Genomic DNA, 57,671 nt, shown 5'->3' with positions numbered 1-57,671 from the left:
TGCTTAGCCAAGGTCTTGTCGCCCTTGACGCTGGTCACGCCTGCCGGGCCCTTCAGGTCGGGGTTGTAGCCAGGCATACCCTGAGGCACAATGTGGTTGGTCGCCAAACGCGCACCCTTGTAGATGCTCTTTTCGATGGCACTCTTATCAACGGCCAGCGCAAAGGCCTGGCGGATCTTAATATTGTTGAAGGGCTTGGCCAGGTAGTTCATTGCGAAGTAGTCGATGGTCAACTGAGGCACCTGGCGGTACTGGTTGTTAGGCAGAGCACGCGCCTGATCCAGGTTGGCGGGTGGTACGTTGGCCAGGTCTAACTGGTTGGTCTGGAAGGCTTTGTAGGCCGTCTGTGGATCTTTGTAGAACGGGAGGACAACTTTCTTCAGCTGTGGTTTGCTACCCCAGTAGTTGGAGTTGGGTACAAAGCTGGCATATTTGCCAGAGTTATACTGGTCCAGTTTGAAGGGGCCAGAGCAACCACCCTCACCCAGGTGCTTCAGGAAAGCGGTGTCGCCATATTTCTGGACAAAGCTCTTCTCTACGACATACGAGGTCGAGTAGGTGAGCGCATCAAGGAAATACTGCGCGTTCTGGTTGGTGATGATCTTGACCGTCGAGGGATCGGGGGCGAAGAGGCTATCGTTAATCAGCGTGGGAACCTTGCCCGCGAAGCGCTTATCCGAGTCTTTCACCAGGCCCAGGTAGGAGGGGGCCACCGTTGACTTCAACTCAGGCTTGAGGGCGCGATCAATGCTGAAGATCACGTCATCAGCGGTGATGGGGTTGCCATCACTAAATTTAATACCAGGACGCAGTTTGAAGGTCCAGGTCCGGCCATCCTTGGAGGTGGTCCAGGACTGAGCCAGTTCGCCATAGACCTTCAGGTTATCATCAAGCTGGACCAGGCCAGTAAACATCAGGTCAATCGCGCTAATCGAGGGGGCGTCGGTCGAGAGCGCGGGATCAAGCGTCGCGAGATCTGATAGACCTGCCGTCTGTGAAGCATTCACATAGACCTGCTTGTCATCAGATAGCTTGCTACCAGTTGAGCCACTGCCTCCTGAATTGCCACCGCATGCCGCGACAAGCACGGCGAGCAGGGTCAGGAGCAATGGCAAAAAGAGTGTCACACGTTTTTTGCCAGATCGCATTGAGTACATTCTCCTTGAGACAGTATGCAATGACCACTTTGTGTTGAAATAGCAAAGATTGCTGCATATCATCGCTTAAATTAGCTTTTACGACCTTACGTCAGCCATATACCAGGAAAAACCTGGTACCTCTCTCTATTTCTTTGTTTGCTTGTTTGCAAATGCAACTGTTTCGATATTAGACCAAGAAAGGCGGGGAAAACCAAGCGTTCTTGTCCACACCTTTTTCATATCCTTAAAAAGGGGATACTCTAGTAAGATAGTATAGTATATATACGCCATGGGTTTGCATAATCTCTCACATAAAAAATATAAAAAATAAAACCCATACACTTTAATAGAATATCCTATCGCATTTTTTCATTATATTGTCTACAATAAGAAATAAAAAGATGCTCTATTATCTAGTAGCGATATAAGCAAACAGGCATATTTGCTACTATTTCTATGCATTGCTTGTTAGCTTTTCCCATTTGTAAGATATAATACATTTAAATGTCTCAAAGTAGTGGTGTGTTGTACACTGATGACTCGCTACTATGCGGGGTTTCAGCCAAAACTCGGTGAGGAGTGCCAGGTATGCCTCCACTTTTACGTCATTCGCTGCTCTACCAATTAGTAAGCGTCTATTTACTTTTTGTCATTGTAGTTCTCGTCGGGGGAGCAGGAATAAACACTGTTATTGAGCAACAACAGCGTGAAGCCGTTCAGGCTTCTGACCAGGCCCTGGCTCAAGAGATTGCGCTTGAGACAAATCTTCATTTACGCGATTCTGAAGTTTCACTGAGCACGCTTGGACACCTGGCTATGCAGGCCAGAACATCCCAGGCTATTATGCAACTCTTTCAGACTTACCAAACTGCGCGTAACGATGTAGACCATGTATACTGGCTTGATCCACTTGGCCTCATTCAAACTTCCTATCCACAATTGAAATCCAGTATGGCGGTCGAATTTTCGCCACCAGATGTAGTTCCACGCGTACGTAATACAGCCAATCCTGTCATAGAGGTAGGCATCGCCGTCGAAACAACCTTTAACGCGGGCGTCATCATTGCTGCCCCCATACATGATAACCATGGCACGCTTGTAGGCATCATTGCCGCCAGCCTCTCACTCTTCGAGTTGAGCGAGCCTTTGCAAGCTGTCGTTAAAGCGCAACAGCTCCAGCAACATCAACTCCAGATTAGCATTATCGACGCCCGCGGCGAGCTGGTAGCGACTCCCGATCACTCGCGTCTCCTGCAAACTGTCCTTGATGAACTGCCAGGCGCGGACCTGGCCCTACAGCATCAAGGGAACTCCCAACTTGGAACAGGGCTTGATGGGCAGAGCTGGCTCTTTAGCTCAGTCCCAGTTTCCGATATTGGCTGGGCGGTGGTCGTCCAGCGTCCAGCCTCTGAAGCTCTCCACGTCGTGACTCAACTGCATCTCTGGCTTCTTACCATCGCGCTCATCTTCACTATCGGCGGCCTGCTCTTCTGGCTCCTGTTACATGGGCGCGTTATTCGTCCTCTACATACCCTGGCGATACAACACCAGGCTCTACCCTCCTCGGAACAATCTATCCCATCGCATGCCACCCAACTCGCCAGGCGCGCGGACGAAGTTGGCTACCTGGCACGCTCACTCATCCGCCTGGAGCGCGATGGCCTGGCCAAGCTGGGCGAACTCCAGACACTGCTTGAGACCTCAAGCGTCGTCGTGGGCTCCTTAGAACCGCAGGCGGTGGTAGGGAAAATTATTCGCGAGGTTCGCCGCCTGGTAGATGTACAGGCCGCTGCGGTACTGCTGCCAGACGAGCAAGGAGTCTTACATGTACTGGTAAGCGATGGGCATAACCGGCGCTATAATGATATCCTCTCCCTGGCACCCGAAAATGTGAGCTCCTCAGCCGTCCTGGCCCTCCACTCTGGCCGACCTGTGCAAAAGTTGCTCAGCGCAGAGCCAGCGCCTTCGCTCTCATATGACGAGGGCTTCCGCTCGGTGCTGGCGGTCCCCATTATCAGCCGCCATGCAGGTGGCGTGGTCCTGCTGGTCCATCGCACTCAACCCCAGCCCTTTAACCAGAATGAGATCGATCTTCTCCTGACATTCGCCAACTACGCCACCCTGGCCTGGGAGCACGCCGTTCTCTATGAGCGCAGTGACGAACGGCTACGTGAGGTAGCGCGTGAGAACGCCCAGCTCTATCAGCAGGCTTCGGAGGAGAAACAGAAGCTAGAGGCAATTATGGAGAGCATGAGCGATGGCCTGGTGCTGACAGGTATCGATGGAACCGTGCTCTACGCCAACCCGGGCGCCAGCTCTATCACCGGCTTGCCCATTACAGAGCTTGAACGTCATCCTATACAGGTCCTCTACGAGGCGCTTTCCCGATCAGCTATGGAGCCAGAGGAGTGTGCGCGAAATATGCTCCAGGCCACTTCCGCCGAAAAGCCTGAACTCCTCATTGAGCTTGAGCGACACACACAACGCCAGGTCATCCACCTGCGTTTCTTTGATGTGGGTGACGAGGCAGGGCGAATTATCGGACGGGGCCTGCTGCTACGTGATGTAACTCGCGAGCGTGAGATAGATGAGTTTAAGACAACCCTTCTGGGCGCGGTAGGGCATGAATTGCGCACGCCTCTGGCGGCCATCAAAGGCTACGCCTCTACCCTCCTGCAGAAAGACGTTACCTGGCCCATTGAAGACCAGCGCCACTTCCTGCAAACCATCAGTACCAAGGCCGACTACATGGCACAGCTTGTAAGCAACCTGCTGGATCTCTCCCGTCAGGAGGCAGGACTCCTACTACTCAAGCGCGCTCCGGCAAGGCTACAGGAAATAGTCACACATACTATCGCGGAGACCGAGCATCCAGGTGTGACGGTAACCACGCGTATCCCTGACGACCTGCCTCTCGTAGATATCGATAGTGGACGCATAGAGGTTGTGTTGCACAACCTCGTCATGAATGCCCTGGCCTATGGTGAGGGCAAGATACATATCTCAGCAAAGCTACAGGAAAAGGCGGTCATTGTCGCAGTCACAGACAACGGCCCTGGCATCGCGCCGACCGAGTTACCACATGTATTTGAACGTTTCTACCGCGCCCAACATGGTCGGCAACGCCATTCAGGAGGTACCGGGCTCGGCCTAGCTATCTGCAAAGCCTTTATCGAAGCTCATGGAACATCTATCTGGGCCGAAAGCGCTGAACAGGGAACAACGATCTCGTTCACCCTTCCGGCGAGAGAAGGCCCACATAAGTAGCACAGGATCTACAATTATTAATGTATCTAAATAAAGGGGAAAACCTATGCCAGCAACCCTAAAACGTATTCTGCTTGCCGAGGATGAGGAGGCGCTACGAGACTTTGTGAGCCGCAATCTGCGCGCGCGTGGCTTTGAGGTCCTGGAAGCCAGCAATGGTCTTGAAGCCATGGCCTTGTGGCAACAGGAAGCCCCCCACCTGCTTATTCTGGACGTCATGATGCCGCGTATGGATGGACTGGAGGTCTGCCAGCGCGTGCGCCAAAGCTCTACCGTACCTATCATCATTCTCACTGCGCTGGATTCAGAGCGCGACAAAGTGGCGACGCTCGACCTGGGCGCGGATGACTATCTAACCAAGCCCTTTGGAGTGGAGGAGCTTCTAGCCCGCGTACGTGCTGCCTTGCGCCGCACAAATTGGGAAGAGACAGGATCACTGCCAGCCGTCAGCAGCGCAAAACACTTTGGCGAGCTTGAGGTCGACCTGGCGGGACATGTCGTACGCTTGCGGGGTGAAGAGGTTCGCCTCTCGCCAACCGAGTTCGCGCTGCTGAAGCAACTGATCACCAACGCAGGCAAAGTACTTACGCATCGCATGCTCCTCCAGAGTATCTGGGGGCCAGAATATGGCGATGAGGCCGAGTATTTACGCGTATACATCAATCGCTTACGCCACAAGCTGGAGTCCGACTCGGCCAATCCGCGCTACCTCCTCACCGAGCCTGGCGTCGGCTATCGCTTCGTCACTCCTACCAGCAAATAAAGAGCGCGGTGACCGTCAGCAAGCATTTCTGCCCCTCAAGAAATCCATGCAAGCATGGCCCCTACAAATTATTGGTGCTCGCCAGGTTGTAGGGGCCATGCTTGCATAACTCACCTGCCCAGTGAAGGACGATCCAGTCGAAATGGCTGAAGAGCAGAGGGAAGGAACCCGCCCATTGCCGCAGTGGCTAAGAGTTGCCCGAAACGGAGACCGAATGGCATCCCATGGCCAGTAAAACCGCCAACGAAGAAGACCTGTGGAAATGTTGGCGCGACATCAACAATCGGATGCATATCCTGCGTGCATCCCAGGATTCCTGCCCAACGTTGTACCACACGCAGTTGAGGGGCAAGCAATGGGAAGATCCGTGGCAACACCTGCTCAATCGCCTTTTGTACCGGGATTGTTGGCATACTTTCCCAAATACCAACCCCTGCGTTTGGGGCAACAGACCCGCACCCTCCAATCAGAATATTGCCAGAAGGAGTTTGCTGCATATATTCTCCCGTGTTCATGTGGACAGTGAGTGCCATCGAAAAAATGGGATCAAGCGTCTCATAGGCTTGCATCTGCTCAAGAACCGGGACAATAACATTCGCCAGTTCTGGCAATAAGGTACTCGTCCAGGCATTGATTGCAACAATAACCCTTTGTGCAACCAGGCTCCCCTGCGAAGTTCGCAGGCGGATATGTGCTCCATCCTGTTCGATCTTATGAACTTCTGCCTGATAGGCTTTTGCGCTATGGCGCAACGCTGCCTGGACCAGGCCCTGCACGAGCCGCGCAGAGTGGAGGAGGCCCTGTTCTGGCAGAAAACGCCCACTAAGGATCTCGGGAGCAAGTGGTGTGTTGATCATCGCCTGCACCTGTGCTCGCTCAAGCCACTCTGCGGAAAATCCTTCTGCTCGTAATAGGTCCACTTCCTGGCGTTGTTCCTCACTCTGGGCTTCAGTTAGAGCCAACTGGAGCGCACCCGGCTCCCGGTAGTCACACGCGATCTCTTCCTCCTGTAGCACCTGGCGAAGCAAGACGCGATTTTCATAGGTGATGTCCATCACGGCACGAGCGGTTTGCTGTCCAAGACGAGCAATGGCTTCAGGATAAGACCCGGCAGTACCTGCTCGAACAAACCCACCATTGCGCCCTGTCGCGCCATCCGCAAGTGCTGTGCGCTCGAGCAGGACAACATGAACGCCTGCTCGTGCTAACCAATAACAAGTTGCAGCGCCTAAGAGCCCTCCACCAACAATGGCGACATCTGCCACTGGCGGCAGATCAGTGGGGAGAGAGAAGCGCGAAGAAGTACGTTGCCAATAGGAGACGGATTCTGGGACCATTACATATATCCTTTCACTTTTTACAAGAACAGGTAAGCGATCAAATTTCAGAGCTGTTCTCCTTTGCTGCCAGAACGCGAAACCTGCACTCAGTATAGCAACAATCCCTGACAAAAAGTGTCAAGGACCGATCACCTTCGATGGTTGTCAAGTACAATTTGGCTGGTTTGTCTTCTTCGTTCAAGAGACGTACATCCAGTGGAGTATGATCCAAAAAATTTACGAGCAGGGAGCCAGCCGCGTGGCTGGCTCCCTGCTCGTAGGGGATAAGGTTTACGTATATTGATACATATACAGGGGAAATGACGTTTAGCTGTTGGCTTTGTCGGTGAACTCGTTGGTGTAGGTCTTGCTCAGATCAATCGTCTTGCTTTTAACGGCAGGCTTGGTCTGATTCTCTACGCTGAGCACCGACTCGGGACCACCCTGGGGCATTTTGCCGTCAGGACTGTAAATCGCGTACTGATTCTTCAGGGCCGTGATATAGAGAGCCTTGTCGCCAGCATAGTAATCGGCGGGCATCTGCGCAGCGATCTCTTCCGGGGTATGCGTGTGAATCCACTTCATGGTCTTCACGTATGCGTTGACCAGCTTCTGGACGGTATCCTTGTGGCTGCTAACATACTCGTTCTTCATGAAGACACAGATGAAGGGGTAAGTGCCACCCAGGGCAGCCGAGGTCGACTCAGGTGTGCGCAGGTCCACCAGGACGTTACCAATGCCCTTGGTAGTCAGACGCGTGATGGTCGGCTCGGTGGTCATACCAGCATCGATACGCCCCTGCTGCATCGCCGCAATAAAGGTATCGCCAGCGCCCACAGGAATGAAATGGACCTGGTCCTGCGAGATACCAGCCTTGGCCAGCAGCGCAATCGTCAGGTTCTGTGTACCCGAACCCAGCTCGGTCACGCCCAGGTTCTTGCCTTTGAGATCGGCGATGGTCTTGATCTGACCCGCCTCTTTAGCAGAGACAACCTCGGCCTCGCCAGGAGCAACATCGAGCTGCACTACGCTCTCCATGCCCTTGCCAGCGGCCTGGAGATCAATGGTATGATCATACGAACCCGAACCAGCGTCTACCTGGCCCGCGAGCACCTGGTTCTCGGAAGACTGGCCGGACGCCTCGTCGATCAGGGTCACATCCAGACCAGCTTGATCAAAATACCCCAGGCGCTTGGCAAGCATGTTTGGCAAATAAATCTGCTTACTCAGGCCACCAACCATGATTGAGATATGCGTCTTGCCCCCGCCGCTGCTACTACCGCTATCACCGCCACAGGCGCTGAGAACGAGAGCCAGGGTCATGCTCAGCATTAAGCTGACCCAGACGCTGCGCTTCCATGTTTTCATAGGGTTTCTCCTCTTTCATCTTTGATAAATATACGTGCAAAGATAGCGCTCCTTTGCGCATCTTAACGTATGCACCTCATACATCACGGCTTACTTCTTCTCCGAAAACCCTGAGCGCAAAGCGCTAGTCACGCCAGTGACGTTAGGTTTCGGAATAAGATCTTAGATGGTGACATCCTTCACCGTGTTTGGTCGCCAGGTAATCAAGCGATTCTCTAGCGCGGTCACCAGGAACTCCATGATCAGGGCTACAGCCGCGAGAATCGCCATTGCCGCGAAGACACCGTTGGCGTTAAAGTTCGCCTGCGCGGACTCGATCATCAGGCCCAGGCCCTCAGTCGAACCGATAAACTCACCAACTACGGCACCTACCAACGCGAAGCTGAAACTGGTATGTAAGCTGGCAATAATCCAGGTCAGCGCCGAAGGAATAATGACCTCGGTCGAGACCTTCCGGCTGCTCGCACCGAGCAGACGAGCGTTCGCGATCAGGTTACGATCTACCTCACGTACGCCCTGGAAGGCATTGAAGAAGACAATAAAGAAGACGAGCACGACGGCAAGGGCAATCTTGGACTGAATGCCCAGGCCCAGGCCGATGGCGAAGATAGAGCCAAGCACAACGCGCGGAATGGCGTTGGCAGCCTTAATATAGGGGCTGAGAATATCGGCCAGGAAGTAGTTGCGCCCTAAGACAACGCCGGAGATAACTCCCAGGACAACGCCAATCACAAAGCCAATGAAGGTCTCCTCAAGCGTGGCACCAATCTGAACCCACAATGGCCCCTGCGCGGTCCCCTGAGTTACCCAGGTGACGAGCTGTGCCCAGATACCCGAGGGCTGTCCCCAGAAGAAGGGATCAATAATATTCAGGCGCGAGAGCAGCTCCCAGCCACCGACAAGCACAACCAACAAGCCAATGCGCAGGGTGTTAACGATGATGCGCTGACGAGTTCTGGCCTGACGTGCTTTCGTCACAATGCTGGCCTCAGCCTCATTTACTGCCATCTCAGGCTTTCTGCTTATTTCTTTCATAGCTAATGACCACCTCGTTGCGAAGAGCTTCCCAGATTTCTTGATACAGATGGACAAAATGCGGATCAAAACGGATCTCCGTCAGGTTGCGCGGGCGTGGCAGGTCTATGTTATAGATACCTTTGACAGTTGCGGGGCCGGCGGTCAGCACACAGACCTTGTCGGCCAGGGAGATGGCCTCTTCCAGGTCGTGAGTAACAAAAACGACAGAGGCCGAGGTGGCAGACCAGAGGTTTAGTAGCTCATCCTCCATCAGGATGCGCGTCTGTACATCCAGGGCGCTGAATGGCTCATCCATCAAAATAATCTGTGGCTCGTTAATAAGGGTCTGGGCCAGGGCTACGCGTTTACGCATGCCGCCTGAAAGCTGATGGGGATAGCGGTCCTCAAAACCAGAGAGGCCAACGCGGGCGATCCAGTCGCGCGCGCGTTCAAAGGCCTCGGCCTTGGGAACACCACGGAAGAGAGGGCCAGTCGCGACATTGCGCAACACATTTTTCCATGGGAAGACCGCGTCCGACTGGAAAACATAGCCGATACGAGGGTCGATGCCCTGGACGGGATTGCCCATCACCTCGACCCCGCCAATGCTTGGCTTCTCCAGGCCAGAGATCAGACCCAGGGTCGTCGATTTACCGCAACCAGTGGGACCAACAACGGCACAGAACTCACCGGGCTTTACACTGAGGGAGAGGTCGCGTAAAGCGGTATATGCCTGGCCATTTGGCGTCTGAAAGCGCTTGGTCACATTGCGCAATTCAATGGCAGGCGTCCCCAGACCCGACTCAGATTGCAGAGTAGTTGATGTGTTTGTCATAGAGAGAGTAATTTTACCCAACCCCTTTCTTGAATGGTCTGCTGGCACCACCTCGTGCTACCAGTTCAAGTCGTTCTTTTATATGAGCACAATTGCTTTTGAGCTAACGGGTTGTGGTTGTGTACACAGCGTACAGGCACGCCTGCCTTCGTTGATGATAAGCTATCCTCTACGCCTGTGCTGGTAAGCATAGCCAGGAAGGCATAAACAACGCATAAACGCGGCCCCCACCGGCATAAACAATGTATAAACACACTGCCGCCGATGGAGACCGCGTTCTATAAATAGCCTTCCCTGGTGATGACCCTTCTAGACTGTCCCAAGCATAGCGTGGAAACGCTGCACGCATTGATCGCAGATAAAAGTATTGGGCGAACTGCCTTCAGCGATACCGATCTCAGCTGGGAAGAGATGAGCAATCTGGGAACCGCTACGCCCACAGAAGGAGCATGTCTGCTGAGCGGTAGGCGATGTGAGCGCGGTGCGCGCCTGCAAGAGACTGATACCTAACGAGCGGAGCAGACCCGCGCCAATCCCCTCACCTTCGTTCATCAAGCCCAGCAAAAGATGGGTCGGGCGTATGCTCTTCTCGCCCTGATTCTTCATCTCTTCCCCTGCCAGAATAATGACCTGTTTGGCACGAGGAGTCAGCAATGTGAGCGCGTCCGCGGATACATTCGTAGCGAGTGGTTCTCCAGGAGCTAGTTGACCGTGTTGTGCCTGGCGATCAAAAATAAAAACGATACCGGCATGAATACGTTGAGGTGTGATACCCAGCGGCGTAAGAAATGAAGCCAGGCTGCCCTCGCTCGCCAGGCCCCACAGCAGATGTTCTGTGCCTATCCACCAGTGAGAGAGAGTAAGCATCTCTTCGCGGGCGAGATCAAGCACGCGCTTGCTCTCCGCTGTCATGGATCTGGCGAATGCATCAAATGGCGATTCTTGTTCTTGCATAGTATCCCTGGTCCTTTCCCTTGTCTCGACCTGTGCCGCACGCCTCAGCGCTCGCAGTTGCAACACGCGAATATGGCCCGCGTTGGTTCCCAGTGCCTCGGCGATCTCAGCAGCGCTATATCCCTGAAGATAGTGCAAGGTTAAAATGCTGCGATCACGTTCTGACAACAAGCTGAGAAGGTGCTGCACACGCATTTCAGTCTGCTGGTCGATAAAATTCGTGTTCTCACGAAAAAGAGACTGTGCCTCCAGATCACTCAAAGAACGCATTTCGTATGGGCTCTGCGTCTGCCAATAGTCAACAATTGTTGTTCGGGCCGTTGCATAGAGCCAGCCACGAGCACTTTCAAGGCTCTGATCCTCCTTGAGCCAGCGTAGTGCTTTGAGAAAGACCGTGCTAGCCAGGTCCTCGGCCAGGGTATGATCGCCAACTTTACTGTAGATAGAGCGTTGCAGATCGGCAGCATACAAACGGTAAATTTCTGCCAAACGGTTCAAGCGCTCCTGGCGACGCGCGTAGTTTGAGGGCTGCATAACGCTTGCCATAATTCCTTTCTGAAGGCTTTCAGTTTTCCATTGTGATATACAGGTGAGCGTTACACCTGAGTATTGGGAGCGTTTAATTGAGCAAGTGTGAACAATTTCAAAAAAACAGTGCTACGTTTTGGCGCTCTATGCGATTTATATTTATAGAGAGTACTCTCAAGCCACAAATGCAATTATCTTATTCCTGGCAAAGGCTGCTATTCTGGCGGCAGATTCAGGGACAGGAGGTCCTACGTTTATGCCTATTTATTTTTATACGGCTCACGAAGAACCATATGGCTGCTTCTCCAATTTCTCTCGGCACGGCATCGACCTGGATGGCACCTGGTGGCCAACCGTAGAGCACTACTTCCAGGCTCAGAAGTTCGCAGGTACGCCCTACGCTAATAAAATTCGCACCGCCTTTACACCCAAGCAGGCCGCCGACCTGGGGCGCAGTCGCCAACATCCCCTGCGCCCCGATTGGGAACAGGTGAAGGATGAAATTATGCTTAAAGCGGTTCGTCGCAAGTTCGAGTTACACACTCATCTGCGCAAACTTCTCCTCGCAACTGGGGCAGAAGAATTGATCGAGAACGCTCCCAGCGATTATTATTGGGGGTGTGGCAGCGATGGCAGCGGACAGAACAAGCTGGGACAAATTCTGATGCGGGTACGGATGGAGCTAAGCTCCTTACCCTCCCTAACATAGACTATTAACTATAAGCTTCAGGAGATGAGCAATAGCTGGCTTTTACGCAAACCAGCTATTACCAAATTGGCAAAAATGACCTTGATTTTTAGCCACAAATATGTTATTATTTAATACGTCACTTGCGAAGAGCCACAAATTTGTGGCTCTTTTTCTTTTCCCTCAACATATACGAGTATTACTCGGTGCTTCCCACAACTATTCTCGCTCCTCTTCGCCTTCTCCAATTGGCTTCAGCAAGGGATTACAATAATATTGGAATTCCATGACAATTAGAAGGAAAGGAACACATCGCCATGTTCGCCCCACTCGTGTTGATGCCTGTTGGAATAGTTCTCCTTCTTATAATAAGCGGCTTCTTTTATGCCTCAAAGTTTTCCTTGCTGAATGCGCCCGCGACATTCAACTATGAAGTCGCGAGTCAAGGTAGCCCAACTACGCGACTGATTCAATGGGAACTACAACATCCTGGAACCACACATCTCGGTTCCATGCTTGGCATAATACTCTCAACCCTGGCATTAGGCTGGCTTTGGGGTAGCTTCACCTTCCATGTTGCAGGTCTCTTTAACCTCATCGTCATGCCTGTGTGGTACATAATATTCACGGTCTTGAGTTTTATACTGCTATTTTTTATTTACATGTTTCTCGGTGATATTATTCCTAAGTCGTATGCCCTGCTACGCAGCGAGCAAACGATCTGGTTTATCGCCCGCCCATTTCACTGGTACCTTACACTGATGCAGCCTGTAAGCAAAAGTATACGTCGCTTTGGCGAGCTATTCACCCGCTGGCCAACTGATCAGGAGGTCGTTGAGGCACTGCAACAGTTGCCAGCTGGTTCTTCTGCTGCGCATGTAGTACGCGAACCATACCAGCGCCACCAGAGAGAGGCCTTTGTCCTCAAAGAAGATCAGCTTATCTATCATCTCCTCACCTTGAGGTATAAGACGCTGCGCCATGTTATGCGCCATCGCGATGAAATCGCTGCGCTCCCCTTAATAAGTTCTTTTGAGGAGGTTAAAGAGGCCTTTCTGCACTTCAACTATACACGCATAGTCATCTATGAAGAGACGCTGGACACAGTCATAGGTGTACTCCATCTCCAGGACTTCTACCACTGGATGTGCCACGCACAACCCAATCAACCCTTCTCCTTGCTCTCACTTATTCAACCAATTCCTCAATTGAGGCAGAAAATGCATGTGATCAATGCTCTGAGCCTGCTGGAATCTCCCTCAGATCGACCAGTACAACTCGCGATTGTTCAGGACAACTATGGCCTGACCTGCGGACTCCTCACGCTTGCAGACATCTGCAACGCAATTATCACGGTACGCTAGTTCTCGGCTCTATCTTCTCCCTACCTCGGCTCGCAAGCTCGCCTCTGGGTAAGGGATGTGGTAGCTGGTTGGCCGGCGGAGCCGGCCAACCAGCTACCACATCCCTTACCCAGAGCGCCGCAAGCGCGAAGGTTTCTCGAAAAGGTTCTGGATGCAAGTAATAATAAATTTGTTCCAAATTCATTGCAATAGATGCGTTTATATGCTACAATTCGCAGGCCACTTTAATAAGCTTAATTATTCTTAATAACTTCTGATAATGAAAGAGAGAATCTCTGATGAATTGTGCAAGCTGTGGCGTGGTTGCCCCCTATAATGCAACAATATGCCCCAACTGCGGTGCCCCCTTCCCCATGCCAAACTCATATCCCCAGGTTCCTGATTATGCACCACAACAACCCAATAATGCTCCTCCTGCAACAGGATATTCATATCCGCAGCAAGGCTATGCCGCACCCGGCTACAATTCAGCGCAAGCAGGCTACATGGGTCAGCAGCAGAGCTACGCCTACGGCCAGCCTCAATATCCTCCACCCTACCAGCAAATGACGAACGTTACCGTGGTCAATAATGCACAAACGAGTAATACGCCCGTCATCGTAGAGGTCCTGCTCAATTTCTTTCTTGGCATCTATGGAGTCGGCTGGCTCATGGCGGGCGAAACCACTACCGGCATTGTCCTGCTCGTCTGTAGCTTCGTCGTTTACTGGCCTGTGTTGATCGGCCTCGCCGTATTCACTTTAGGGATTGGCCTCTTCTGCGATATCCCGCTCGTTATCGGCGCAGTCATCTTAAATGCCGTACTCCTGAACGGAGCCTTGAAGCGCCGTTACGCCCAGGTCACAGTGGTCCAGACAAGATATTAAATAATACAGATATCGCCTTCAATACCCAATTGTTACCCCTCTGTTTGTGGTGAAGCGCAACACTAAAAGTAAAGTAAGCGTTCTCTTGAGAGAGGGGAGCGAAGGTATGCTTGGCAAGCTCAGTAACACGCAAATCGAGAAAATGCTATACACGGAGATGATTGGGCGCCTTGGCTGTCATGCGGAGGGCAAGACCTATGTCTACCCCATCAATTATGTCTATGACGGCGAGTGTATTTATGGTTGCTCACTCGAAGGAGTGAAGCTTCAGGTGCTGAGAGCCCATCCCGAAGTCTGCTTTGAAATAGACCATGTGCAGAACCTTGCCAACTGGCGTAGCGTCATGGCCTGGGGCACCTTTGAAGAGCTTGAGGGAGAAGAGGCGGCACAGGCTGCTAACCTGCTGATGCAACGTGAAATGACTCTCATAGCCAGTGGCCAATCGGTTCACCAGATGCGTAAGGTCGATTCACAAGCCACCTCATTCGTCAGCGCAATCTACCGCATCCGCCTGGCAAAAAAAAATGGACGCTTTGAGATCGAGGATGATTAGAGCGCTACTGACCTACGCGCCTACGCCTCTGGGCCAGATGTAGTACCCTGCGTAGGCGCGTAGGTCATAGCGCTTCAGCTACGCGCTGGGGAAGCGGATAATCGTACGTGCGCCATCACCACGGCGCATACGCTCAAAGGCCGTCTCCAACTCATCAAGGGGAACTGTGTGGCTAACCATGCCTTCCACGCGCATACGGCCAGCCTGGATGCGCTTGAGCAGTGCGGGGACATCGGCGTGGAAGCGTGATGAACCATAGAAGCAGCCGCGAATGCTCTTCTCAATAATAAACTCAAAGGCGGGAAGTGTGATCGTTGACGTTCGCGGCGCAAGGCCAACCACAACTGCTGTGCCACCAGCGCGAATTAGACTCCAGGCCTGCTCTATCGTGCGTGGATTTCCCAGAACCTCGAAGGCCCAATCCACTCCAAACTGTGTGATGCGCCGGACCTCACGCAGGGCTTCCTGCTCACGCGAGTTAATAGAGTGTGAAGCCCCAAAACTCTGCGCCAACTTCAACTTCTCGGGATTGATGTCGATGGCGATGATGGGATAGGCACCCGAGAGGCTGGCCGCCTGGATTACGTTTAAGCCCACGCCGCCACAACCGATCACGGCCACGCTCTCACCTGGACGCACGCCAGCCGTGCGCTCAACGGCCCCTACGCCAGTCAGCACGGCGCAACCCAGGACCGCCGCGACCTCCATAGGCACGTCGGCGGGAATCTTCGCCGCGCCCTCCTGGGGAACAACCACATACTCACTAAAGCACGAGACCGCGAGGAAGTGGTGCAAGTTCTTATCGCCAAGGTGCATACGACTGGTGCCATCACGTAGTGTCCCCTGCATCCCCATGGCACCAGCGGTCGTGCAGAGATGCGTCTGACCACGTTGGCAAAAATAGCACCGCCCACAGGAAGGCACCCAGGTCAGGACCACACGATCCCCGACCTCGAAACCCGTTACACCAGGTCCAACCTCGGCGATGATGCCCGTGCCCTCATGTCCCAGCACAATCGGCATCGGCTCTGGCAGGCTGCCATCGCGCACATGCAGATCGCTATGGCAGACGCCCGCCGCCTCCATACGCACCAGGATCTCGCCCTGGCGTGGCACATCCAGCGTAATCTCCTCAATAACGACAGGCTTCCCCGCCTCATACAAGACAGCCGCTCGTGTTTGCATCATTGCACACTCCTTCGTTACTGCTCGTAAATATGTATCCATACATAAATCAGCAAGCCTGTCCATCTCCTCGTGCCAGGCTTACAGGCATTATACCGCATAAACGCTTAACTTGAGGTCTCGGAGCCGGTCCACATCTCTGTCATCTTGCCATCGGCAATGCGCACAAACCACATCACACCTGAGGTAATCTCTTTGCCTTGATGGGTTCTCTGGATAGTGGCACGAATCGCCACCATGTTGTCCTCACTCACTATGCTCTTGATCGTAATGCGAAAATCAGGGAAGGCGGCTCTCACCTGAGACAACGATTGCTTGACGCTATCAGGACCAGTTACCTCTGGATGTGCATGATCTATCCATGTAGGGGCAAGCACTTCGTCTGCCAGCTCCATATTTCCAGTGTTCCACATCTCCAGGTAGCGTCTCACAAGGCCTTTATTTGTTTCAATATCCATTTTTCATTCTTTAAAAAAATATTTGCTCTTCCTCATGAATATACTCCGTATACTCAGAGAGACCCTATTTATTAATAAACACTAGCCCATCTGTTATATACTACGTCTATTCTCGTGCTGAATCTCATCAGAAAGAAGCATGATTGCACCTAAAGCAAAGAGGCAAGGCTTTTATGACAAATCAATGACAAAAGAGGGCGCCAGAATTCACATCCCAGTCATCTTCCAACACTATACTTTCTCTATCTACAAGAACTATAAATTACTGCCTTTGGGGAAACTGAGCGCGAGGGCCATGGTCATGGCTGCCGCACTGGTTCCCACATAAGGATTGGTAAATTGAGAAAGAAATAAAGGAGATTGTATATGCACTGGGGTTCTGGCTTCTGGCCTGTGTTTCCATTAATCTGGGTAGGTATTATAGCGTTCTTCTGCTGGGGAGCCTCCCGCTGGTTTGGCTGGCGAGCCAGGCAGAGGCACTTTGAGATGCCTGGAGAACCGAACGCGATGGAGATCTTGCGCCGGCGGTATGCGCGGGGCGAGATTGATGGCACGACCTTCGACCAGATGCGCGAGCGCCTGGAGAGCTCAGCCCAACCTCGCTACTAGCCTCGGAGAAGCATCCTGAATGCCTTTCCCTTTCCTTATAGCTCGACCTCGCCACTCATAGCCAGGTCGAGCCCCTCTTTCTAAAAGAGTTTCCTGCTCTGCTGCTCATAAGCAAGACTCTATCAGCCAAAACTGCTCCCCCCAATGATATCGATAGGAGATGCCACACCTGCTGAGTCCAGGATGACAATTCCCTGAGCATCTTTGGGCCAGGAGATAGCGACGATAAACTGACTCATAGCTCTCACACTAAGACTTGCACCCCTCTCTACGTCCCAAAGGGTAAGCCTGGAGGGGGAAGCAGAGACCAGATGCTTTCCATCTGGAGACCAGGCCACGTTCTCAATATTTCCATATGTCTGCATGGAACTCTGAATCTGTAGCTTGCCACCTTGCAGCGACCAGATCTGTATGTTTCCCCCGGAATCGTAGCAAGCAAGTCTGGTGCTATCAGACGACCAGGCTTTAAGATAGCCCGATGCCGATACAGACCCTGATGTGCTTATCAGTGGATCGCCGGCCTTCTGTGCATCCCAGACATACAATTGATCCCCACCAATAGCAGCAATATATGCTCCATTAGGAGACCAGGTCAGCGAAGTTATATGACTTTGAACACCTGAATAGGAACGCACAACTTTACCATGATCGGATGCCTCATAAAGGACTACCTCATTTTGAAAATCCTCCAGACTACTACCACGAGCGCCGACAAAATAGCGATTGTCGGGAGACCAGGCTAGAAGGAATGTAAGGGGATCGCCTTTTGCATTAAAGACCGGGTAAGAGAAGAGTGGTGTATTCGTTGAAACATTCCAGGCGCTAAGATAACCAGCCATGTCCGAGATAAGCATATGTGTTCCATCGGGAGAAAAAGAGAAGTCGTTGGGCGCATGCTGCAATGAATAAGAGTGATTTATGGTACTGGAGGCTTTGTTAATCGCGAGAAAGTCAAAGCCATCGTTGTATACTATAGCCGCATTTTTCCCACTAGAGGAAAAGTTCGCGAAGCGCACCTGGGTATCTTTAGATGCAGGTTGCATAGCAGGCATAGCACTGTGTTTCGGCTGCCTGTACGAAAATAATCCCCTGGAAAGGTTGGCGCCCAGGACAACGACAGCCGTACCAGCGACGGCAACACCAAGAATAGAACGGCGTGTAAGACGCTTAGCCGGTTTCGGCTGCAACTGTGATTGAGGCGCCTGCATCTGCACCTGTCCCATGCCAGGCATTGGAAACGAACCCGGTGGAGGAGCCATAGAAGGAGTAAAGATAGGCTGCCGGGGCGATTGCATTGTAGGTTGAAGATTAGCAATTTCACGCAATATGCCTTCGACAAGTGTGATCGATGCGGGACGCCGCTCAGTGTGAAGCGAGATCATAGACATGACCAGGTCTTCAAGCTGGGTCGCACCAGGCAGGGCAATAAGCCGCAAGGGAGAGAAGTTAAAGGGATTGTCGGCGGGGTCGATGCCGGAGAGCAAATAGTACAGGAGCGCCCCCAGACTATAAATATCTGAGGCAGGCGAGGTCTGCGCCTTCCCGTACTGCTCAGGAGCGGCATAGCCTGGCGAGCCAAAGGGAATGGTATCCCTGGTCTGCCCGGGCTTAAAATGCCGCGCAATGCCGAAATCAATGAGATAGAGCTTGCGCCGCGTCGTCAACATAATATTAGCGGGCTTGAGATCGCGAAAAATAATAGCTGGCTGACGCGTATGCAAATAGTGCAGGACTGTACATAGCTGAAGCGCGATATCGAGAAGCTCAGGCAGCGGCAGAAGAGGCTCAGTGGAAGTAGGTGAGCGCGTTGCAGACTTGCGTTCGAGGTAGGCTTCCAGCGTCTCGCCATCAATAAAATCCATGGTGAGATACCAGTGCTCGGGATCGGTAAAATGGTGGTAGACGCGAGGAAGATTGGAATGCTTGAGAGTAGAGAGGAGCGCGACTTCACGGTTAAAGGCATCCGTTGCCTCAATAACCTGCTGAGAAGAGAGGCCGCGCAGATTAATTTGTTTCAGTGCCAGAATTGCGTCACTAGAATGGGTATCCGCGACTTTATACACAGCACCAAAGCCGCCAGTTCCAAGTTGAGAAAGCAGGCGATAGCGCCCCTGAATTAAGAAGGGCTGCTCATTCTCCACACTATCAGTCAGAGGTTGATCACAGGCAAAGCAGGCAGCCTGGTCTACATCATTCGCGGCTCCGCATTGAAGACAGTAAAGAACATCCGTTTTCATGCATATAATCCTATGATCTTCTTCCGAAACTCAATGTCACTTGCGTGCCTAGCGCTTCGCGCTCAGGGTCTTCGGATCAGAAGTATTTCCATTCCTCGCAGCAAATATTCATATCTATATATTCTAAAACAAAATTAACGAAATGTGTGTGGGTCATATGACCTATTTCGGCTCGAAAACTCACCGTGGTTAAGGTGTGGAGGTGTATAGCGTCGGAATTCGCCGACGTTATACACCTCCACACCTTAACCTAAGCGCCGCAGGCGCGAACAGGTAAGACAAATTAGGGCATTAAATTCTTTGAAATAATTGGATATACTACCAGCTGCATTACATGTTTCTATTTCACCTTAAATCAGGGAAAGGGAAAGTGCCTGCATGCGTCTCTCACTACCCACATTTAAGCCTCGTCAGACCAGGAGTGCGCCGAATAAGAAGAATCATGAGCAACAGGAGGAACCATTCCAGATCTCCCATATCTTTAAGTCGCTAGCCCAGTTTCCCCAGGCCATGGGCCGGGTCTGGCAGGCCAGCAAACGCCTGACTTTGGGGATGCTGATCCTCTCCACCATTCGCGGCTTCCTGCCGGCCTGTAGCGCCTTGATCGCGAAGATGGTGGTGGATAGCGTGGTTCATGGTATTCAGACTCATAGTATCTCGCCGCTCTGGTTGCCGATTGTCCTCCAGTTGATTGTAAGTCTCTTTGATCGCCTGCTCTCTCGCTCGAGCCTGGTGGTACAACAGCTCTTGCAGGATCGCACCTCCAACCATATTCAACTACTTATATTCGAGAAGGCCAATACCCTCGACCTGGCCTTCTTTGAGCAGCCTGAGTTCTATGATAAACTACGCACCGCCTCCAGCGAGTCCTCCTATAAGCCGGTACTGATGGTGGCGCTGGTCTTTGAGACGCTACGCACAACGATCACACTCATCTCGATGCTCTTCCTACTGATTCAACTGGCCTGGTGGCTGACCACCATCGCCCTGGTCGTACCCATTCCCTCCTTCCTGGCGAGCGCAAAATATGGCTGGTATGATTACCGGCGCATGATTCGCCAGTCGCCAGAGAAGCGCAAGATGAACTATTACAACCAGATCCTGACCGTCGATCTCTTTAACAAGGAACTCAAACTCTTTAGCCTGGGTGAATTCTTTGTTGAGCGCTACCGCCAGCTGGCAGCGGGGCCAGCTCGGTCATCGAGAAACTGCCCTCAGGCTATGAGACCACGCTCGGCAAATGGTTTAAAGAAGGCGTACAGCTCAGCGGCGGTGAATGGCAAAAAGTGGCCCTGGCCAGGGTCTTTATACGCGAGGCCGGGCTACTCATCCTCGACGAGCCAACCAGCGCCCTCGATGCCCAGGCCGAGTACGATCTCTTCGAGCGCTTCCGCGAGCTGACACAGGGCAAGACCGCACTCTTCATCAGCCACCGCTTCAGCACAGTACGCCAGGCCGACCGCATCTTTGTGCTGGAGCATGGTAGCCTACAGGAAAGCGGAACTCATGAAGAGCTAATGCAACTGGCCGGACGCTATGCCCACCTCTTCAGCCTGCAAGCGGCGGCCTATCAGTAATCGGAGGCCCTTCGCGCAGGCCCTGATTGCTGCTGGTTTACAGGCTGGCGAGCGGGTCGCGCTCTTTCTAGAGAATAGTCCGGCCTTCGTCGTGTCATATCTGGGAACGCACCTGGCGGGCGGAATCGTGGTCCTGGTCAATACCCAGTATCGCCAGGTGGAGTTGAGCCATATCATGAATGACGCAGGGGTGCGCTTCTGCATGACCAGCTCCTTACGCGCGCCGAAACGGCGCACGATGGTCGCAGTGGGTCCCTTCGTTGTGGATCTAAAGTACTCCCAGCACGCCAAGCTTCATTCTGGCTGGTTTACCGTGCCAGGTCCGACCTCAAAGGGACTGGAAACCCCTTCATACGCCAGGTGAAGGATCATCCCCGCCGCCGCATGATTGAGGTTATGACAGTGATCCATCCATATCCCCGGATTATCGGCACGAAAAGCAACTTCATAGCTTTCTCCCGGAGCGACGTTGAGCGTATCAACCCACCAGGGACTTCCCGTGACAGGTCGCCCATTGTAGCTCAGCACCAACATATGGTGTCCATGCAGATGCATTGGATGATCCATCCAGCTTCGGTTGACAAAGCTCACTTTGACCAGATCTCCTTCATGCACCATCAGCATCGGTGTATTGGGAAACACTTTTCCATTGATGGGCCAGAGGGATGCCATTTTGCCATCATAAAAGCCATACATATCATCAAGGACAAGCGAGAATTCCTTGTCAAAGTGACTTGACAGACTAAATGGCGTCTGTTGTGGACTCCCATATGTGGCTGGATTGAAGACGGGACCATCTGCCAGCGCAGGGGCGTTCCCTGTCCCGTCTCGGCTCAGGAGTAATCCCACTTTTGAACTCTTTTGCAGCCAATCGAGCGACACTGTCGTATCTGGCATCGTAAATTGAATATCATACCGCCCGCCAGCGGCGACCAGAAGCCGTTGCCTGGTCAGTTCTGTAGGAGCATGCAGATCCGTCCCATCGATAGCAATTACTTTAAAGGAGGTGCCAGAGAGGACAAAATTGATCGGGAGGCTATCGGTATTAATCAGGCGTAAGCGAACAGGAGTCCCCGGCTGTACGGCCAGCCGTTTTAACGTATCGAACGTATCAAATGCCTGCTGATAGCTTCCCTCCTTTGTTGGCCAGCTATGAGCAAGAACCGGGATATCCTTTCCGGTGAATGAATCGTCTCGTGGGAGCACGATCAACGCGCCAAACAGTCCCTTCTCTACCGCTTCTTGAGACGCTTGATGTGAATGATACCAATACGTTCCTGGCTGGTTCTTTACCACAAAACGATAGGTAAAGCTCTCTCCCGGCTGAACGGCATTTTGTGTGACCCCGGCAACGCCGTCTTCTGCATTTGGGACATCCAGACCATGCCAGTGTAACGTAACTCCTTCCTTGGGAAGCTTGTTGATCAGTTTTACCTCAACCAGATCGCCCTGATGAACCCGCAATTCTGGCCCTGGGAGCTGTCCATTAAAGGTCCAGGCATTGACCGTAGCCCCAGAACTTAAGCGCATCTGCGCCTCCTGCGCAACGAGGGTGAAACGCTCATTAGGCTCTCCACTCTGCGGTCCGACAAGGCTGGTCACAGAAACGTCATTTTGCTGACTATGTTGCATATTGTGACCTGTCATATCGCCCGTCATATTGTCCATCATATTGCCTGTCATAGGGATGCGATCAGGAAGGCGACTCGCTTGAACGGACCAGGAAAACCAGCCGGTCAGGCAGAGAGCTACTACCGCGAGAACAATCACAATGCGTAATGGAAGGTGCCACCATCTCACCCGCGTTTCTGCCAATTGAGGTGTCTTCCTCCCATTGGAGAAGAGAGGTAGCTTCTTTCCAAATGTATACCAAAACCAAAGAACAACACAAAAGAGCGCAAACAAAATCAGGATAAGAGGCAAAGACGAAGGGTCGGTGTATATAAGCGTAAGGTAGGTGTCGAGCACAACACCAACGACTGTTATCAGAGTTGGTACCAACAAAGCCGGTGCCGCAGCATCTTGTTTGGCAGGTGACTCTCCATCTTGCGGGAGGTTACGCGACATTCTGCGCAAGAACGGAAACGAGAAAAGGAGAACGGAGAGAGCCGGCAGAAACAGCAATGGGAGGTCCAGAAGCATTCTCTCCTGAGCAAAAATCCAGCCAAAGAGGGCCCATTTAGCAACAACAGCCCCAACTTTATCAGCACATGCAGTTCAGAGAATCCCAACCAGAACAAACTTTTCCGTATTCCCAGCCGTCGCCTCCTGAGGGACACCCGTTTGGGAAGAAGAAAAACCTGAGATCCAGCAATGATCCATACTATAAGCAGTAGAAAAAGAATGATATCATCAACAAAGTGAATTGATACGTACATATATTCCTCCATACGTGTTGTTTTCCGTATTGCAATCAGTCAGACTACTGAGACACTAAGACGTCTTCCTCCTGCGCAAAGGCTTGCAGATCTTCAAAAGAGCGGGAAAAGTCGGGGATGATCTCATCGAGGATCGCCTCGAAGCGTTGAGGATAGCCCTGGAGAAGCTCTGCTAGCAGTTGCCGCTCCTCTGAAGCTTCTCCCACAGCGAGTAAAGTGGCGAGCACGCGTGCATTAATCACTTCGCGTGGTGAGATCAGCAGTCCCATTCATCAAGAAGTTTTTGAGCATATACGTTTGCCCCAGCATTCCTTTTTGGATCAATTCCCGATCAAGCACCGGGCCATATTTGAGATACAGGTCGAGATACAATTGGATTAACCTGACGCCGCGCAAGGGCGAGGAACCCGTATAGGTCACTCCAGGCGTATTGAGATCAGAGACACTACTGAGCCACCAGGCCGGGGCAATGGCCTCCTGCATGCGCTGGAGCGCATACCGTTCAAAGCCGGGGTGAGGATAGCTCTGCTGCTCGTGTAAACAACGCGCCAGGGTCTCCGCCTCAATCGCGGCCACGCTCATGCCTTGTCCGTAGATGGGGTCAAAATTGCAGAAGGCGTCTCCCATGACCAGCAGACCAGTGGGCCACTCCTCCATCTGCTCAAAGTGATGGCGCACACACACCGGGATGCGGTAGCCGCGCGGATCGTTCAGTGGCTGAGCGTCTTGCAACAGTGTGGGCAGGTATGGCCCAATGACGACGGCGAGTCGTTGCTCAAACGCAGCAGCATCGGTAGGAGGATACTGGCCTCCGATATTGCCGATGATCACGGCGCAGGTGTGGTTCTCAAGGAGCGAGAACGCGACCCCATCGCTCTGAGAGAACGGTTTGAGCGCGGTACTCCACTCGTGATGCGCGTCTGGCGGGAACTGGTAAGAGCGGGTGCTATAGCCAATGGCGGAATGGACCTGCTCATCCTCAGGCAGAGAATAGCCCAGTTCCTGGAGCCAGTGGGGAGTTTGGAGGAACATCCACTGGCGTCAACGATCAGGTCCGCAGCTAAGGTTGTCCGTTCGACGAGTTGTCCATGCTCACGCACGCAGATCCCCGTGATACGTTTGCGGTCAGGTGACGCGACGAGGCCAATCACGTCCTGATGAGACAGAAAACGCACGCCTGCAAGCGCCTGCACCCGCTTCCGTATTTCCCACTCCAGCAGAGCCCGGCTACACGATACATCCTTGCCCGTCGCGTTGGGAGCGCTGAGGGCCGTACGTCCATCCTTGGCAATCAGAAGACTTTTGGTATGCTCCAGCGAGAAAGCTCCGTGCTCAAGCAAGCCATCAAGAAAACCAGGAAACAGGCGTTCCAAAATCATCTTGCCACGTGGCAACACCCGATGAAGATGATGGGACTGTGGTGTGCCTGCACATGGTCGAGGTTCTGCGGGCAATGCGTCTCGTTCTACCACCAGCACCTGCTCATAATACTCCGCAAGAGCTCGTGTCGCCAGCAAGCCAGCGATGCCTGCACCAATCACCACTGCCTGCCGTGGCTTTTCTTGCGTTTCTGTTGTTGTTCCATTCTGCATATCTATAGCACCTTTCTTATTCTTCTACTTCTTTTTCTGCAACCAGATCTCCTAGAAGCCAAGCTGCTGCTTGACCAGGACCATCGTGATACGACCGGGCTCGTGCTCTACATTGATGGTCAGGCGAATCATAGACCGCTGCACCATCGGGGATCAGGTCAAGCACATACTTTTGTGCTTCTTCGCCGGTCTCAAAGATGACCGCTTGTATGCCGTGCGCTTGCAGTGCCTGGACGGTTTTCTCTATCTGCTTCTCTGATGCCAGTTGCGTGAATTCGGACTGTGATAGGTTGGGAGTCATTGAGATGGTTTTCCCTTTCTTGTCTTTGGTCCATTTTGAGATGAATCCGATGGAAGCTTGCTAATAACTCTGTTGATGAGTTATCCCCTCTCACCTCATCTGGTCGATCCTCTCGTTGCTGAGAGAAGCGTTCATCAACAGAAGAAAGGTCCACAGGTGATCAGATTCATCTCAAAATGTCTCTTCAATTATGGCTATGGCTTGAGGTCGAGCACCGCTTTGCCATGCTCCAAATCGACAGGCACCGAAGCCTGCATGTGTACGATCAACCACTTGCCGTTGATCTTCTGGAAGCAAGCGGTCCAACGCAACCAGTTACCGATCTTCTGCCCATTGGCCATGGTTGCGCTCAGCCGGTTGAAGCTGTGGGCGAATGCCACGTTATCGCCCACTGTGATGGACAGGTCAACAATTTCATAGTTGATCGGACCCGGAAACAACGAGAGCGCCTCTCCCCAATGTTTCCTGTATGTATCTGCTCCCACGTATTGCAGCGGGGGCACGATATCGAACGACACCAGTTCGGGCGCGTACATGGACATCACCCCATCGAGGTCCTTCGCCCGAAGCGCCTCGACCCCACCCTCGATGACCCTTTTGATTTCGGCCTCATCGTTTTTCTTGTTGTCTTCAACGGTCATAGTTTCCTCCGCTGCCTGGGGCGCCGAGCCCGCAAGCGGTGTGGTGTCAAGGTATCTGACCTCGTAGACGCGCTCGGCGAACTTCCAGCCGTCCTCAGTGCGCTGGTAGCGGTCATGGTACACGGCATAGTTCAGCCCGGACCTGCCGTCGCGCAGGCGCGCGAGCTCACAGATGTAGGCCCGGCCGACCGCGGTGGAGCCCTCCAGCTGGATCGTGCCTGGATGTGTAGTTTGCACGAAGTAGTCCCACTGCCCCTGCAATCGTTTGCTCCCGGCGCGGATCTGCTCCCGGCCAGTGAGTTCGACGATGGGGGGTATCCGCCACACGCCGTCCTCGGTGAACAGCGACGCCAGGCGGTCGGGGTCACGCATCATCACTGCGTCAGCGAACTCGCCGCGCAACGCCTCGATCTCGAAGCGATCAACAATACTCTCTAAATTGCTCATTGATTTTCTCCTTCGTCTGAGTGCTTCAATCGCCATGACCCCTCGGAGTCACGCGTACACCATCTGTCTTTCACGGGCGATCTCGTGCCTGCTCACGCACCTTCCGCCTGGCTCGTTTCAAGCGAGAGCAGCACCAGGCCAAGCTGGATGAGCTGTAAGAGTACCCCATAGAGCGCTGACTGATCCGGCAGCACTCCTGAGAGCAGCGTGGTACCAGTCTCCTGCTGCTCGATGTGTAAATCCCCCAAACCGGTCTTGCCAGGATGGGTCCAGATGTCCCTGGATGCGAATGCGGTAGTACATCGGTCTCCTCCTCTGTCTAAGTGGAGTGCTCTGTTCTCTTGGAGAGTATAAAAGGGCGTGCCCTCCAACACAGCCCTCAAAAGTGGAAGAAAAGGAGGAGTTTTGAAAGGCTGGAAGACACCCTGTTGGGGAGAACGAGGTGCTAGAGCAGCGAGCGGGCACGCGCCAGGGCCACTGCCTGTGTGCGGCTGCTCGCTCCCAGCTTGCCGAACAGATGACTGACATGTTTCTTGACGGTGTCCAGAGAAATCACCAGGGTCTGAGCGATGTCCTGATTGGAGGCTCCGGATGCCAACAAGCGCAGGACTTCCTCTTCGCGTCGGGTGAATGAAATCCCCGGCGCGGAGGAGATGACCGATGGCTGCCGAGCCGAGGAAAGCGCAGGCTCAGATGTGATTGCCCCCTCTAGCGATCTGCTCGCGCCCGGCTGCTCCTGCTCGAAGGCAGCGAGCAACTTTGCGATGGAGGCCGTGGTAGAGACTGCCCACTCGTGTTGCTGGGAATGTGGGGTGAACAGCGCCTGGAGCGCCTCCTTCATCGGTTCGCCTTCATCCAGGTACACGCGCAGGTAGCCCTCTGGCTCCGTGAGAGCAAAGAGGCGCTCCGCGATCACGCGTACCTGCGCGTGCTGGCCTGCCTGGTGCAGCGCTACCAGCAACTGAGCCAGATACGTTATGGTGATCCTGACATTGGCCGGTCGATCCAGGTGTTCACTCCAGCGTTCCAACAAGTTCAATGCCTCCCGAAAGCGAAACTTCGCAAAATACACGCGGATCACGGTTGGGAAGGCATCATACAGGTTTCTGTCCCATGGCCCCTCTGGAAAAAGGACACCACTCACCCAGTCGGATGCCTCCTTGAGCTGTCCTTGCGCCAGCCACCATTGTGCTCGCAGCGTCAATAGCCAGTCTGAGTAGGTCCAATAGCGTTCGCGCTCTACCAACTGCTCCAGCTCATGCAGCGCCAGCTCGGCGAGCGACCACTCACCCCTGGCGAGTTCGACCTGTATCAAGCAGGCATATCCCATTCCGAGCACATTCAGATGCGGCCAGGCCGCGGCGTCCTGCACGATTGTGTACAGCAAGCTGTGTGCTTCCTCCAGACGGTTCCACTGGTAGAACACAAGTGCCAGGCAGATCTGGAGAAATCCTTTCAGCGGGGCATAGCCCGCGATCTGTTCGACCAGGTCGAGGGTATCCAGGCTCTCCTGATAGGCCAGGCGCAGGTGTCCTGCCTCCACTTGCGAGAGCGCCAACCATTCCCTGACCCTGCTGATCGCATAGAGGCTTGCCGATTGGCTCACCCGCTGCTTTGCGGAGAGCAGCTGCGGCACAAGCACCGCTCCCTCTTGCCGGTCCCAGTAGTGGAGGAGGAAACGGCAGAGGAGCGGGAAGATTTGCCAGATGATCTCCTCATCCTGGTCAAGCTCCTGGATCTCCTGATACAGAGCGCTTAAACGCCCATACTCCCAGGTGGCCATCGCCTCATACCAAGCCATCTCTGCGTGTAACAGGCGCAGACGCCGATGCAGCAAGGCCCCCCGAGCCTCGGTGGGAAGAACGGCGCCCGTACCTGTACGGGTGGCTACGGTCAGGCGGCTGCATTCGTCCACATGGAACGGCAAGGCACTCTCGACCCGCGCCATGAGCTGCTGCGCCTGCTGGTAGACCCGGGCCCGCTGCTCGCGGGTCGTCTGTGTAACCGTGTTGAGTAGGTAGAGGGCGGTCGTGAGCAGCAGGCGAGCGTGCTCGTGCACGAGCGGTTGGGGCAGCGCGAGTACCCAACGCGCTATCGTCTCGGCCTCCCCACGCAGCCAGAACTGCTCGACGGTTTGCTCCATCAACCGCGCTGCCATGGAGTAGTCAGCGGCGGCAAGCGCATGGGGAATGGCCTCGTACCATTGCTCCTGGGCCTCATAAAAGGCAGCGGCCCGCTGGTGCAAGAGCGGTACCAGCTCTGGTTGCGTGGTGTGGAGAACGGAGAGCAGGGCTTCGCGGAAGAGATCGTGCAGCCGATAGGTGCGCCGCTCCTCATCCTGAGGCACCACAAAGAGGTTGGCCCGCTCCAAGAACATGAGCCTCTGCTGACTGGTCGCCCTGGTCGGTGCTCCGGTTACGGCCTGGCACACGGTAGCATCCAGGTGCGAGAGGATGGCGCTGTGAAGCAAAAAGTCGCGTATGCGCTCAGGCAGACGGACCAGGATCTCCTCTTGCACGTAATCCAGGAGATAGCGCTGGCTGCCGGTCAACGCCTCAAGGTAGGCCGCGCGATCTGCGCGTTTCTGCAGGGTAAGCGCGACCAGGTACAAGCCAGCGATCCAGCCCTCGGTCCGGCTCACCAGCCTGCGCACCTCGTCGGCTTCGAGCGCAGGGGAGAGCAGCTGACCCAGATACTGGCTCGCCTCCCCCTCTGCAAAGCGCAGTTCGTCCGCACGGATCTCGGTCAGGTGTCCGCGCACCCGCAGGCGTGCAAGGGGCAGATCCGGGTCTACGCGGCTGGAGAGGATCAGATGGACGTGCTCAGGTAGATGCTCCAGGAAGAAACATATGCCCTCGTGAATGGCTGGATCACCAATCACCTGATAATCGTCCACAATCAACACGATGGGGGCAACATGCCCCTCGCCGCCTTCCAGTTCCTGGAGCAACGCCGTGAGCATGGTGGACAGTGGTGGCGGCTGGGGGGATTGCAGCAGCGCTATCGGACTTGCTCCAAAGCTCGGGGGAAAGCTGGGGCAATGGCGCAGGGCTGCGATAAGCGCGACCCAGAAGCGGGTCGGACTATTATCCAGTTCGTCCAGCGAGAGCCAGGCGACCTGGCTCTTTCGCTGACTGGCCCAGGTGGCCAGCAACGTAGTTTTGCCAAAGCCTGCCGGCGCGGAGACGAGCACGAGCCTGGTAGCTAGCGCTTCATCGAGGGTGGCAAGCAAACGCTCGCGCACCACCAGCGCAGCCAGCAAGCGCGGTGGGGAGAGCTTGCTGGAAAGGAGCGCTATCTCCTGGTCCAATGCGTGCGCGGGCTTCTGTTCGGGCAAGAGCATCCCGGCGGTCTCCTCTAAGCGAGCCAGCGAGAGGGTCTGCGTCCGTCCCAGATAGCGCTTGCGGGTGCGGCGATGGTGCGTGCGATAGGCATACCAATAGCCGCTTCCACGGGAGCGGGCTTCTTTGAGGACCGAGATCCTTCCCGCTTGCCCCTCAAAGGCAAAAGCGGCGTGTCCATCCAACCAGCGAGCAAATGCTGACGGGTCTTCTGGAAGGAAATCCTGCTCGGGTTGGCCGTGGCTATAGAGGGTGTAGTGTTTGTGCTCGTGTGACCAGATGAGCGCATGGACTAATGGTTTAGGCATCGTTTTCTTCCCTTGCCGTTGGGTATTCCATCCACCCCCAATTCCCAACACGCTGAGTATATCACACTCAAAGGTCGAACCGCGAACCAGCCTGTCAGCCTGGGCGAGGAAAGCGAGATCAATCTAGAAAAAGTGTCATCCCCACTGTGTATGATATTTTGACAATTCACAACCACAATCGACTTGTTGGAGAACAATTGACCGAGAATAGCCATTCTCGGTCAAGTCTCTCCCACACCGATGCTCCGCTTCGTTGTACACAATAGAGAAAAGGCCAAAGTTAGCTCCAAAATCTTGTCGGAGAATCTTTTGGAGAATTGAAGCAAAGGGGGAACGCATGAAGAATGGCAGCTCATCGCGGACGTGACGTTTCATGATTTGCGTCACGATTTCGCGCATCGTGCGCGGGCCGCTGGCTGGTCGAAGAGATCGCCGTCTACGCAGGGCACCAGACTAGGGATGGCGCACCCGCAATTACCACAACGGTGCGCTATACCCTACCCAGTCGGAAAGCGCACAAGGAGCGTCTGAGTGTCTTAGAGAGGCTCTGTGCAGTTCGCCTTTTTCCAGGCAGACTGCTCCTAACATGAGGGATGTCGCGAAGGCAGCAGAAAGATTGCCAAGGTTTTTTAACCTCCTATACGCTTCAAGGAGGCGCTGGTAGGCCACGTCCGTCTCGCCTGCCAGAAAGGCTTCTAGTCCGCTCATCACAACGTTGTCCGGATACAACAGGTTCTGTTCGGAAAGCAGCGATCTAGCTTGACGAGTCAACGCCAACGCGGCTTCGAGATCCCCCTGAAAAAAGACCAGCTCGGCGTGCAGTTGCAGTGCTTCCCCCAGTTGCTCCCACTGGTGTGTTGCCTCAAAGCCCTGCTTCGCCCACTGAAGAAGCCTCTCGACCTGTTCCCAGGTCCCAGGCGAACGTCGATCAGTCGTAAATGTCAACGCGAGCACATACTGAAGGCAGAGTTCCGGTTGCGCTTGCAGCAGCTTCTCTGGCAGGCGTTTGAGCCAGGAGCAGAGCAGATGATACGCATTGTGAAAGCTGTTCGGGACCAAAAACCGTCCAATGAGCACAGCCGCGCGGGAAAACTCCTCACACGCCAGTGCCGTTTCAATCGCTTCTGGGAACATCCGCTGTTGCTCATACCACTGACTGGCTTTGCTCCTCAGGGAACGGAGCGTGTCTGTCCCCAGGCGAAGCTGTGCTTCATGCTGCATGGCCTGTGCCCACAGGGCATGATGGCGATACCACTGCCGACTCTCGGAGAGGGGTTGGAGAAACAAATTCGCTCGCTCTACCTGTTCGAGCTGGTGAGCACTATCCTCTCTGCCTCTGATGGCATCGCAGAGGGAGGCACTCAAAGGATTGAGCCAGCTGGTCTTCAGCAAGAAGTCTTGCAGGTCTTCCGGCAGATTGGTGAGGATTTCTTCACGCAGGTAATCGAGCACGAAGCGCTGGCTGCCACTAAGCATGTGCACCGAAGCCGAGGGGTCCGTCTGTTTCTGGAGGAAGAGGGCGGCCAGGTGCAGGCTGGCAATCCAGCCCTCGGTGCGCGCTTCCAACAGTGTCACCTCGGCCCCCGAGAGGGCAAGTCCCATGCGCTGCGTGAGAAAGCGCTGCGTTTCTTCCCGTGTAAAGCGCAGATCGGTATCGCGGATCTCGACCAGGTGCCCGCGCACCCGCAAGCGAGAGAGAGGCAGATCCGGGTCGACGCGACTGCCCACCACCAGGTGCACATGCGGGGGCACATGCTCCAGCCAGAAGGTCAGCGAGGCATGAATGCTCGGTTCGTCGATCACATGATAGTCATCCAGGATCAGCACCAGAGGGGAGTCCTCCGCCTGTTGACCTGCGAACTCATTGAGCAGGGTAGTCAAACTGGTCGAAAGCGGCACAGAGGTGTGCAACAGGGCAAGGGCACGCGTTCCCAAAATACCATCAAACCGCGAATGAGAAACAATGGGTCCACTTCATGATGACGTTTTGACGCGAGACGTGATATAACAAGGGGAGGATCGGGAGTGAGAACGAGGCGTTGATCGTCACGCAAGCAAGGTCAATGATAAGTGAGGTACGACATGGATTCGATCGTTGAGATGGTATTTCAGCACGCGGAAAGAGGGGCGGAGCGGCCTGTTATTTTCTTTGAAGGGCAAACCATCTCCTACGGGCAACTTGCTTCTCAGGTACAATCCTTCGCGCAAGCGCTGCTGGTACAAGGGTTGCGAGAAGGTGACCGGGTGGCGCTCTTCCTGGAGAACTGTCCGGACTTTGTCGTCGCGTACCTGGGAACGCACCTCGCTGGGGGGATCGTTGTGCTGGTCAATACCCAGTATCGACAGGTTGAGCTCAGCCATATCATGAGCGATGCCGGGGTGCGCTTTTGCGTCACCGGACCAGCTGGGCGAGCCGAGTTGTCGCGCCTGGATCTGCCAGACCTCGAAACGCTGATCATCGTCGATGAGGAAGCTCATGAGGGGACGCAAGAGGCACGCGTTTCACTTTCTTTGAGCGATTTTCTGGACATGGGCGACGAGCATGACGGCACGAGAGAGTTGACCATGCCATCACCAGATGCTCCCGCAGTCATTGGCTACACCTCTGGCACGACTGGGCGGGCCAAGGGCGCGCTTATGCTTCAGCGCAATCTGCTCGCCAATATCGCCTCGCTCACTGAGGCCTGGCGCTGGACCAGCGAAGACCATCTCCTGCTCGTGCTGCCCTCTTTCATACCCATGGCCTGATGGTAGGCATGCACGGCACGCTCTACACGGGGGCGCGCGTGACCTTGCGGCGGAAGTTCGATGCCTCCAGTGTGCTAGCGAGCCTGCGCGATGACCCAAGCATCAGCCTGTTCTTCGGTGTTCCCACCATGTACTCGCGCCTGCTGGCTGAGGCCGAACGTCAGGGGGGGGGCGTGCCCCATCCACGCCTCTTCGTCTCCGGATCCGCACCGCTCAGCCCCCATCTCTTCAACGATTTCGCGCGCGTTTTCGGACAATTTATTCTTGAGCGGTACGGCATGACGGAAACGGGCATGAATCTTTCCGTCCCCTATGATGGCGAGAGGCGCCCGGGAACAGTTGGCCTGCCCTTTCCAGGCCAGGAGGCGCGCATCGTGGACACCCAAACGCGCCAGGTGCTCCCTGCTGGCGAGATAGGAGAGATCGAGGTACGCGGCCCCCACGTCTTCGCAGGCTACTGGAACCGTCCCGATGCGACCGCCGAGGCTTTTACCGAGGATGGCTGGTTCAAGACGGGGGACCTGGGCTGGCGCAGCGAGGATAGGTATTACACCATTACTGGTCGTGCCCGCGAGCTGATTATTAGCGGTGGCTACAATATTTATCCACGCGAGGTCGAAGACGTCCTAGCGACCCATCCAGGTGTCGCCGAGGTTGCCGTCATCGGGCTTCCCGATACGGATATGGGCGAACAGGTTGTCGCCGTCATCGTGCCCAGACCCAACCAGCCTCGTGATGCCAACGACATCATCGCCTACTGCCGCCAACGGCTCGCCAGCTACAAGAAACCCCGTCGCGTCGTCTTCGTTGACACGCTCCCACGCAATGCCCTTGGCAAGGTGCAGAAGCATCTGCTCGTCGCTCGCCTGGACGAACACGAGTAGCGGAGGAGGTAGCATGCCCATCTTTAGAATGCTGTGAAACCTTGCTCAGCGTTTGGAATTAGCGCTGCCTGCGAAGCTCCTGTGCTTTCTGCTGGGCTTGTTTTGCCTCTTCTCGTCGTTTGAGTTGATTAAGTACGCGCCCTTTGACAGCATAGGCATCAACATCAGTTGGATCAAGCTGAATGGCTTGCTCGAGAGCGATAAGCGCCTCCTCGTTTCGATTCAGAACGAAGAGCGTAACTCCTTTGAGCGTGTAGAAACCTCCAGAGGTGGGGTCAAGTCGAATGGCCTGCTCATAGGCCTGTAGCGCCTCTTCGTTTCGATTCAACTGAGTGAGCGTGCCTCCCTGGAGATTATAGGCGTCAACGAAAGTTGGATCAAGTTGGATAGCCTGCTCAAGAGCGATAAGCGCCTCCTTATATCGTTTGAGCTGATAGAGTGCCCGACTTTTGTTGTAGTAGGTAGTAGCGGTCGGTTCCAGCCGAATAGCTTGCTCAAGGACGGCTAGTGACTCTTTAAAACGTCCAAGCTGCGCGAGTAAAAGGCCGTAGGCCTGGTAGGAAGAAGCATCAAGAGAATTTGGGTCCAGCCGAATAGCTTGTTCAAAGGCGCTTGTTGCCTCTTTTGCTCGCCCCTGTTGAGTGAGGAGAAGAGCTTGGAGTCGATACGTGTCAGCAAAAGTTGGATCGATCTTGATGGCCTGGCCAAAGGCGGCTAGAGCCTCCTCTTGTTGTCCCTGTTCCATAAGTAAGGATCCTTTGATTTGGTACATTCCAGCGGAGGTTGGGTCGCTCTGGAGAGCTTGTTCGAGGGTAGCGAGGGCCTCCTCTCGCCGCTCAAGTTCAATGAGGGCCATAACTTTACCTTGATAAGCAGCAGTATAAGACGGATCCAAGCGAATAGCCTGTTCAAAGGCAGCCAGGGCCTCCTCTCGCCACCCAAGTTCACTCAGTGAATATGCCTGGATGAAGAACCTCCCGGCCTCCAGCCCAACAGTTGTGGGAGCTTCACGTGGATAAGGTTCTCCCACCAGGCGCTCATAGAGAACTTGCAATGCGTTAGCAACCTCCAGCATCGTGGCAGGGCGATCCTCTGGTCGAGGCTGTAAGCAACGCCCCAACAGAGCAACGAGCTCAGGGGCATCTGTGGGATCACATCATCCTGTCTCTGGTGGCTAGCCAAAGCCTCTCGGGCTGTAGCTCCCACCATCCACGTGACTTTCCCTACGAACATCTCCAGAACCGAGACGCCCCAGCTCCAGATATCTGTTTTATGGCTCAATTTCTGCTTACTTGCCTGCTCAGGTGAGCAATAGGCCGGGGTCATACCTCCCGAACTGACCAGAATACTCTCTGATATATGTTCTTCGCCTGCCAGCATACGCGCCCTCGCCAGGCCAAAATCGGTTACTTTAGCGAGACCATCCGCCGTCATCATGACATTGGCCGGTTTGACATCCTGATGCACCAGTCCCTGTTCATGGGCAGCGTGCAGGCCCCAGGCGAATTGGATAGCCACATCCAATATGCGCTCCAATGCCCGTTCTGGCCCACCTTCGTACAATTTCCGTTGGCGAATCCACTCCCGCAGGCTGCCGCCATCGATATAGTCAGCAAAGATACAAGGGATATCATCTATCATGAGCACGAAGTAGCAGGTCACAAGATGAGGATGTTCCTTCAATTTTACCCAGGTCTCCGCCTCACGAATGAAGTCCTCCTTCCCTCCTGCTCCGGCAAAGATCGTTGGCCTGGGACTTTTCAGCGCCAGGTCACGATTTGCAGCACGAAAGTGAGCTTTATAAACGGTCCCCATCCCACCTTCACCCAACTTGCTGATGACCTCGTACTGATCAAGAAGGACATCGCCAATTTTCCAGAGACCAGGAGCGCTCTTTTCTGTTTGCTTCTCCTTAGCTGGTCCCGGTTCAGTCTGGCTCTCAGACACGCTTTCCTCGGCTCGTTCAGGCGTGTCCTGGCTCTGTAGCACCACTGGTTTCGCAAGAGTAGGAGGCCGCCCCGAGGAAGTAAGCGCCTGGTTGCGATACTGCTTCAGATCAGCCTTTTTTAGAAAAGGATCAGCTTTATGGCCTCGTGGGAGCTTCACGACGGAGACTCCAGTATATTGCAGGGCGACCCAGAGAAAGCCAATACTACCGAAAAGCAAGGCCATGAAGATCAGCCATAGCCAGCTAATACTATTAGGCGAAAGACTGGGGCCAATCGCTACTCCAAGTACGAGCGCCACCACCAGCACAGCCAACGAGATCAACGCTATACGTATGCGTCTCACTTTGCGCATATGAAGGCTATCTACGCGAAATAACACCTCTTGTTGGCATGTATCACAAACAATGGTCATATTCTGCGTACCAGTCTCGGGAAGCACAAAGACGACATGCTGCGGATAAAATTTGGTGGTTGTCACACGCACTGCTGGATAATGCTGTGAATGTACCGACAACACATGATTCAGTTGCCATAAGACTGTTCCATCGGGGAAAGGTTGTAATAGCCCTTGCCTTCTCCAGAAGACATATTTGAAGAGTGCTGGAATAAACACAAGTAAGGCAAGGGCATAAAAAAGAATCGCGAGCGGATTGAGGAAACTATAGTGATTGAGTAATGATATGCCCGAGCAGGTTCCAAACATAAGAAAGACAGCGACCATAAGACTAAGCCGCTCTGGATGAGTCTTTTTCATTGATACGCTCCCAAAATAGTGTAGTGTATACATACTAATCTATTTAATGGTTTATTGCAATAAGTCCACAAAGTCCTAAATGCTCTTTTCTGTCTAAGGCAGCATATGAAAAAAGGCCCTCTCTTCTTGGGAGGGCCAACATCATCACCTGCCTACTCTTTCATAAAAATGCTCTCCCTCCAACCAGGAGCCACAGACCAGGAACTGCAAGAAGCTGAAACCGCCCTGGGGATCAATCTTCCTGAGGAAGTCAAAGCCTCATACCGCATCCACAATGGAGGAGCGCTCGTCGCTGATCCGTTCTTCTCCTCGTTTTGGGAGCTGCTCTGTTTAGAGGAGATGATTGAGCGCCAGAACTCCATAAAGAAGATGGATCACGAACTGAGGACCCAGGTTCAGCCAACTGAGCGGGTTCTGCCTCAAGGATGGCATCCTCATTGGATCCCCCTTTGCCAGCACAACACGGGAGACCTCTTGTGCCTTGATCTGGCTCCAGGGCCAGCGGGGCAGCAGGGTCAAATCATTGCGGTTGTTTGGGAAGATCTCCAGCGGCCAGTCATTGCCTCCAGTTTTAGAGAACTCCTGGCGCTCTTTGATGCCGATTTAGAAGCGGGATGCTACGGTTGGAATGAAGAGTGGGGAGCCCTTGAGCGAACATAAAATTCCCTGGCTTGGCCTGAGAGGCTCATCGCCCTTGTTCTGTTTTCCTCAGCCGTGTTCCATCCCCTTTGACGGAGGAGAGCGCGGCCCTCGTTGCCTCCGCCCCCTCAGAGACTCGGCAAGTCAAGAAAGGTGGCGGACATAGTGGAGTTTGCCATCCGGGACTATGCCTGCTATAGTAATGAACACACAAACATAGCGAAGGGAGATGCCGATACTTTATGGCCGCGAACTGGTGGGAGACACTTACCGAGCTAGTAACAACACTTGAACAAAAGCATATTGACTATACCATCCTGAACCGCGCCGCCCTCTATGCTCAGGGCGCCCTCGAAGAGGCTCCCCATGCCATAGAGATATCCATCCAATGGGATCTCTTCGCGCTCGCGCACGAGCTTCTGCCCTCAGGCTCCATAACCCACGAAGGGAATACGGCTCGCTTCTCCTTCCGCAGACAGCCCTTCCGTGTGACGCTCTCTTGCCAGTACAATACAGTCGTGGCGACCGATCCCGACCGCCTGCATATCGAACATGCAGGACGTCACTTCTGGGTCAAGGCACCAGATTATTACGTGCGCACGCTTTCCCCCGAGGATGAGTTAGTACGTGCCATCAAGGCCTACTGGTGGCGCTTACAAGAGCAAAACAATCGGTTAAACATGCAGGCCTGGAACCAGGACACCTACGAGGCCTGGCTGGCGCGCTTTGGCTCGCCCCAGGAGGCTGCGCAACGCATTCTGAAAGATCCTCGTGGACGCCTGGGCTCACTCGTACACCATCTGCCAGAGGTGCAGAGAAAGAAGATTATCAATCTGCTAGGTTCGCATGGAGCCAAGGCCATCGCCCTGGCCCAGCTCGGCGCCCGGGCTACCGTCGTCGATATCTCCGAGGAAAATGCGCGCTATGCCCGCGACGTGGCCCAGGCCGCTGGAGTCGATTTGCGTTATATTGTCTCCGATGTGTTAAGCCTGCCAGAGAGTGAGTTAGATGCCAGCTATGACCTGGTGCTCCTGGAACTGGGTGTGCTCCACTACTTCGTGGACCTGGAACCCCTCTTCAGCATTATCAAACGTCTGCTCCGCCCCGGTGGTCTGCTCCTGCTCCAGGACTTCCACCCCATCTCGACCAAGCTGATTATCTCCAAAGGCGCTAAACATAAAGTCAAGGGCAACTACTTCGACAAAGCGCTTATCACCAAACCCGTAGCCCTGAGCAAGCATCTCCCCCCAGGGGAACAGGAAAATGCTCCCATAGTTTACCAGCGTCAATGGACCCTCGGCGAGATCGTTACCGCCGTCGCCGCCTCTGGCCTCATCATCTCCTCCCTGGACGAGGAACCCAATCCCAAACTCGACGATATCGGCATCCCCAAACTCTTCACCCTCACCGCCCGCAACGCCACGCCGTAAACATGGCGCCCATGAAGAAAAAACTGTGTAAAGAAGTGTAATACTTTAACTTGTATTTCATGTTTATATTTACATTTATGAAAAATAGATGCTCTATGTTTGCAGAATACGACTGGTAAGAAAAAACAATTTCTTGCATATGTGTGATATTTCTGCCGCTGCTGACGTAGTATCTGTTACTATCCCAAATTTTTCGCTGGAGAAGCTGACGGATGAGTTCTCTACTTTATCCTCGCTGGCTCTGGCCAAAGCGCCTTCTCCATTGATGTAGCGGGTGCTTAGTAGCCATTGGCGCCTTCTCTCTCTTTCCAGAATATGTGCCTGACGTACAAGAGAGTCGTACTGCACTGCATCGTTTATTTGTGGTACTCTCACTATCTGGTAGCAAGGAGACCTGATGCAACTACACACACCAGACACCCAATCACGTACACGCATCACAACCTGTCGTTTACTCCCTCTCTTCATGGGCATCCTGATGCTCTTTGTCGCAGCCTGTGGTGGTGGCAACAACACCTCAACCAGCAGCGGCAAAGCCCCGGATGACCAGCAGATCCTGGTCAAACCCGTTGAAGGCCGCTCGGAATTGCAGACCTTTGATCCCGCGCTCGCAACCGAATCGGCGGCCATCAATGCCGTCAATATGGTCTTTACTGGCCTGGTTGAGCTCGATGACAAGCTCCAGGTACAGGACCAATTGGCAGCTTCACATTCACTGGCTGCCGATGGTGTCACCTGGACCTTTAAGCTCAAACCTGGCCTCAAGTTTAGCGATGGCAAGCCCCTGACCTCGGCTGACGTGGCCTATAGCCTGGATCGTGCCCTGGCGCCCGATCTCAAGTCTCCCGTCTCTCCCGTGTACCTCGGCTTGCTCAAGGATGCGGATAAACGCTTCAGCGGCGCCGTACCATCGCTCATCAATGATAGTATTTTGACGCCCGATCCCCAGACGGTGGTCCTCATCGCCAAAAGCAAAGCCGCTTATTTCTTGCAGATCCTGACCTATCAAACCTCGTTTGTGGTTGAGAAGAGCATGATCCAGAAGTATGGCAATAACTTTGCCGCCCATCTGAGCGAGGGCATCGGCGGAGATGGTCCCTTTAAAGTCGCCAGCTACACTCCTAACAAAGACATTGAATTTGTACCCAATCCCAACTACTACGGCCCCAAACCCAAACTCAAAAAGGTCGTCATGGTCTTCTACAAGCAGGCAGATACTGTCTATCGCGCCTACCAGGCGAACCAGGTAGACTCTTCCAGCGTGTCTTCTACAGAAATTGCCAGCGCCAAACAGTTGCCCAACGGGCAATATCATAGCATTCCGCAGCTCGATGTCGAATACTTTACCATGAATTACCTGGCGAAACCATTTGACAATCTGAAGATCCGCCAGGCCTTCGCGCTCTCAATCGACAAGGATGCCATCGCGCATAACGTCTTCAAAGACGCCGCCATCCCAACGAACCATATTGTTCCTCAGGGCATGCCGGGTTACAATGAGAACCTGACGGCTACGCATAGCGTCACCAGCACCAAAGGTAATGCGGAACTGGCCAAGCAGCTTTTTGCCGAGGGCTTAAAAGAGGAGAACCTTACCGTCTCTACCTTCCCCCAGATTACCTTTACCGTCTCCACCCTGGGTCTAACTGACTGGCGCAACGAGTTCTCCGCCGTTCAACAGATGTGGCAGAAGAACCTTGGCGTTACCGTCAAGATCCAGGACGAAGACTTCAACAAGCTGCTTGACGACCGCAATAGCACAGTGAACAATCCCAAAGGAATGCAGATGTGGGCACTCGACTGGAGCTCGGACTATCCCGATCCCCAGGACTGGCTGACCCTGATCTTCGACAAGGGCTCGCCCAAAAACGCCTTCAACTATGGGCAGAACACGACGCCTCTTGCCACGGAACAGCAGGCAAACCAGCTCCTGATGGAGCAGGCCGACGTCAATGCTGACCAGCAGGCACGCCTGAAACAGTACAACCAGGCTGAGCAGGCGCTCATCAACGATGTCGCCTGGATTCCTGTCTATCAGAGCATCTCGACACTGGTGCGCAAACCCTGCGTAGTTGGTGTCGTTGATAATCCACAGAACTTCACTCCCCCCGACGATTGGAGCAATATCTACATCTCTGACGCGACCCCCTGCGCTAATACGAAACAGTATAGCTAAGCATACGCCAGTAGCGGGCCGAAGCATGTTGCTTCGGCCCGCTACTACTTTGTAGGAGTCTGCATCACCCATTAGCGCGGCCTGGGCGGAGGTGGAGACGAAAGCGGAAGCGGATCATCACTAATACGCGGGCGCACCAGTAGGACCGGGCAAGGGGCATGATCCAGGACAAAGCGTGCTACATGTCCAACCGATTTGGGTCCCAGCGCAGGTCCACCACCGCGAGGCGAGCGGGGACAGATCACAATGAGATCAGCCTGCCATTCAGTGGCCAACTGCACGATCTCTCGCTCAGGCCGCCCTACACGCTGGAGTAACTCTACATGCGTACTATATGTGCCAAGATGCTGACGGGCCTCTGACAGTACCTCCTGTGCCAGGCCCTCCTCGGCCTGCCGCATCTGCTCATGGCGAGGCAGCATAGAACGGCTTGGGCGCAGAAAGCGCTCACGCTGGCGCTTCATATCCTCCTGTGGCCCTGTGTCGGTCACATAGAGCGCGCCAAGCGTCTTCTCCTCCGCTCTCAGCAGCGAGGCGAGCGCACCTCCAAGCTCCTCAACATTAAAGCTATCCAGGCAACAGAGTACACGCATATCTTTCCTCCCTCCATGTTCTTAGAGCAGTAGCAGCCAGATCGTCATTGCTCCGACTAGCAGCATGATTGGCGTGACGACAATGCCAACTTTAAAGTAATCCAGGCCCGAGACATCGATATTCCGACGGCGCAGGATGAGCAGCCAGAGCACTGTCGCTAGCGAGCCAACCGTTGTCACGTTGGGGCCAAGATCGCAGCCCAGGATCGTCGCAGCGATAAAACCCAAGCGCGCCGAGTCATTAGCAAAATGCACGTTATGCAAGGCCGAGGTCAACACAACCGCCATGGGCACATTATTGATCAGGTTGGTGCCAACCGCCGCACCCAGCGTACCTACTAAGATTGCACCCAGGCTAGTTCCTCCTGAAAGCTGGAGCAGACCCTGGCCAAAAAGCGCCGTGAGGTTCGTGTCCTCCATGGCGCGCACGATAATAACCATGCCCGCAATAAAGCCAAAGATCGACCAGGAGATGTGCTTGCCAGTCTCCCGCAGCGTGCTCTGCCGCCAGTATAGCGCGCCAGCCAGCAAGGCCAGCGCGCCCAGCAACGCCACCAGAGAGAGCGGCACGCGCAGAGCTGAGGCCGTCACATACGCGAGAGCCACCAACAAGAGGATCATGCAGGTATAGCGAAAATACCCCACGTGCTTCACAGACTCTTCCGCCGAGGGGAGCCGCTTGCTCTCAAAACTTCCACTGAGCTGGCGGCGATAAAGCAAGAAGAAGGCCAGGATGTTCAGAGCAATGACCACCAGACTGGGAAGTAAAAGCAGGCGCAGAAAGGTCCATAGGTCGAGCGGGGAAGTTGAGAGCACAATAATATTGATGGGGTTACTCACGGGCAGGAGAAACGAAGCCGTATCGGCAATAAAAGTGCAAGCAAAGAGAAAAGGCAGCACTGGCAGACGCAGGCGTGTGACCAGGCTATAAATAATTGGCGTCAGGATTAAGGCTGTGGCGTCATTGGAGAGAAACATAGAGATCAGGCTACCTAATAGGAATGTATTTAGGAAGAGGCGCCATACGCTCTTGCCCGAGAGACGAGCCGCCCAGGCCGCCAACCAATCAAAAAATCCGGCCACTTCGGCAAGCGCTGAGAGGCCCATCATGCCCAGGAAGAAGAGAAAGGTATTCCAATCCTCCAACAATGTCTGTACAGCATGCATGGGGGTAATCAGACCAAGCAACAGCAAGGCGGCTACCCCTATCAGGGCAACAATGGCCTCGTTTGTCTTCCAGGGACGCACCATGATGCCCACAAGCGTAAACAACATAATGCCAGCAATCAAAATTGTCCTGGCGAGAGTAGAGAGAGGGAAGAAGAAAAACATAGATAAGTTTGCCTCGATTCATATATATTTGTATGTTATACGTTCAATGCCTCCACAGATACCTCAAGAACATGCCCCAGGCTATTTTTACGCATGTTTGGTATGTGCCTGGGGTTATATGTACCTGCGAGTAAATATACTAGAAGGAGAATAGATGTAACATCTCGCTCTCATCACTTAAAGCGCATCTCAGCTATATGCTAGCTTGCGAAGAAAGAGATATTATGGCAGCCCCTCCACCAGAACAGCCGGAGCGGAACTCTCCCCACACGGCGCAATATATATTCGAAGCTAAAATACCCAGGATCACTGCGACGCTCCCTGACATTCAGCCGCTTCCCAGGACATTAGGCACTCGTGACCTGGTCGTCTTCCTTATTTTCGATATTGTCGTCCTATCGTTTGCGATGCTGATGCAGTTGGCCGGGCCATTCGCCTTACTCTACTGGCTTCTAGGCACCTGCACCTTCTTCTTGCCAGGGGCAGTCGTCTTCTACTGGCTGGCGCGACACCTGCCGGGACAGGGAAGCCCCTATGTGTGGCTCAGTAGTGTCTTCAACCCTGTCCTTGGCTTTACGATCACCTTTAGTATCTGGCTTACAAGCATGCTCTTTACTTCAACCTCGCTTCAGGAGACGATTATCTACTTCCGCATGCTCAAACCAGACTGGCTCTATACCTCCTCTCAACAGGGCCTGCTCATGATTCTTATGCTCTTTCTGGCAACGGCCATCAGTTGTCTCCCTCTGGCACGTTTAAAGCGCCTCCTCTTTATTGCTTGCCTTGGCTACGGCGCACTCTATATCATCCTGGGTGCTAGCACGCTATGGAGACTGCAGCATGGCGTGCTGTGGCTTCTTCCCTGGAACCACCCGACAACTCAGCCACTCTTGTGGCATAAGCAACCTCTATTCTATAGCTTCACGATTCTAGCCTTCCTTGGCCTGAATCATCCCCTCTTTATGGGCAGTGAGGTACGCGAGGGACAAGCGGGCCTACGCCGGGCCTCCAAATACATCTGGTGGGGGGCTGCCATCATACCTTTCCTCTATCTGCTAGCCCTGGTCGGTGCCGCCGCGTGGACACCTGTTGTGTCAAGAAATGAAACTCAGGCCGCGGTTGAACTCTGGATAAACACCTTCGGACCCGTGATAAATTTTCCCGCCACTCTCGTGTTGGGCCTTGCTGATATCTTCCAGGCAGTCATCTTTATGGTGCTTTTTTCGCGCCTACTTATCACCCTGGCTCAACATCACCGCCTACCTCCTGTCTTTGCACGCATAAACGCTTCGGGGGTCCCTGTCTTTACGATGCTAGTCCAGGCCTTCACTATCCTGGTGGTCATGGTTATAGGCTTTATATTCGTCCCCTCGCTCTTTGAAAGTGGCAATAACGTCATAGAGATCGAGCGAAATACACATGAAATCATGTTGGCAAGCTCGTTTGTTCTCTTGTTATGCTCCACATCACTATTCTTCACCTTGCCCATAATAATAAGTTTCACTAGAGGGAAAGGCAAGAGTATAGCCACCGCAGTCAACTATAAACGCCTGATGCTTATAGCAATTGCACTCCTGGGTATAGGTGCCACGCTAGTAGCTATCTGGGCAACGCTCACACAATCGTGGGTCACTGGAATCTCGAATGAGCACTGGGGAAGCATCATTCTGCTGGTCGTATTTATCATGCTGATCCTCGGCTGGCTCTGTGGTGAGATGCCCCGCCTGAGCGTCCTGTTAAGCAACCAGGAGCGCGTGACCAGTCGCGAGAAGACGCTGCGCGAACAATTGCAGGAGGCTTATCAACAACAAGGCGTTCTCTTGCTAGAGCTAGAGAAACTCTATCGCGAACAGGCATTTGCGGCAACCATTGATCCCGTGACAGAACTTCCCAATCACCGGGCCGTGATGAGCTATATTGACGCGACTCTCGTACAGGCACAAGCAGAGCATAGCGCCTTCACAATCATGTTTATTGACCTCGATCATTTTAAAAGCGTAAACGATCAATGGGGACATCGAGCGGGCGATACCATTCTCTACGAGGTTGCCCAACGCTTACATGCCAATCTGCACCAGGAAGATTTCATTGGCCGTTATGGGGGAGAAGAGTTCGCCTTGATTTGCACAAATAGTGATCTACCCAAAACCAGGAAGAGAGCCAGGCAACTCTGCACCATCCTCGCAGAGCGACCCTTCCTCTGCAGTGTTCGTGATAACACGTACAAGATTTCAGTGACTGCCAGCATCGGCATAGCCGTCTACCCAAGGCATGGTACCACACGCGACGCTCTCATAGAGCAGGCCGATCGCGCCATGTACCGGGCCAAACAGAAGGGGCGTAATCGCATCTGCTGCTCATCCTGAACAATGCGCAATCTGACACACACTCTCCCTGCTGAGCGTGTTCCCTATGGAGCACGCTACTGGCGTATGCGGCTACTGAGGCGGCGGGGCCGCACATACCTCTTACCCCACACGAGCACCGCAAGCGCGAGGAATCACGTCAAGGACTTGCGATAGAATAGGAAGGTAACAACGTTATGAGCACAAAATGGAGCAGGAATCTAGCATGGGCGGGGATTGGGCTGGGTGCCAGCCTGGCCCTGCGTACCTACATCAGACGCAGCCTGGCGCAGGATCTTCAGGGGCAGGTCGTCGTCATCACAGGTGGATCACGCGGGCTAGGTCTGGCGATGGCACGTGAGTTCGCGCGCCAGGGATGCCGCCTCGCGCTCTGCGCACGTGAGGCTAAGGCCCTGGAGGTCGTAAAAGAGGAGTTTACGCAAAAGGGCGTCGAAATCACCGAAATCTATATACAGACCTGCGATGTCAGCAAGCACGACCAGGTTGACCTCTTTGTCTCCCAGGTTCTCAATCATTTTGGACGTATCGATATTCTCGTCAATAACGCGGGCGTGATCACGGTTGGCCCACAGAAAAGTACGACTATCGAGGATTATGCAGAGGCGATGGATATTATGTATTGGGGCATGGTCAATATGACCTTTGCCGTGTTGCCCCACATGCGCGAGCGCGCCAGCGGGCGCATCGTGAATATCACCTCCATCGGCGGTAAGGTCAGCGTACCCCACCTGCTTCCCTATTCGGCGGCCAAATTTGCCGCTGTAGGCTTCTCCGAGGGTATGCATGCTGAACTGGCGCAGGATGGCATTACGGTGACGACCGTCGTGCCTGGCCTGATGCGCACAGGATCGCATATACACGCCTATGCCAAAGGCGACAAGGAGGCGGAGTATGCCTGGTTCGCGATGGGTGCGACCTATCCCTTCATCTCTATGCAGGCTGATAGAGCGGCTCGTAAGATTGTAGACGCGGCCCGCCTGGGAGAGGCTGAAGTTATCCTCTCACCCCAGGCCAAGCTGCTAGCTGGCTTCCACGGCCTCTTCCCCGGCCTGACCAGCGATATCCTCTCCGTGGTAAACCGACTCATGCCCAAGGCACCAGACGACGACGATAAAACACGGGACGCGGCACACCGCCATGTAACGCCCGTCGCCTCATTTATCAGCAAGCCCGGCGAGGTCGCCATCCACAAATTCAACCAGGAGAGCAAACAAGACTAGTACACGTGTCTATTGGTACATCTACCAAGTGACACAGAAATCTGTAGGGACCATGCAAGCATGGCCTTGTTCATGCAGGGTGAGCATATATTTCGGCGGAGAGAGTCCATGCAAGGCCCCTACAATGTGTGGATACACTCGTAGCAGTATATATAAGCGCGTGCTTTAGCAGCGCTACTACCACACAGCGTCAGGCTCAATCTACATCCACTTAATTAGAAGCTACTCAAGCTATGCTAACTACCCGTATTCACTTGTTAGTAATTGTCATTGCATGTTCACTGCTTGCATCATCAGTGAAGCCAATTTCTGTATAACTACATATACTTTTGGCCTTAATATATTAAAAGAGGGTCTCAGAAGTCTTGGGAAGTTCCCCTATAGGTATTCCTTTTTATTATATTTTTAGTAGAAATTTAGAGAAAGCTTAGTATACGTTTAGAGAAGCATTAATAATCTTATTGCTGACTTGTAAAATCGTGTCAGACATGGTAACTATTAAATTAGTTAGACCAAGGCTTCACTTCTGTTGAAGAAATAAATTTAAAGCGTAAATCGCACTTCGCGAGGCCGCTTCAAATAGTAAGCTCTACTATTAAGTAAAAAATTAGAGAAGGGGTTGTATGAACATGGTGCAGCACGAAGAACAGGCCGTTTTTCTCCCTACATTTCCTGGCGCGCATGGTCTCAATAGTTGCTATGACACAGTGGTACGCACACTACAGCACCGACACACAACCTTTAATACGGCTCTCAACCAACTCACCCACCACGCCTTCGCTCTGAGCAATGCCGCCGAGCGACTCATCGCAACCCTTCAAAGTGGACATAAAGTGTTGATCGCGGGCAATGGAGGCAGCGCCGCCGAGGCCCAACATTTCGCCGCCGAACTGGTAGGACGCTTTAAACGTGAACGCCTGGCCTATCCTGTCATGGCCCTCACGACCGATACCTCCACGCTGACAGCAGTTGCTAATGATTACGGGTATCATAACGTCTTCGCACGCCAGGTACAGGCCTTTGGACAAACTGGTGATCTCTTTATTGCCTTCAGTACCAGCGGCGAATCAGAGAACCTGGTGCGGGCCGCGTGCATAGCTCGCCAGAAACAACTCGAAGTCATTGCCGTCACTGGTAATCGCACAAACCGGCTTGAGGAACATGCCACGGTCGCGATTCACGTTCCAGTAGAAGAGACAGCGACCACACAAGAGCTGCACATGATCGTCACCCACATCCTCTGCGATATTACTGAAGCTCGCCTCGCTGCTGAGGAACGCTTCAACACTCAAGAGAGACAATAAGCCCGCATGGTTCCCTCGAACACGTCAACATAGGCGCATTTCTGCATAGCAAAGTGCCTGACATATCTGTATGTGCCTGTCACATGTTTTTTCGAGGCAAGGGGAGATTCATGGAGTTACAAGATACAACAACCGATACTTCGCCAGGGGCGATTGAACTGGTGCGCCGCTTTCGTGGTCTGCGCGCCCTGGTGCTTGGCGACGCCATGCTTGACACATACATCGAAGGGGTCGCGGAACGCCTCTGCACCGAGGGGCCAGTCCCCGTAGTACGTAAGAGCGGCGAATATCACCTACCCGGCGGTGCGGCCAATACCGCCGTCAACCTCGCCGCCCTGGGGGCAGAGGTTCTCTTTCTGGGCCTGGTAGGCAACGATAATGTAGGCAGGCAACTACGCTATGTGCTAGGCCAACGCGGTGTTGATGACCGCTGGCTGGTCACACAAGAGCATGAGCCAACTCAGCATAAGTTGCGTCTGCTTGCCAATGGACAGTATGTTGCACGCTTCGATGAGGGCGGAATACACGCCTTCATGCCTGAAGAGAATATACAACAACGTTTGCTCGCTCAGCTTGAGCAGGCATTCGCGCTCTGTGACCTGGTCGTTATCTCTGACTACCGCTATGGCGTCCTCTCCCCCCGCGTACTTGAGCATCTTCATACGCTTCAGGCTGAGCGGCATCTGCCCATGATCGTCGATTCCAAAGCCCTGCATAACTTCAAGGGGCTGGACGCGTCAGTCATTACGCCCAATATCATTGAGGCGCGCCAACTCGTGGGTATGACTGGTCACAAGCCCACATCTCTAACTTCAGCTCCCCTCCTGGCTGAGGCACGAATACTGGCTGAGCGTCTGCACAGCTTACTCACAACAAGATACGTTGCAATCACACTGGGTGGTGAGGGGGTCTTCCTGCTTGACCAGCAGGGACACGAACAATATCTCCCCACGGCATCGGTTGCCAGAGCGCATGATGTGGGCGCAGGCGATTCCTTTACCGCGGCTCTCTCCCTGGCCCTGACCGTGACAGATGATATCGTTGAAGCGGCACGCATTGGACTGGATGCTGCCAGCATCGCTGTCTCACGCGTACATACCGCCAGCGTCTCACACCATGATCTCCTACAAAGAGTGAGCCTGAGAAGTCATAGCGAGCAGAGTAAGGCGGGAAACGGGCGGGTGGACGCGCTCAGGCTCGCCGCCATCTTAGAGCCTGAGCGCCAGGCAGGCAAACGCCTTATCTTCACCAATGGCATCTTCGATATCCTGCACGCTGGCCATATCCACTTGTTGCGCCAGGCCAGAGAACTGGGTGATATCCTGGTCGTTGGCGTCAATAGCGATGCAAGTGCGCGCCGTCTTAAAGGTGCCGGGCGTCCCATCAATGGCCTCCGGGAACGCATGGCGCTCGTCTCGGCTCTGGATGGGGTCGACTACGTAGTCCCATTCGAAGAGGAGACACCCACAAAGCTGATACGCCTCTTGCGTCCTCATGTACATGTCAAGGGCGGCGATTACGCCAATGAGGACCTGCCAGAGGCTGGCGCCGTGCAGGAGGCCGGCGGACAGATGATTATCATTCCCTTGCTCGGGGGTATGAGCACAAGCGCTGTCATCGACCGCATTGCGCGCATGGCCATGCTACAGCAGGCACCTGAGCATGTCTCAAGTGTTCAGGAGGAGGGAAGAGGCTCATGGTAGATCCACGCTGGCAAGATAAGTACAACATTTTGCTCGTACGACTCGACAACCTGGGCGATGTGCTTCTAATGACGCCTGCGTTTCACGCCGTCAAGGAGTCGCTACCCCAGGCGCGCCTAACCTTGCTCACCAGTCCCGTTGGGGCACAGATCGGGCGCCTCGATCCCGATATCGACGAGATCATGGTGTATGAGGCTCCCTGGGTCGATCCCTGGCAGAAGCTGCCCCACGATAGCCAGCGCGAGCAGACCATGATCGCGCTCCTGCGCGAGAAGCACTTCGATGGCGCGATTATATTCACATCCTTCCGCCAGAGCGCGCTGCCCGCAGCCTACATGTGCTACCTGGCGGATATCCCCTTGCGGGCCGCCGCCTCCATCGATGGCCCCGGCTCCCTGCTGACCACCCGCCATAAGCATCCTGAGCATATCATACATGAGGTAGAGCGGGCACTCAACCTCGTTGGTGCGCTGGGTATGCGCACCAGTGAGCGCGGCCTCGTACTACAGGTACCCCCCGAGGCCCAGAGTGAGGCTGAGAGTTGGCTCGCACAGCAGGCATTCGCGGACCAGAGACCCCTGGTCGTGGTCCATCCCGGCTGTACGATGCCTGCACGCACCTACCCCTGGGAGATGTATGTCGAGGTCATCAATCTCCTGGTGGAACAGCTCTCGGCCCGGGTGGTGGTCACTGGCGACCACTCTGAGGAGGAACTGGTTAAGCGCGTGTTGGAACTTATAGATCCGCAAAAGCGTGAACAGGTACGAGGGGCAGCAGGAGAACTCTCCTTCGCGGGCCTCTGCGCTCTGCTCCAGCGAGCAGACCTGGCCATCACCAATAATACGGGTCCCATGCATCTCGCGGCAGCGGTGCAAACACCCGTGATCGCGCTTTTCGCCCTGACCAATCCCCCCGAGCAATGGGGACCCTGGAACGTGGCTCATCGTCAGCTCTACGTTGACGTTCCCTGTCGCATCTGCTATAGCCGCGTCTGTCCCTATTCGCATGAGTGTCTTCGCCTGGTCTCGCCACAGATGGTGCTTGAGGCCGCTCGCGATTTACTCCAGAATACTTTTTCGCCAACAGCGGCTGGTATACGAGAGGAGGCGCGCTCATGAGTATTCATATGGCCCCAGCTTCCACGCTGCCACAGCCACTTGCCGACACGTTCACACGCTTTGCCGACGCAGCGGACCAGGTCATACCGGCAGGCTGGCAGCCAGAGCGCATCGCCATCATCCGCGCGCTCTATGTGGGTGATCTGCTCGTAAGCGTGCCAGCCTGCCGGGCATTGCGGCGCCGCTTCCCACGCAGCGAGATCACCCTGATCGGTCTGCCCTGGGCACGTACCTTTGCTCAACACTTTCCCCGCTACATTGATCGCTTTGTGGAGTACGCGGGCTATCCGGGCCTGGAAGATATCAAGACGACGCCTGAGAAGATGCGCCGCTTCATAGCGGAACAAAGGGCCTATGGTTATGACCTCGTGCTCCAGATGCATGGTAGCGGGCGCACCAGTAACGCTCTGGCCCGCAACCTGGGCGCATCTATCACCGTCGGCTACTATGATCCGACGCAGCGAGAGGCTTCAGACCTGCTAACGCTTACGGCCCCTTATGCACTCGACTGGCACGAGATCTACTGCGCCATGGGGGTTGCCGCGCTGGCTGGCTGTCGTGAGTTTGACCCGGCTCTAGAGTTTCCTGTGAACGTAGGAGATCGAGCGGAGGCTGAGGCCCTGCTTGTCGGATGCGTCACGGGCAATCGACCGCTCATCGGGCTACATCCCGGCTCAAAGTCTCCGGCCCGGCGCTGGCCCGCGTCCTACTTCGCCCGCCTGGCCGATATGCTGGTGGAGCGCTTCGGTGCACAGATCGTGCTCACTGGAGGTCCAGGCGAAGAGGGGACCGTCGCGGAAGTACAGAGGCATATGCAGGCAAAGGCCCTCAACTGCGCCGCGCAAACGACCATCGGTGGCCTGGCCGGCTTGCTTAATAGGTACGATCTCTTTATCAGTAACGACACGGGACCCGCGCATCTGGCCTGCGCCCTGAACCGGCCCAGCATTACGCTCTTTGGCCCCGTTGACGTCAGGCGCTGGGCACCCCTGGATCAGTCTATACACCGCGTCGCGCGTCATCCTGTACCATGCAGCCCCTGCTCACACTGGTCGTGTCCCATCGACCATCGCTGCCTGCGCTGGATCACGCCTGAACATATCTACACTATGGCCGCCGAACTGAAGGAGAAAATTTATCAATGAAACCGCTCAATATTCTCATCTGGCATATTCACGGAAGTTATCTGAATACCCTGGTACAGATGGAGCATAACTGGTACTTGCCCATCAAAGAGGAACGCACGGACGGCTATGGCGGGAGAACGCCCAGCATGCCCGCCTATGTACAGGAAGTTCAAGCCGAGGAGATACGTAACCTCGACCTGGATCTTATCATCTGCCAGACGCCACGCAATTTTTATGAAGATCGGGAGGAAATTCTCTCGCCGGAGCAGCAACGGTTGCCAACCATTTACCTGGAGCATAATACTCCGCGACCTGATGCCACCGAGACCCGGCACCTGGTTGATGATCCAGATGTCTTGCTGGTCCATGTCACCAAATATAACCGCCTGATGTGGAATAACGGGCGCACGCCCACCATGGTCATTGAACACAGTGTCGCGATCAATCCACAGGCTACATACACGGGACAGCTCGCACGCGGCATTACCGTCATCAATAATATCAAGGAACGTGGACGACGACTTGGGTATGACCTCTTTATGCAGGCCCGTCAGCATATCCCGTTGGATATCGCGGGCATGGGCACAGACGAGCTTCAGGGCATCGGCGACATCCCCTATTATGATCTCCATCTGCGCGTGGCCGAATATCGCTTCCTGTTCAGTCCTATTCGCTATACTAGCCTCCCCCTCTCCGTCATCGAGGGCATGACCATTGGCCTACCCATCGTGGCCCTGGCAACCACCGAGCTTCCAACCGTGATTGAGAACGGTAAGCATGGCTACATCTCCTGCGATCTAGATGAGCTTGTCGAGCATATGCAAGTACTCATTGCGAAACCAGGCCTGGCCCGGGATATGGGAGCAGAGGCGCGCAAGCTTGCCTTGACGCGCTTCGGGCTGAAGCGTTTTGGCGACGACTGGAACGCCGCCTTTGCGCGTGTACTGGCGAAAAATTCACGCCCGACAGCAATAGAACAGCCTGTCGCGCCCTCAAGCAGTTCTCGTTAGCGTCATGTGATTGTTCAGGGGGAGATATGGAGAGAAAGAAACGTATCGCGCTCATCAGCGAGCATGCCAGCCCTTTTGCCTGCCTTGGAGGTGCCGATGCGGGCGGACAAAATGTCTATGTAGACCAGGTGAGTCGTCACCTGGCTCAACAGGGCTATGAAATCGATGTCTTCTCACGGCGTGATGATCCCATGATGCCCGAGATCTGCGACTGGTCGCCCGGGGTACGCGTAATGCACCTTGAGGCGGGGCCAGTACGCCAGCTACCCAAGGACGACATCTGGCCCTACATGCCGGCCTTTCGTGAAGCCTTTATGCGCTTTATGGTGCGCGACGAGAAGCGCTATGACCTGCTTCACGGCCATTTCTGGATGTCGGGCTGGGTCGTGGCCGAGCTGCGTCGCATGCTTGCCATTCCAGCGGTCCAGCTCTTCCATGCCACCGGCATTACCAAACAGCGCCACCAGGGAGAGGCCGATACCAGTCCCGTTGAACGCATCGCGGTAGAAAAAGATATTATCCAGCAGGTCGATAAAGTCATCGCACAATGCCCAAATGAGTGGCAGGAACTCATCGAGGAGTATGGAGCCGATCCATCCAGGCTCGCGCTGATACCTGCCGCCGCCAACACCGCGCTCTTACGCCCGGTTACGCGCGCACTGGCACGCCAGGAGATTGGGCTACGCCAGCTTGGCATTCCCGAGTCGGCCTTTACTATCGCCTACGTAGGCCGCCTGCTACCACGTAAGGACGTGCGCAACATCGTCCAGGCCTTAGCAATACTGTTACAAGAATATAAGGAACGACTGCCGGTACCAGTCAAGCTCCTGGTGGTGGGAGGCGAGACCCTGACGGCAGACCCGCTTACAACACCAGAGATCGGCGAACTGCAAAACCTCGCCCACGAGCTGGGTATCCAGGAGCATGTGCATTTCTTTGGTAAACGCCAGCCGGATATGCTGCGCTACTACTACAGCGCCGCCGACGTGGTTGTGACCACGCCCTGGTATGAACCCTTCGGCCTGACCCCCCTGGAGGGCATGGCCTGCGGACGACCCGTAATTGGTTCAGCAGTTGGTGGGATTAATTATACCATCCGCGATGGCGAGACCGGCTTTCTGGTGCCACCACGCGCGCCTGGTGCCCTGGCAGAGCGCCTCCACACACTTATGCAACAACCAGGGCTTCGCCAGGAAATGGGGCGGGCCGCGCGCCAGCGCGTTGAACACGAATTCACCTGGTCGCGCACCGCGAGCCGCCTGGCTAAACTCTACGAAGAACTAACCTGTATGCCAGCCGTGCTTCCCATCCATGCTAATGCCCTGGCCTGGGAGCTCTATCCATGATGAAAGTACGCTTCAAGGAGGATTCTCAACTATGGCTCTTGTAGATGTACTCATTCCAACCTATCGGCGCAAAACAGGGCTGGCGATTGTCCTGGCCAGCCTCTTTGGTCAGACCTTTACTGACTTTAACGTCATCGTCTCCGACCAGAGTCCAACGGGCCAGGCCAGCATCGACAGCCAGGAAATTCACGTCCTTGCCGAGGCATTGCGCTTTCGTGGGCACGATGTCAAACTCATTCATCATCCCGAGCGGCATGGCATGGCCGAACAGCGCCAATTCCTGCTGGGGCAGAGCAATGCGCCGTATGTCCATTACATTGATGATGATGTGCTCCTGGAACCCCAGGTACTTGAGCGCATGCTAAGCGTGATACAGCAGGAGCAATGTGGTTTCGTCGGTAGCGCCGCGCCCGGGATCGATTACCTCGACGACGTACGCCCACATCAGCAGCAGATTGAGATCTGGGATGGGCCGGTGACGCCTGAACCTATTACTCCCGAAAGCATTCCTTGGGAGCGTGCCCCCATCAATAGTGCCGCCAATCCCCTGCATCTTGAACAGCGCTATGTGCAAGAGCCTGGACAGATTGTACGCTACAAGGTCGCCTGGGTAGGTGGGGCAAACGTGCTCTTCGACCGACAGAAGCTGCTCTCGGTCGGCGGCTTCTCCTGGTGGGAACGCATGCCGCGCGAACACGCAGGCGAAGAGGTCGTGGTCCAGTTCCTGCTCCTACGCAAATACGGTGGCTGCGGCATCCTTCCCTGCGGCACCTACCACCTCTGCCTCCCCACAACCATCGAGGATCGCCAGCACAACGCCACCACCCTCTTCAAGGAACTATTAGAGGAAATACCAGTGTAAGAGGTGTGGTGGGTTTGCCCTGGCTACCAGCGGCAGCCAGGGCAAACCCACCACACCTCTTACAGCGAGCGACGCAAGCGCGAGAGCAAGCACAAATAGAAAAAAAGAAGGAGAACTCAATACATGCAATTGTCTTCGCTTGAAGGAAAGGTTGTACTCGTCACAGGTGCGGGGAGTGGGCTGGGAGAGGCAGCAGCCCAGGCTTTTGCCGGCGCGGGCTGCACCGTAGCCTGTGTGGATATACGCCAGGAGAGCCTGGAGCACGTTTGTAATGCACTTCGCGCACAGGACTACTCCTGCCATAGCCTGGTCTGCGATGTCAGCGACGCGGACGCCGTCTTCACGACCGTCGAGGCCACGGTGAAACACTTTGGACGCCTGGATATACTCGTCAACTGTGCCGCCGTTGACTATACCTACTCGGTCGAGGAGCTAAGCATAGAGCAGTGGGATCGCGAGCTTGCCATCAATCTACGCGCCCCCTTCCTCTTCGCCAAAGCGGCCTTCCCCTGGCTACGCCAGCAGGGTGGTGGGCATATCTTCAATATCGCCTCGACCGCGGCTACCCGCGCCTGGGCCAATGCCTCGCCCTATCACGCCTCAAAATGGGGCCTGCTGGGCTTTAGCCGTGGCTTGAGCGTCGAGGGGCGCCCACATAACATTCGCGTTACCACGCTCATCCCCGGCGGCATGGATACTCACTTCTTTGACCGCTTCCTGGACCAGGGCATTCCCATGCCCGACAAAAACAACTTGCAAAGCCCGGCCAATGTCGCGGCAACCATGGTCTTCGCCGCCCAGCTCCCACCCGAGTCCGCCCTCCAGGAGCTCATCGTCACCCCCCTCAATGAAACGAGCTGGCCCTAAATAAATTTTCTACGTGATAGAAGAGGTTGCTCGCGCATGCGCGAGCAACCTCTTCTATCACTTGTTTACTCTTCTTCCTCTATGTGCCATTGGGAGCCCTGGGGAGTATCTTCGATCACAATGCCATAGGTACTAAGCGTGTCGCGCAGGCGGTCGGCAAAGGGCCACTGCTTCGCAGCACGCAGATCAGCACGAATGGTTACCAGGGCATCAACAAGTGGCGCGGGAAGCGCTCCCGCCAGGTTCTGCTCCTCAATGCGTGGATCAAGGGTCTCGCCTGGCGCAAGCAACGTCTCAACATCGATTGGGTTGCCAACCATGGAGAGCGCCTGCTGTTGTCCTTGCGCGACCGCTTCCGCTCCCAGCAACGTTAAGGGAAAGCTCTCACCTGCCTGGAACTCCACCATCTGACCCTCACGGATGATATGGACGCCTCCCTTGCCCTCAACGGCGACCTCGCCCGTGACAAAGTCCAGAATACAAGCGGTATGCTCATCGATACCAAAGACAACCACGTCCTCCGGCAACTGCTTCAGCATCTTGCTGAAGCGCTCACGCCCCATATAGCAGAAGCTTGTATCCAGGTCGGCCCCACCCTCATTGTTATTCCAGTGCGGCACAATCGCCAGATTCATGCCAAAGGGTTTGAAGAAATCCAGCCCCTGATACCAGCTCGGCTCATCGCCAACCTTGAAAATCTCATAGACTGGAAGGCTATAAGAACCCATCGCAATAGAGGCCGCACTGGAGACATAGAGCGCAGTACCGTTAGCATGTGCCTGGCGGATGGCATCAAAATAGGTCGTTCCCTGTAGTTCGCGTATCATATACGTTGGGCTGCCTGGCCCGGCAAGGATGGCGCGCGCATGTGTGATGGCTGCTAGCATGGCGGCCCCGGTCTCGCTCTCCTGCTCCTCCTGGCGCGTCTCAATGCGTTGCGGCTGAGGGCGAAACTCGCCTAGGCGCTCCCGCAAAAACTGTACAATCTTCTCCGCGACCAGTACATGGTTAGGCTGAAAACCGGCTGGCGTATCTAAAACCGCGATGGTGCGAGGTTCTTCTAAGCGAGGTAACATCTGACTCAGCACGCGGCGTCCAACCACGGTCGTTTCACCTGATCCTAGAATCGCGCATTGTCCCGGCATAGTCTGCAAAGTTTGCCCTCCATTTGCTATTTGCGTCTATAACAAGCTCAATTTCCTGGTTAACCTCTTTACTATTCTGAGAGCTCCCCGCTAAAGCAGCGGGGTTCCAGGGGTTCGTTCCACGCTTCCAGTCTTGCGTGCCGAAGCCGAAAGGCTGGCTCTTGTGTCGGTTCGCCTGAACTTTGGGCAGACGCGCTCTGGCTCGAGCCAAGCCCAAGCTTCGGGGCAGAGCCTGCCCCTCTTTAGCGCGTTGACGAGTATGCTCGTGTGCTGCCACCAGGCGCGCTTGCGCACCTTCCCAATACCCCAGGTATCGGGCACACGAGGGAATGGGATCTGCTGGATCAAAGGTAAGCGGCAAGAAAGGCCGAGTAGAGGTCGCGTTGGACGGGACCCACGCCACAGGCACACTGATGCCACCGCTGGGAGAGGGGCTTCTTCACCCGTTTGCCACAGCTATGACACCATTGATACAACGCTGTCGTGCGTGTGGGGACTTCAATGAGGATGCCGCCCGTGCTTGCAACGGTGCTTCTCAACAGTTCTACAAACATCCCTGGTGCTCGCAGTCCCACACTCTTGCCAAACGTTTTCTGCCATGCCTTGTAGGAAATCTTTTCGATGATGATCGTGTTGCCCAGCGCGACCATCTCATGGACCTTGCGGCCATGCAAGCTCTTGCGGTGGGCTGCCAACTTGCGCTCTTTGATGGCTTTGCGTCGTCGCGTGGCCTGGTAGCCCTTGCTCTGCTTCCATCGCAACTTCTTCCGGCACTGCTTTTTGATGCGTCCCTTCTCGTCGTAGTACTCAGGATTGGCCGCTCGCCTCTGTCGATCCATTTGCCCTTGCAAACGACGAATGGCCTTGGCATCAGGAGCCAGTTCGGCACAAAGCATTTCCAGACTCGTCTCCCCTTCCTGGGGAACAAGGGCCAAGGTCGAGGGTCCCAAATCTCCTCCAACGATGCCTGTGCCAACCCTGTGCTTGGGTTTGTGATGGGGCTTGCCTTCCAGGGCCAATTGGACCACGTAGCGAGAGCCCTGGGCATCGGCTCCTGCCGCCCTGGGACTACTTGCGGGACGTTGAATGAGGCGAGCATACTTGATGCGATGCTTGAGGCCATGCGTGACCACTGGATCATTCCAGTCGATGAGGGCAGGAAGCTGGTCTCCATTCCAGAGGAGAAAACCTGCTTTTCCGGCTTCGGGTGGCTGCAGGACAAACCGAAGGCTGATATCATTGAGCTTGTTCTCGATGCTGGAGAAGCCGCGCCTTCGACTCTTGAAACGCACGCGTGTGGCCTTGCCCAGGCAGACGCGATTGAGGGCGCGATAGGCGCGTGTGGTCAGCATTTGCGCCAGCA

General features: G+C 54.5%; 44 protein-coding genes and 5 pseudogenes (2 of these 49 cut by a window edge). 24 read left to right on the top strand and 25 right to left on the bottom strand.

Annotated features, from left to right (window positions below; translation table 11 throughout):
- Positions 1 to 1,148, bottom strand: partial view of an ABC transporter substrate-binding protein gene (locus JMJ16_RS46575; RefSeq protein WP_201392755.1) — the 5' portion only. Its footprint begins 610 nt before the window's first position; only the first 1,148 of its 1,758 coding nucleotides appear in the window; its start codon is at positions 1,146 to 1,148; its stop codon lies beyond the left edge, outside the window.
- A 579-nt stretch (positions 1,149 to 1,727) separates the two neighbouring features.
- Between JMJ16_RS46575 and JMJ16_RS46570 the strand changes: the two genes are divergently transcribed.
- Entirely contained in the window at positions 1,728 to 4,406 is a 2,679-nt protein-coding gene (locus tag JMJ16_RS46570) for an ATP-binding protein (protein ID WP_201392753.1), read from the top strand.
- Positions 4,407 to 4,452: 46 nt separating this feature from the next.
- Positions 4,453 to 5,169 (top strand): response regulator transcription factor, encoded by a 717-nt coding sequence (locus JMJ16_RS46565; protein ID WP_201392751.1) that lies wholly within the window; start codon positions 4,453 to 4,455, stop codon positions 5,167 to 5,169.
- A gap of 110 nt (positions 5,170 to 5,279) precedes the next feature.
- On the opposite strand, the gene JMJ16_RS46560 is transcribed toward JMJ16_RS46565, so the two are convergent.
- From JMJ16_RS46560 to JMJ16_RS46540, 5 genes are all read right to left on the bottom strand, one after another.
- The gene (locus JMJ16_RS46560; protein WP_201392749.1) at positions 5,280 to 6,506 is read right to left on the bottom strand and encodes an FAD-binding oxidoreductase; all 1,227 of its coding nucleotides are present in this window, start codon (positions 6,504 to 6,506) and stop codon (positions 5,280 to 5,282) included.
- A 309-nt stretch (positions 6,507 to 6,815) separates the two neighbouring features.
- The gene (locus tag JMJ16_RS46555) at positions 6,816 to 7,856 is read right to left on the bottom strand and encodes an ABC transporter substrate-binding protein (protein WP_201392747.1); all 1,041 of its coding nucleotides are present in this window, start codon (positions 7,854 to 7,856) and stop codon (positions 6,816 to 6,818) included.
- 162 nt (positions 7,857 to 8,018) lie between these two features.
- Positions 8,019 to 8,864: an ABC transporter permease gene (locus JMJ16_RS46550; protein WP_236602027.1), complete on the bottom strand. Its 846-nt coding sequence runs from the start codon at positions 8,862 to 8,864 to the stop codon at positions 8,019 to 8,021.
- Between the two features lies 1 nt (position 8,865).
- Entirely contained in the window at positions 8,866 to 9,708 is an 843-nt protein-coding gene (locus tag JMJ16_RS46545) for an ABC transporter ATP-binding protein (protein ID WP_201392743.1), read from the bottom strand.
- Positions 9,709 to 10,017: 309 nt separating this feature from the next.
- The gene (locus JMJ16_RS46540) at positions 10,018 to 11,208 is read right to left on the bottom strand and encodes a sigma-70 family RNA polymerase sigma factor (protein ID WP_201392741.1); all 1,191 of its coding nucleotides are present in this window, start codon (positions 11,206 to 11,208) and stop codon (positions 10,018 to 10,020) included.
- 238 nt (positions 11,209 to 11,446) lie between these two features.
- On the opposite strand from JMJ16_RS46540, the gene JMJ16_RS46535 reads away from it, so the two are divergent.
- The 4 genes from JMJ16_RS46535 (at position 11,447) to JMJ16_RS46520 (ending at position 14,661) form a co-directional block, all read left to right on the top strand.
- Positions 11,447 to 11,899, top strand: a complete 453-nt coding sequence (locus tag JMJ16_RS46535; RefSeq protein ID WP_201392739.1) for an NADAR family protein — start codon at positions 11,447 to 11,449, stop codon at positions 11,897 to 11,899.
- 296 nt (positions 11,900 to 12,195) lie between these two features.
- Positions 12,196 to 13,242, top strand: coding sequence for a CNNM domain-containing protein (locus JMJ16_RS46530; RefSeq protein ID WP_201392737.1), 1,047 nt, complete (start codon positions 12,196 to 12,198; stop codon positions 13,240 to 13,242).
- Between the two features lie 278 nt (positions 13,243 to 13,520).
- Positions 13,521 to 14,108, top strand: a complete 588-nt coding sequence (locus JMJ16_RS46525) for a hypothetical protein (RefSeq protein WP_201392736.1) — start codon at positions 13,521 to 13,523, stop codon at positions 14,106 to 14,108.
- A gap of 106 nt (positions 14,109 to 14,214) precedes the next feature.
- A complete protein-coding gene (locus tag JMJ16_RS46520) occupies positions 14,215 to 14,661 on the top strand; it encodes a pyridoxamine 5'-phosphate oxidase family protein (RefSeq protein WP_201392734.1) in 447 nt (148 codons plus the stop codon).
- Between the two features lie 78 nt (positions 14,662 to 14,739).
- Here JMJ16_RS46520 and JMJ16_RS46515 read toward each other — a convergent pair whose 3' ends face one another.
- Both JMJ16_RS46515 and JMJ16_RS46510 read right to left on the bottom strand, forming a co-directional pair.
- Positions 14,740 to 15,849, bottom strand: coding sequence for a Zn-dependent alcohol dehydrogenase (locus tag JMJ16_RS46515; protein WP_201392732.1), 1,110 nt, complete (start codon positions 15,847 to 15,849; stop codon positions 14,740 to 14,742).
- A gap of 104 nt (positions 15,850 to 15,953) precedes the next feature.
- Positions 15,954 to 16,304: an ester cyclase gene (locus tag JMJ16_RS46510; protein ID WP_201392730.1), complete on the bottom strand. Its 351-nt coding sequence runs from the start codon at positions 16,302 to 16,304 to the stop codon at positions 15,954 to 15,956.
- A 366-nt stretch (positions 16,305 to 16,670) separates the two neighbouring features.
- On the opposite strand from JMJ16_RS46510, the gene JMJ16_RS46505 reads away from it, so the two are divergent.
- The gene (locus JMJ16_RS46505) at positions 16,671 to 16,913 is read left to right on the top strand and encodes an SHOCT domain-containing protein (RefSeq protein WP_201392728.1); all 243 of its coding nucleotides are present in this window, start codon (positions 16,671 to 16,673) and stop codon (positions 16,911 to 16,913) included.
- A gap of 122 nt (positions 16,914 to 17,035) precedes the next feature.
- Here the strand turns inward: JMJ16_RS46505 and JMJ16_RS46500 are convergent, their stop codons facing one another.
- Positions 17,036 to 19,150, bottom strand: coding sequence for a WD40 repeat domain-containing serine/threonine protein kinase (locus JMJ16_RS46500; RefSeq protein WP_201392726.1), 2,115 nt, complete (start codon positions 19,148 to 19,150; stop codon positions 17,036 to 17,038).
- Positions 19,151 to 19,528: 378 nt separating this feature from the next.
- Here JMJ16_RS46500 and JMJ16_RS46495 point away from each other — a divergent pair, with 378 nt between their 5' ends.
- From JMJ16_RS46495 to JMJ16_RS57645, 3 genes and pseudogenes are all read left to right on the top strand, one after another.
- Positions 19,529 to 20,551, top strand: coding sequence for an ABC transporter ATP-binding protein (locus tag JMJ16_RS46495; RefSeq protein ID WP_201392724.1), 1,023 nt, complete (start codon positions 19,529 to 19,531; stop codon positions 20,549 to 20,551).
- Complete coding sequence (locus JMJ16_RS46490) at positions 20,437 to 20,727, top strand: hypothetical protein (protein WP_201392722.1); 291 nt, start codon at positions 20,437 to 20,439, stop codon at positions 20,725 to 20,727. The genes JMJ16_RS46495 and JMJ16_RS46490 overlap by 115 nt, the downstream gene beginning before the upstream one ends.
- A 10-nt stretch (positions 20,728 to 20,737) precedes the next feature.
- Positions 20,738 to 20,950 (top strand): annotated as a pseudogene (locus JMJ16_RS57645) (AMP-binding protein); the annotation flags it as partial.
- A 71-nt stretch (positions 20,951 to 21,021) separates the two neighbouring features.
- Here the strand turns inward: JMJ16_RS57645 and JMJ16_RS46480 are convergent.
- The 10 genes and pseudogenes from JMJ16_RS46480 to JMJ16_RS46435 form a co-directional block, all read right to left on the bottom strand.
- A complete protein-coding gene (locus tag JMJ16_RS46480; RefSeq protein ID WP_201392720.1) occupies positions 21,022 to 22,542 on the bottom strand; it encodes a multicopper oxidase family protein in 1,521 nt (506 codons plus the stop codon).
- 607 nt (positions 22,543 to 23,149) lie between these two features.
- On the bottom strand, positions 23,150 to 23,374 hold the full coding sequence (locus JMJ16_RS46475) for a hypothetical protein (protein ID WP_201392718.1): 225 nt from the start codon (positions 23,372 to 23,374) through the stop codon (positions 23,150 to 23,152).
- A complete protein-coding gene (locus JMJ16_RS46470) occupies positions 23,340 to 23,936 on the bottom strand; it encodes a hypothetical protein (protein WP_201392716.1) in 597 nt (198 codons plus the stop codon). Before JMJ16_RS46470 ends, JMJ16_RS46475 begins: the two co-directional genes overlap by 35 nt.
- Positions 23,933 to 24,697 carry an NAD(P)/FAD-dependent oxidoreductase gene (locus tag JMJ16_RS46465; protein WP_201392714.1) on the bottom strand — a complete coding sequence of 255 codons (765 nt, stop codon included), beginning with the start codon at positions 24,695 to 24,697 and terminating at the stop codon, positions 23,933 to 23,935. Before JMJ16_RS46465 ends, JMJ16_RS46470 begins: the two co-directional genes overlap by 4 nt.
- Before the next feature lie 16 nt (positions 24,698 to 24,713).
- Complete coding sequence (locus tag JMJ16_RS46460) at positions 24,714 to 24,998, bottom strand: LUD domain-containing protein (RefSeq protein WP_201392712.1); 285 nt, start codon at positions 24,996 to 24,998, stop codon at positions 24,714 to 24,716.
- 194 nt (positions 24,999 to 25,192) lie between these two features.
- Positions 25,193 to 25,597: pseudogene (locus JMJ16_RS57640) on the bottom strand (nuclear transport factor 2 family protein); the annotation flags it as partial.
- A gap of 45 nt (positions 25,598 to 25,642) precedes the next feature.
- A pseudogene (locus JMJ16_RS57635) lies at positions 25,643 to 26,086 on the bottom strand (nuclear transport factor 2 family protein); the annotation flags it as partial.
- A 92-nt stretch (positions 26,087 to 26,178) separates the two neighbouring features.
- On the bottom strand, positions 26,179 to 26,334 hold the full coding sequence (locus JMJ16_RS46445; protein WP_307813414.1) for a hypothetical protein: 156 nt from the start codon (positions 26,332 to 26,334) through the stop codon (positions 26,179 to 26,181).
- A 197-nt stretch (positions 26,335 to 26,531) separates the two neighbouring features.
- Complete coding sequence (locus JMJ16_RS46440) at positions 26,532 to 29,735, bottom strand: LuxR C-terminal-related transcriptional regulator (RefSeq protein WP_201392710.1); 3,204 nt, start codon at positions 29,733 to 29,735, stop codon at positions 26,532 to 26,534.
- 474 nt (positions 29,736 to 30,209) lie between these two features.
- The gene (locus JMJ16_RS46435; RefSeq protein WP_236602024.1) at positions 30,210 to 31,670 is read right to left on the bottom strand and encodes a hypothetical protein; all 1,461 of its coding nucleotides are present in this window, start codon (positions 31,668 to 31,670) and stop codon (positions 30,210 to 30,212) included.
- Between the two features lie 147 nt (positions 31,671 to 31,817).
- Between JMJ16_RS46435 and JMJ16_RS57630 the strand changes: the two are divergent.
- Positions 31,818 to 33,367, top strand: a pseudogene (locus JMJ16_RS57630) (acyl-CoA synthetase).
- A 58-nt stretch (positions 33,368 to 33,425) separates the two neighbouring features.
- On the opposite strand, the gene JMJ16_RS55265 reads toward JMJ16_RS57630, so the two are convergent.
- Positions 33,426 to 34,397, bottom strand: a complete 972-nt coding sequence (locus JMJ16_RS55265) for a tetratricopeptide repeat protein (protein WP_236602021.1) — start codon at positions 34,395 to 34,397, stop codon at positions 33,426 to 33,428.
- Positions 34,316 to 36,070, bottom strand: coding sequence for a serine/threonine-protein kinase (locus tag JMJ16_RS55260; protein ID WP_236602020.1), 1,755 nt, complete (start codon positions 36,068 to 36,070; stop codon positions 34,316 to 34,318). Before JMJ16_RS55260 ends, JMJ16_RS55265 begins: the two co-directional genes overlap by 82 nt.
- A gap of 105 nt (positions 36,071 to 36,175) precedes the next feature.
- Between JMJ16_RS55260 and JMJ16_RS46420 the strand changes: the two genes are divergently transcribed.
- The 3 genes from JMJ16_RS46420 to JMJ16_RS46410 all read left to right on the top strand — a co-directional run bounded on the left by JMJ16_RS46420 (position 36,176) and on the right by JMJ16_RS46410 (position 40,315).
- Complete coding sequence (locus JMJ16_RS46420; protein WP_201392708.1) at positions 36,176 to 36,730, top strand: SMI1/KNR4 family protein; 555 nt, start codon at positions 36,176 to 36,178, stop codon at positions 36,728 to 36,730.
- 221 nt (positions 36,731 to 36,951) lie between these two features.
- Positions 36,952 to 38,139, top strand: a complete 1,188-nt coding sequence (locus JMJ16_RS46415; protein ID WP_201392706.1) for a bifunctional 2-polyprenyl-6-hydroxyphenol methylase/3-demethylubiquinol 3-O-methyltransferase UbiG — start codon at positions 36,952 to 36,954, stop codon at positions 38,137 to 38,139.
- 397 nt (positions 38,140 to 38,536) lie between these two features.
- Entirely contained in the window at positions 38,537 to 40,315 is a 1,779-nt protein-coding gene (locus tag JMJ16_RS46410; RefSeq protein WP_201392704.1) for an ABC transporter substrate-binding protein, read from the top strand.
- 71 nt (positions 40,316 to 40,386) lie between these two features.
- On the opposite strand, the gene JMJ16_RS46405 is transcribed toward JMJ16_RS46410, so the two are convergent.
- Together JMJ16_RS46405 and JMJ16_RS46400 are read right to left on the bottom strand one after the other, a co-directional pair.
- Entirely contained in the window at positions 40,387 to 40,908 is a 522-nt protein-coding gene (locus JMJ16_RS46405; RefSeq protein WP_201392702.1) for a universal stress protein, read from the bottom strand.
- 21 nt (positions 40,909 to 40,929) lie between these two features.
- Positions 40,930 to 42,240, bottom strand: a complete 1,311-nt coding sequence (locus JMJ16_RS46400; protein WP_201392700.1) for an SLC13 family permease — start codon at positions 42,238 to 42,240, stop codon at positions 40,930 to 40,932.
- Between the two features lie 224 nt (positions 42,241 to 42,464).
- On the opposite strand from JMJ16_RS46400, the gene JMJ16_RS46395 reads away from it, so the two are divergent.
- From JMJ16_RS46395 to JMJ16_RS46350, 10 genes are all read left to right on the top strand, one after another.
- Positions 42,465 to 44,606: an amino acid permease gene (locus tag JMJ16_RS46395; protein WP_201392698.1), complete on the top strand. Its 2,142-nt coding sequence runs from the start codon at positions 42,465 to 42,467 to the stop codon at positions 44,604 to 44,606.
- A 176-nt stretch (positions 44,607 to 44,782) separates the two neighbouring features.
- Entirely contained in the window at positions 44,783 to 45,826 is a 1,044-nt protein-coding gene (locus tag JMJ16_RS46390; RefSeq protein WP_201392696.1) for an SDR family oxidoreductase, read from the top strand.
- A 629-nt stretch (positions 45,827 to 46,455) separates the two neighbouring features.
- The gene (locus JMJ16_RS46385) at positions 46,456 to 47,130 is read left to right on the top strand and encodes an SIS domain-containing protein (RefSeq protein WP_201392693.1); all 675 of its coding nucleotides are present in this window, start codon (positions 46,456 to 46,458) and stop codon (positions 47,128 to 47,130) included.
- Positions 47,131 to 47,240: 110 nt separating this feature from the next.
- Positions 47,241 to 48,833 carry a D-glycero-beta-D-manno-heptose 1-phosphate adenylyltransferase gene (rfaE2, locus tag JMJ16_RS46380; protein ID WP_201392691.1) on the top strand — a complete coding sequence of 531 codons (1,593 nt, stop codon included), beginning with the start codon at positions 47,241 to 47,243 and terminating at the stop codon, positions 48,831 to 48,833.
- Positions 48,827 to 49,951: a glycosyltransferase family 9 protein gene (locus JMJ16_RS46375; RefSeq protein WP_201392689.1), complete on the top strand. Its 1,125-nt coding sequence runs from the start codon at positions 48,827 to 48,829 to the stop codon at positions 49,949 to 49,951. Before rfaE2 ends, JMJ16_RS46375 begins: the two co-directional genes overlap by 7 nt.
- Positions 49,948 to 51,096, top strand: a complete 1,149-nt coding sequence (locus tag JMJ16_RS46370; RefSeq protein ID WP_201392687.1) for a glycosyltransferase family 9 protein — start codon at positions 49,948 to 49,950, stop codon at positions 51,094 to 51,096. The genes JMJ16_RS46375 and JMJ16_RS46370 overlap by 4 nt, the downstream gene beginning before the upstream one ends.
- Entirely contained in the window at positions 51,093 to 52,088 is a 996-nt protein-coding gene (locus tag JMJ16_RS46365) for a glycosyltransferase (RefSeq protein WP_201392685.1), read from the top strand. The genes JMJ16_RS46370 and JMJ16_RS46365 overlap by 4 nt, the downstream gene beginning before the upstream one ends.
- 26 nt (positions 52,089 to 52,114) lie before the next feature.
- Entirely contained in the window at positions 52,115 to 53,434 is a 1,320-nt protein-coding gene (locus tag JMJ16_RS46360; protein WP_201392683.1) for a glycosyltransferase, read from the top strand.
- 31 nt (positions 53,435 to 53,465) lie between these two features.
- Positions 53,466 to 54,296, top strand: coding sequence for a glycosyltransferase family 2 protein (locus JMJ16_RS46355; protein ID WP_201392681.1), 831 nt, complete (start codon positions 53,466 to 53,468; stop codon positions 54,294 to 54,296).
- Between the two features lie 123 nt (positions 54,297 to 54,419).
- Positions 54,420 to 55,163 carry an SDR family oxidoreductase gene (locus JMJ16_RS46350; RefSeq protein WP_201392679.1) on the top strand — a complete coding sequence of 248 codons (744 nt, stop codon included), beginning with the start codon at positions 54,420 to 54,422 and terminating at the stop codon, positions 55,161 to 55,163.
- Positions 55,164 to 55,228: 65 nt separating this feature from the next.
- On the opposite strand, the gene JMJ16_RS46345 is transcribed toward JMJ16_RS46350, so the two are convergent.
- Together JMJ16_RS46345 and JMJ16_RS46340 are read right to left on the bottom strand one after the other, a co-directional pair.
- Positions 55,229 to 56,308, bottom strand: coding sequence for a Type 1 glutamine amidotransferase-like domain-containing protein (locus JMJ16_RS46345; protein WP_236602083.1), 1,080 nt, complete (start codon positions 56,306 to 56,308; stop codon positions 55,229 to 55,231).
- A gap of 71 nt (positions 56,309 to 56,379) precedes the next feature.
- A pseudogene (locus JMJ16_RS46340) lies at positions 56,380 to 57,671 on the bottom strand (AAA family ATPase) (it continues 364 nt past the right edge of the window).

The sequence above is a fragment of the Ktedonobacter sp. SOSP1-52 genome (assembly GCF_016587395.1).
The sequence above is the reverse complement of the archived record's forward strand: the minus strand, read 5'-3'. Positions and strand labels throughout refer to the sequence as shown.

What these genes read in the sequence shown, in the direction of transcription:
- JMJ16_RS46475 (WP_201392718.1), bottom strand. Translation starts at nt 23,374, where the DNA reads ATGGGACTGCTGATCTCACCACGCGAAGTGATTAATGCACGCGTGCTC.
- JMJ16_RS46355 (WP_201392681.1), top strand. Translation starts at nt 53,466, where the DNA reads ATGGCTCTTGTAGATGTACTCATTCCAACCTATCGGCGCAAAACAGGG.
- JMJ16_RS46415 (WP_201392706.1), top strand. Translation starts at nt 36,952, where the DNA reads ATGGCCGCGAACTGGTGGGAGACACTTACCGAGCTAGTAACAACACTT.
- JMJ16_RS46545 (WP_201392743.1), bottom strand. Translation starts at nt 9,708, where the DNA reads ATGACAAACACATCAACTACTCTGCAATCTGAGTCGGGTCTGGGGACG.
- JMJ16_RS46420 (WP_201392708.1), top strand. Translation starts at nt 36,176, where the DNA reads ATGAAAAAAGGCCCTCTCTTCTTGGGAGGGCCAACATCATCACCTGCC.
- JMJ16_RS46555 (WP_201392747.1), bottom strand. Translation starts at nt 7,856, where the DNA reads ATGAAAACATGGAAGCGCAGCGTCTGGGTCAGCTTAATGCTGAGCATG.
- rfaE2 (WP_201392691.1), top strand. Translation starts at nt 47,241, where the DNA reads ATGGAGTTACAAGATACAACAACCGATACTTCGCCAGGGGCGATTGAA.
- JMJ16_RS46390 (WP_201392696.1), top strand. Translation starts at nt 44,783, where the DNA reads ATGAGCACAAAATGGAGCAGGAATCTAGCATGGGCGGGGATTGGGCTG.
- JMJ16_RS46570 (WP_201392753.1), top strand. Translation starts at nt 1,728, where the DNA reads ATGCCTCCACTTTTACGTCATTCGCTGCTCTACCAATTAGTAAGCGTC.
- JMJ16_RS46565 (WP_201392751.1), top strand. Translation starts at nt 4,453, where the DNA reads ATGCCAGCAACCCTAAAACGTATTCTGCTTGCCGAGGATGAGGAGGCG.
- JMJ16_RS46550 (WP_236602027.1), bottom strand. Translation starts at nt 8,864, where the DNA reads ATGGCAGTAAATGAGGCTGAGGCCAGCATTGTGACGAAAGCACGTCAG.
- JMJ16_RS46495 (WP_201392724.1), top strand. Translation starts at nt 19,529, where the DNA reads ATGCGTCTCTCACTACCCACATTTAAGCCTCGTCAGACCAGGAGTGCG.
- JMJ16_RS46350 (WP_201392679.1), top strand. Translation starts at nt 54,420, where the DNA reads ATGCAATTGTCTTCGCTTGAAGGAAAGGTTGTACTCGTCACAGGTGCG.
- JMJ16_RS46465 (WP_201392714.1), bottom strand. Translation starts at nt 24,697, where the DNA reads ATGCAGAATGGAACAACAACAGAAACGCAAGAAAAGCCACGGCAGGCA.
- JMJ16_RS46460 (WP_201392712.1), bottom strand. Translation starts at nt 24,998, where the DNA reads ATGACTCCCAACCTATCACAGTCCGAATTCACGCAACTGGCATCAGAG.
- JMJ16_RS46410 (WP_201392704.1), top strand. Translation starts at nt 38,537, where the DNA reads ATGCAACTACACACACCAGACACCCAATCACGTACACGCATCACAACC.
- JMJ16_RS55260 (WP_236602020.1), bottom strand. Translation starts at nt 36,070, where the DNA reads ATGAAAAAGACTCATCCAGAGCGGCTTAGTCTTATGGTCGCTGTCTTT.
- JMJ16_RS46515 (WP_201392732.1), bottom strand. Translation starts at nt 15,849, where the DNA reads ATGATGCAAACACGAGCGGCTGTCTTGTATGAGGCGGGGAAGCCTGTC.
- JMJ16_RS46510 (WP_201392730.1), bottom strand. Translation starts at nt 16,304, where the DNA reads ATGGATATTGAAACAAATAAAGGCCTTGTGAGACGCTACCTGGAGATG.
- JMJ16_RS46360 (WP_201392683.1), top strand. Translation starts at nt 52,115, where the DNA reads ATGGAGAGAAAGAAACGTATCGCGCTCATCAGCGAGCATGCCAGCCCT.
- JMJ16_RS46440 (WP_201392710.1), bottom strand. Translation starts at nt 29,735, where the DNA reads ATGCCTAAACCATTAGTCCATGCGCTCATCTGGTCACACGAGCACAAA.
- JMJ16_RS46505 (WP_201392728.1), top strand. Translation starts at nt 16,671, where the DNA reads ATGCACTGGGGTTCTGGCTTCTGGCCTGTGTTTCCATTAATCTGGGTA.
- JMJ16_RS46500 (WP_201392726.1), bottom strand. Translation starts at nt 19,150, where the DNA reads ATGAAAACGGATGTTCTTTACTGTCTTCAATGCGGAGCCGCGAATGAT.
- JMJ16_RS46385 (WP_201392693.1), top strand. Translation starts at nt 46,456, where the DNA reads ATGGTGCAGCACGAAGAACAGGCCGTTTTTCTCCCTACATTTCCTGGC.
- JMJ16_RS46560 (WP_201392749.1), bottom strand. Translation starts at nt 6,506, where the DNA reads ATGGTCCCAGAATCCGTCTCCTATTGGCAACGTACTTCTTCGCGCTTC.
- JMJ16_RS46400 (WP_201392700.1), bottom strand. Translation starts at nt 42,240, where the DNA reads ATGTTTTTCTTCTTCCCTCTCTCTACTCTCGCCAGGACAATTTTGATT.
- JMJ16_RS46375 (WP_201392689.1), top strand. Translation starts at nt 48,827, where the DNA reads ATGGTAGATCCACGCTGGCAAGATAAGTACAACATTTTGCTCGTACGA.
- JMJ16_RS46535 (WP_201392739.1), top strand. Translation starts at nt 11,447, where the DNA reads ATGCCTATTTATTTTTATACGGCTCACGAAGAACCATATGGCTGCTTC.
- JMJ16_RS46525 (WP_201392736.1), top strand. Translation starts at nt 13,521, where the DNA reads ATGAATTGTGCAAGCTGTGGCGTGGTTGCCCCCTATAATGCAACAATA.
- JMJ16_RS46540 (WP_201392741.1), bottom strand. Translation starts at nt 11,208, where the DNA reads ATGGCAAGCGTTATGCAGCCCTCAAACTACGCGCGTCGCCAGGAGCGC.
- JMJ16_RS46530 (WP_201392737.1), top strand. Translation starts at nt 12,196, where the DNA reads ATGTTCGCCCCACTCGTGTTGATGCCTGTTGGAATAGTTCTCCTTCTT.
- JMJ16_RS46520 (WP_201392734.1), top strand. Translation starts at nt 14,215, where the DNA reads ATGCTTGGCAAGCTCAGTAACACGCAAATCGAGAAAATGCTATACACG.
- JMJ16_RS46395 (WP_201392698.1), top strand. Translation starts at nt 42,465, where the DNA reads ATGGCAGCCCCTCCACCAGAACAGCCGGAGCGGAACTCTCCCCACACG.
- JMJ16_RS46405 (WP_201392702.1), bottom strand. Translation starts at nt 40,908, where the DNA reads ATGCGTGTACTCTGTTGCCTGGATAGCTTTAATGTTGAGGAGCTTGGA.
- JMJ16_RS46370 (WP_201392687.1), top strand. Translation starts at nt 49,948, where the DNA reads ATGAGTATTCATATGGCCCCAGCTTCCACGCTGCCACAGCCACTTGCC.
- JMJ16_RS46365 (WP_201392685.1), top strand. Translation starts at nt 51,093, where the DNA reads ATGAAACCGCTCAATATTCTCATCTGGCATATTCACGGAAGTTATCTG.
- JMJ16_RS46345 (WP_236602083.1), bottom strand. Translation starts at nt 56,308, where the DNA reads ATGCCGGGACAATGCGCGATTCTAGGATCAGGTGAAACGACCGTGGTT.